Raw genomic sequence first — 56272 nt, 5'->3', positions numbered from 1 at the left:
ACTATTTCGGCTCCAAAGAAAAGATCCTGTTTGCGGCCATGCGCCGTATCCTTGACGAGTTCGGCAGTTCGGTCAAGGCCCGCTACAAGGATGCGACGACGCCCAGAGAGCGGCTTGAGGCGATCATCGAGGCCTCGTTCGGGCCGGATCAGTTCGACCCCGCTGTTGTGGCCGCATGGCTCGCCTTTTACGTCCAGGCCCAGCAGAAGGGCGATGCCAGCCGGCTGCTCTCGATCTATGAGGCGCGGCTGCGCTCCAACCTGGTCTATGCGCTGCGCCAGCTTGTGCCCCTCGAAGCCGCCCGGCGGATTGCCACCGGGCTCGGCTCCCTGATCGACGGCTTTTACCTGCGCGCCGCGCTGAAGGATTTCGGCATGAGCCGGAGCGATGCCGTCGCCATGACGCTGGAATATCTCGAACTCACGCTCGCCAAGGAGATGTCTTCATGAGTGCGCGACCGAACATTCTCGTTTTGATGGTCGACCAACTTGCCGGCACGCTGTTTCCAGACGGCCCGGCCGATTTTCTGCATACCCCCAACCTGAAGAAGCTCGCCGCCCGCTCGGCGCGGTTCCAGAACGCCTATACCGGCTCGCCGCTCTGCGCGCCGGCGCGGGCCTCCTTCATGGCCGGCCAGCTTCCGCGTCGCACAAGGGTCTATGACAATGCGGCCGAATTTGCCCCCGATATCCCAACCTATGCCCATCACCTGCGCCGCGCCGGCTACCAGACGTCGCTTTCCGGCAAGATGCATTTCGTCGGTCCCGACCAGATGCACGGCTTCGAGGAGCGGCTGACCACCGATGTCTATCCCGCCGATTACGGCTGGACGCCGGATTACCGCAAGCCCGGCGAGCGGATCGACTGGTGGTATCACAATATGGGCTCGGTCACCGGCGCCGGCATTGGCGAGATCACCAACCAGCTCGAATATGATGACGAGGTCGCCTATGAGGCGGTGCGCAAGATCTACGATCTCGGCCGTCGCAAGGAAGACCGGCCGTTCATGCTGACGGTCTCGTTCACCCATCCGCACGACCCCTATGTGGCGCGCAAGAAATACTGGGACCTCTACGAGGATTGCGACCATCTCGATCCCGAAATCGGCACCCTCGATTACGATCAGCAGGACAATCACGCCAGGCGCATTCTCGATGCCAATGACTGGCACAAGGCGACGATCGACAAGCAGGATATCCGCAATGCGCGGCGGGCCTATTTCGCCAATGTCTCCTATATCGATGACAAGATCGGCGAGATCCTGGAGGCGCTCGACAGCGTCGGCTACGGCGAGGATACTGCGATCGTGTTCGTCTCCGACCATGGCGACATGCTGGGCGAGCGCGGGCTGTGGTACAAGATGAGCTTCTACGAGGGCTCGGCCCGCGTGCCGCTGATGGTGGCGGCCCCCGGCGTTGAACCCGGTCTCGTCAAGACGCCCGCCTCCTCGATCGACATCACGCCCACGCTTGCCGATATCGCCGGCATCGATCTTGGCGAGATAGAACCGTGGGTCGATGGCGAAAGCCTGTTGCCGATCGCGCGCGGTGCCGAACGCAAGCTTCCGGTGCGCATGGAATATGCGGCCGAAGCCTCTCAGGCTCCGCTGGTCTCGATCCGCGAGGGCCGGTTCAAGTATAATCACTGCGAGCTCGACCCGCCCCAGCTCTTTGACCTTGAGGCCGATCCGCACGAGTTGAACAACCTCGCCGACGATCCGACCCATGCCGAAACGGCGGCGGATTTCGCGGCCAAGGTGCGGCAGTTCTGGGACATGAAGGCCTATGACGACGAGGTGCGCGAAAGCCAGGCGCGCCGCCATGTCGTCTATGAGGCGCTTCGGGCCGGGCACTACCGTCCCTGGGATTTCCAGCCGTTCAAGGATGCCTCCGAGCGCTTCATGCGCAATCACATGGATCTCAACATACTCGAGGCCAGCCAGCGTTGGCCGCGTGGGGAGTAAACTATGCGGGCTCAGCCGAAAGCAAGCCATTTCATCGACGGCGAATACGTGGAAGACGCGGCCGGCAAGGCATTTGAAAGCGTCTATGCCGCGACCGGCGAGGTGATCGCCACGCTGCATAGCGCCACCCCGGCAATCATCGACAAGGCGATGGCATCCGCCGCGCGCGCGCAGCAGGAATGGGCGTCGTGGCTGCCGGTCGAGCGCGCCCGGGTGCTTCGGCGCGCAGCCGATATCATCCGTGAACGCAACGAGGCGCTCTCCGAACTCGAAACGCTCGACACCGGAAAGGCCATTCAGGAAACGCTGGTGGCCGATGCGACGTCGGGGGCGGACAGTCTCGAATGGTTTTCCGCGCAGGCCGCCTCGCTTTCCGGCGAAAGCGTGCCGCTGGGCGATGCCTTTGCCTATACGGTGCGCGAGCCGCTTGGCGTCTGCGTCGGCATCGGGGCGTGGAACTATCCGACCCAGATCGCCTGCTGGAAGGCCGCGCCCGCGCTTGCCTGCGGCAATGCCATGGTTTTCAAACCCTCCGAAATGACGCCGCTTTGCGCGCTGAAGCTTGCCGAGATCTTCATCGAGGCCGGCGCGCCGAAGGGGCTGTTCAACGTGGTGCAGGGCTTCGGCGATGTTGGCGCGGCGCTTGCGACCCACAAGGACACCGCCAAGGTCTCGCTCACCGGCTCGGTGCCGACCGGCGGCAAGGTCTATGCCGCGGCCGCTTCGGGCATGCGCCATGTGACCATGGAGCTCGGCGGCAAGTCGCCGCTGGTGGTGTTCGAGGATGCCGATCTGGAAGATGCGATCGGCGGCGCGATGCTCGGCAATTTCTACTCCACCGGCCAGATCTGCTCCAACGGCACGCGGGTGTTCGTGCAGAAATCGATCCTGGAGAAATTCCTGGCGCGGCTTGCCGAGCGTACCAAGGCGATCCGCCTCGGCGATCCGCTCGATCCCGAAACCCATCTCGGCCCGCTGATCTCCGAAGGCCAGCGCGAAAAGGTGATGGGCCACATCGAAAAGGGCAAGGCGGAAGGCGCGCGGCTTGTGATCGGCGGCGGCGTTCCGGCAGGCGATGGCTTTGCGAAGGGCAGCTATGTCGAGCCGACCGTGTTTGCCGATGTCACCGACGACATGACGATCGCGCGCGAGGAAATCTTCGGGCCGGTGATGAGCGTGCTCGCCTTCAACACCGAGGATGAGGTGGTCGAACGCGCCAACGGCACGGAATTCGGCCTGGCCGCTGGCCTGTTCACCAAGGATATCTCCCGCGCCCACCGCGTGGCAGGCAAGCTCGCCGCCGGCATCTGCTGGATCAACACCTACAATCTGACGCCCGTCGAAATCCCCTTCGGCGGCGTGAAGCATTCGGGCTTTGGCCGGGAGAACGGCAGGGCGGCGATGGAATTCTATTCCCAGGTGAAGACGGTGCATGTGGCGCTGGGCAGGGTGGATAGTCCGTATTGAGAGACTCTCCTCTCCAATCTCCCCCTTGAGGGCGAGATGCCCCGACAGGGGCAGAGTGTGAAGGGTGGTTTTTCGCGATAGTCCCTCCTTCTCCTCCGGCGTCATCCTCGGGCTTGACCCGAGGATCCAACCACGTCGGTCGCGAGCGGAGCAGGCGGGTCTTGCCGTGAAATACCCTAGGGGACAGCCGGTGCGCGTCTCGTGTGGAAAGGTGATTAGATCCTCGGGTCAAGCCCGAGGATGACGCAGAGAGGGGAGAGGGTGCCGGCTAACGAGGGGCCGGTTAAGGGCCGCAAGCGGCGTCTCGTAGAACACTTGCCCACTGCGGCAATGAAAGGGTCTAAATTGGCTGAAGCAGATTTTGTCATCGTGGGTTCCGGTTCGGCAGGCGCGGCCATGGCCTATCGCCTCTCGGAAGACGGGAAATATTCGGTGCTGGTGCTGGAATATGGCGGCACGGATATCGGGCCGTTCATCCAGATGCCGGCGGCGCTCTCCTATCCGATGAACATGAAGCGCTATGACTGGGGCTTTACCTCTGAGCCGGAGCCCAACCTCGGCAACCGGCGGCTCGCCACTCCGCGCGGCAAGGTGATCGGCGGATCGTCTTCGATCAACGGCATGGTCTATGTGCGCGGCCACGCGATGGACTTCGACCACTGGGCCGAGAGCGGCGCCGCCGGCTGGGGCTATGCCGACGTGCTGCCCTATTTCAAGCGCATGGAAAACTGGCATGACAGCGGCCATGGCGGCGATCCGTCCTGGCGCGGCAATGCCGGTCCGCTGCACGTCACCCGCGGCCCGCGCAAGAACCCGCTGTTCCATGCCTTCGTCGAGGCAGGCAAACAGGCAGGTTTCGAACTGACCGACGACTATAACGGCGAGAAGCAGGAAGGCTTCGGGCCGATGGAACAGACGGTGTGGAAAGGCCGGCGCTGGTCGGCGGCGAACGCCTATCTGAAGCCGGCGCTGAAGCGCGAGAACCTCGACCTTATCCGCTGTTTTGCCCGCAAGGTGGTGATCGAGAACGGCCGCGCCGTCGGCGTCGAGATCGAGCGCGGCGGCAGGGTCGAAACGGTCCGGGCGCGCCGCGAGGTGATCATCGCCGCCTCCTCGATCAACACGCCGAAACTGCTGCTGGTGTCAGGCATCGGACCGGCTGCGGAGCTGGCCGCGCATGATATTCCGGTGGTCGCCGATCGTCCCGGTGTCGGCAAGAACCTGCAGGACCATCTGGAGGTCTATATCCAGCAGGCGAGCACTCAGCCGATCACGCTCTACAAGCACTGGAACCTGTTCGGAAAGGCGCTGGCGGGCGCAGAGTGGCTGTTCTTCAAGAGCGGCATCGGCGCCTCGAACCAGTTCGAAAGCGCCGCCTTCCTGCGCTCGGCGGCGGGCGTCGACTACCCCGATATCCAGTATCATTTCCTGCCGATGGCGGTGCGCTATGATGGCAAGGCGGCGGCGGAAGGCCACGGTTTCCAGGCCCATGTCGGGCCGATGCGCTCGCCCTCGCGCGGCGAAATCACGCTGAAAAGCGCCGATCCGGCCGAGGACCCGAAGATCGTGTTCAACTATATGAGCCATGAAAAGGACTGGGCCGATTTCCGCCGCTGCGTGCGCCTCACCCGCGAAATCTTCGCGCAACCCGCCTTCGATCCCTATCGCGGCAAGGAAATCCAGCCGGGCTCCGATATCCAGAGCGATGACGAGATCGACGGCTTCATCCGCGAGCATGCCGAAAGCGCCTACCATCCCTGCGGCACGGCCAAGATGGGGGCGGCCAGCGACCCGATGGCGGTGGTCGATCCCGAATGCCGGGTCATCGGCGTCGATGGACTGCGGGTTGCCGACAGCTCGATCTTCCCGCGCATCACCAACGGCAATCTCAACGCGCCGTCGATCATGGTCGGCGAAAAGGCCAGCGACCACATCCTCGGCCGCCATCCGCTTGCGCCGGAAAATGCCGAGCCGTGGATGAACCCGCGACGGCACACGTCGGACCGATAGGCGAACCGCCACTTACCTTTATGATTTTCAATAGTTATTTCTGAGACCGAATGCCCCAGGCCGGCGTTCGGTCCAGGCCTCCCTGCGCGCCGGTTCCGCCGTGACGCGGCTATTCGTCCATCGCAAAAACCTGTTTTGCGGGCGCTTGACGAACCCAATTTCCATATTCTATAGAATATAGAACACGCAACGCGGAGGAGGAGCAAGTCGTGAAAAGCATGATTGGAGGAAAGGGTGCCGCAAGAAGGCGCGTGCTCAAGGGGATGGCCACGTCTTTGGTGCTGGCGGCAATGCCGCTCGCTGCGGCCCATGCGCAGGAGGGCCTCGGTTCGCCGGGCGAGCCGGTCGAAATCAAGATCATGGCCAATGAGGCATTCGCCAATACCTGGCAGACCATTCTGGTTCCGGAATTCAACAAGAAGTTCCCGAATGTCGAGGTGCGCATCGACGGCGTTCCCTATACGGAACTGCTCGCCAAGATGATGCTCGATGCCACGAGCCCCGATCCGGAATATGATATCCTGCTGGCGGATGATCCGTGGGTGCCGCAGCTCGCCTCAATCGGCGCGCTGATGGATCTCAAGGGCGACGAGATCGCCGCGATCACCGACGCGGATTACGACTGGGACGATTTCAACGCCGCGCCGCTCGCCGCCGGCGAATGGGATGGCGTCCAGTATGCGGTCCCGGTCCGCTCCAACATGCTGTTGATGTTCTACAACCGCTCGCTCTATGACAAGGCCGGCGTGCCTGAGCCGACGCCGGAACTCACCTGGACGCAATTCTTCGAAAATGCGCCAAAGCTGGTTCAGGATACCGATGGCGACGGCAAGGTCGATGCCTGGGCGATCGATACCTATTTCGTGCGCGACCCGCTGACGCCGACCATCTGGCAGGCGATTCTCAACGCCAATGGCGGCAGCCTGCTCGATGATGACGGCAACCCCGCCTTTGCAAACGATGTCGGTGTCGCCTCGCTGGAAACCCACAAGCGCCTGCTCGACTATGCGCCGCCCGGCGGCCTCAGCCATGGCTTCTCGGAATCGCTCCAGGCCTTCCGCCAGGGCGCGGTCGCCAACATGATCACCTGGGGCAGCGTCTACAAGTCGACCGCCGTCGATCCGCAGTCGACGACGCTGACCACCGATGAGGTCGGCATTCAGGTGCTTCCGGTCGGCGATGTCCGCGCCGGCACGCATCGCGGCATCTGGATTGCCGGCATCAGCAGCAAGACGGAACATCCCGAGGCGGCATGGGCCTTCCTCCAGTGGCTGACCTCCAAGGAGGGCGAGAGCGTAAACGCCGCGCTGGTCGGCTCGTTCCCGGCCCGCAAGTCGACGCTTTCCGGAGAGCCGAGCGAACCATGGTTGGCGCCGGTCTATGCCACGCTGCAGAATGCCTATGAAGTAGCCGAAGAGGGCCAGATGTGGCGCATCCGCAGTCCGAAATCGGATGCCGCCCAGCAGGTTCTTGCGGATGAAGTGGCCCGCGCGCTTGCTGGTCAGGCGACTGCGCAGGAGGCGCTCGATACCGCCTCCAAGAAAATCTCCAGGGTGCTGAACTAGGCCGTTCAGCCAAACGAGACGGATGCGGGCCTTCCCGCATCCGCCGCCGAACTTCCAGAATTTTATAACAGCTTTTGCCGGCGGAGACGCGGCGCGAGCGAGATCGTGTCGATGCTTTCGGCATCGAATGCCTGGGTCGGAGATATCCGCGCCCATACCGACTGAGGACCATGATGCCAACGAAGGCCATAATCAGTGACGTCAAGACGCTGTCCTGCAGCAATTCCTGGCGCAACTACAATTTCCTGAAGATCACCACCGAGGACGGGATCGTCGGCTGGAGCGAGTTCGACGAGTATTTCGGCTCTCCCGGCGTCGGCGCGGCGATCAACCAGATTTCGCCGCGCATGATCGGCAAGAGCGCGATGCATCACGAGCATATCCGCGAGGACCTGCGCAATGTCACGCGGCCCGGCTCCGGCGGCGTGGTCGGCCAGGCGCTGGGGGCGATCGAGAATGCGCTGCTCGACATCAAGGCCAAGGCGCTGGACGTGCCCTGCCATGTTCTGCTCGGCGGCAAGGTGCGCGACAGGATCCGGGTCTACTGGTCGCATTGTGTTTCCTATCGCACCCGCACCCAGCATTTCTCGCCCGGCATCACCGATATCGATGGCGTGAGGCAGATTGCCCGCGAAGTCGGGGAAAAGGGGTTTTCGGCGCTCAAGACCAATATCTTCCGCTATGACGCCGAGGGTCGGATCGAGCCCTGGTCGCCCGGCTTCGGCCGTCCCTACGAGACCGGTCGCAATGTCGAGCGCAAGACGCTTGCGGGCCTGCGCCAGCATCTCGAGATCATGCGGGAAGCCGCCGGCCCCGACATCGACATGCTGCTCGACCTCAATTTCAACGCCAAGACCGACGGTTATCTGAAGATCCTGCGCGAAATCGACGACCTCGACCTGTTCTGGGTCGAACTCGATACGCTCGATCCCGAGGCGCTGGCCTATATCCGTTCGCAGAGCCGGCACCCGATCGCCTCGTGCGAGACCCTGATTGGTCTGCAGCAGTTCCTGCCCTTCTTCCGCGCCCAGGCCGTCGATGTCGCGATCATCGATACGCCCTGGAACGGCGTCTGGCAGTCGATGAAGATCGCCGCTGCGGCCGAGGCCTACGAAACCAATGTCGCCTGCCACAATTTCTATGGTCATCTGTGCACGATGATGAACGCGCATTTCTGCGCGGCGGTGCCGAACCTGACGATCATGGAAACCGATATCGACCGGATCGGCTGGGACGCGGAAATTTTCACCCACCTGCCGGAATTCAAGGACGGCTATCTCATCCTTCCCGACAGGCCCGGCTGGGGCACGGAACCGATCGAGGCGGCGCTTGCCAAATATCCGCCGGTTCCAGGCGCCGGCATGTGGCAGCGCACCGAAGCCTCGAGGCTTTCGGTATAACGGCAGGTGAGGGGAGGCGCGGGCTTCGATCATGAATGAGAAAGTGGATGTCCTCATCATCGGCGCGGGCGCGTCCGGCGCGGCCGTGGCCTGGAGCCTTGCCGAAACCAGGATGCGCATCCTGTGCCTGGATCAGGGAGACTGGCAGAACACGTCCGACTTCCCCAGCAACGGGCGGGACTGGGAGGCGCGCCTGACGGAGGATTTTGCCCTCAGCCCCAACCGGCGGCGGCTTGCCGCCGACTATCCGGTCAATGATGATGATTCGCCGATCAAGATATCCAATTTCAACGGCGTCGGCGGCGGCACCATCCTTTACGCAGGACATTACCCCCGGCTCCACCCTTCCGATTTCAGGGTCCGCAGCCTGGATGGCGTGGCCGATGACTGGCCGATCGACTACGAGACGCTGGAGCCTTTCTTCGCGCTCAACGACCGGATGATGGGCGTTGCCAGCCTGGCGGGCGATCCGGCCTATCCCGAGAAAGATCAGGTCATGGGTCCGATCCCGCTTGGCCGCACGGGTCAGCTGCTGGGCAAGGCCATGAACGATCTCGGCTGGCACTGGTGGCCGTCGGATGCGGCGATTGCGACGCGCGAATATGAGGGCCGCGCACCCTGCATCAATCTCGGCCAATGTGGCTCCGGTTGCGCCCAGGGCGCCAAGGGCACGACCGATCTGACCTACTGGCCGGAAGCGCAGCGCGCGCGCGTCGAGATACGGCCGCGCTGTCGCGTCAGCCGGATCGAGACCGGCCCGGACGGCATGGCGACGGGCGCCCACTATTTCGACGCGGACGGCAAGGAACAGTTCCAGCCGGCCGAGATCGTGATCCTTGCCTGCAACGGCATCGGCACGCCGCGCCTGCTGCTGAACTCGGCGTCCGGCCGTTTTCCCGATGGCCTCGCCAATTCCAGCGGCCTCGTCGGGCGCAACCTGATGCTCCACCCCTATGCCCAGATACGCGGCCATTTCGACCAGCCGATGGATGGCCATCGCGGCTCGCCGATCTGCATCTGGAGCCACGAATTCTACGAGACCGACGCGGCACGCGGCTTCGTGCGCGGCTATTGCTATCAGTTTTCGCGCGGCATGGGCCCGGTCCGCACGGCAACGACCGGCATGGCGGACGGCCTGCTGCCCTGGGGCGAGGATCATCACGATGCCTTCCGCCGGCTGTTCGGCCACAGCGCCGGCATGCTGGCGATCTGCGAGGATCTGCCGGAGGCGCACAATCGCGTCACGCTCGATCCCGATCTCAAGGATGTCGACGGCATTCCCGCGCCGAAGATCAGCTACCGGCTGAGCGAGAATTCGCGCCTCATGCTCGACCATTCTGTCGCGCGCGGCATCGAGATACTGGAAGCCGCCGGTGCCCGCGACATCACCACCCGGTCGCCGCTGCCCTATGCCGGCTGGCATCTGATGGGCACGGCGCGAATGGGCACGGACCCGGAGCGTTCCGTCGTCAACGAATGGGGCCGCAGCCATGATGTGAAGAACCTGTTCATCGTCGACGGCAGCGTTTTCGTCACCTCCGGCGGCGTCAACCCGACCTCGACGATCCAGGCGGTGGCGCTCTACGTCGCCGACCAGATCAAGACCCGCCTCTACGAGCTTTTCGATTGAACCGGCCATGACAAAGACGATCACAGACCGTACGGAACCGCCGCCCTTCGAGGACGATAACAAGACGCTGCTTGCGATCATCGGACACATGATCCCGGCAAGCGCGCGCCACGGCGTGCCTGGCGCCGATGATCCGGCGATCTATGCCGATATCCTGCGTTCCGTCGGCCGTGACCGGCAGGCGCTGGCAGAGGCGCTGGCGGCGGTCGAGGCGCGAGCCGGGACCGGCTTTGCCGCGCTTTCGCGCGAGGAGCAGGCCACGATCCTGCGGGACTTCCGCACCGATGAGCCGGCGCTTGCCGGCGTGATGGAGGCCGTCACCGCGCGCTGCTATTATCGCGATGACAGGGTCATGGCGTCGATCGGCATCGAGGTCCGTCCGCCTTTTCCGGAAGGATATGTGATCGAGGAAGGGGACTTGTCGCTGCTTGATCCGGTGCGGGCGCGCGGGCCGATCTGGCGTTCGCCCTGAACCCGGCGCACCGGCGACAGCGAGAAAGACCCCGTCGGATGACGGGACGAGAAAGCATGAGGGAGGAGACCGGGATGACGACTGAGACTGCATTGCGCCGCGATGCCGCAGATGGCGGGGCCGCCCGCCGCGCCCGGCGGCATGCGCTCGCCGACCTTCTGACCCGCTGGTCGTTCCTGATGCCGAGCATGCTGGTGCTGATCGTCATGCTGGCCTATCCGATCTTCTATACGATCGAGATCAGCTTCTCCTCCTTCGATCTCGCGAGCTTCAGCGCCGATCAATGGGTCGGCTGGGAGAATTACCGCGAGGTGATCGGCGACTACCGGTTCTGGGAATCGCTGAAGGTCACGCTGATCTATCTGGTGATCGCCCTGCCGCTGCAGGTCGTGCTCGGCTTCGGCATCGCCTATCTGATCAATGCCGAGTGGTGGGGCCGTGGCATATTGCGCGCGCTGTTCATCATTCCGATGGTCGTTGCCCCCGTGGTCGCCGGCGGCATGTGGCGGATGATCCTCGATCCGCTCTGGGGCATCGCCAATTACTGGCTCGGCCTTGTCGGCCTCGGCCCGCTCGACTGGTTCGGCGATGCCAGGCTCGCCATGGCCTCGATCATCATCATCGACACATGGCGCTGGACGCCGTTCATCGTGCTGATCGCCACCGCCGCGCTGCTTGCCCTGCCCAAGGATGTGTTCGAGGCCGCCAGGATCGACGGCGCCGGCTGGTGGTCCACGCTCTGGTCGGTCGCCGTGCCGCTGCTGGTGCCCGTGATCGCGGCCACCTTCGTCATCCGCTGGCTCGGCGCGGTCAAGATGTTCGACATCGTGCTTGCCGCCACCTATGGCGGGCCGGGCAAGGCCACCAATGTCATCAACCTGTTCATCTACGAGGAGGCATTCCGCTCGCTGCGCTTTGCCGAATCCGCAGCGATGGCCGTGATCGTGCTGATCCTGACCATGGTGCTGACCGGGATATTCCTCCGCGGCAGTCGCAAGCTGGAGGAATTGTTTTGAGCGCCCCCGTCCCATCGTCAGCACCCGCTAGCGCGTTCGGGCACAGGCTGCGGATCGCCGCCGCCATCCTCGTCAGCCTGTTCTTCCTGTTTCCGATCTACTGGATGGTGCTGACCTCGTTCAAGCAGCAGGTGGACATCTTCACCAATCCGCCGACCTTCTTCTTCACCCCGACGCTTGCGACCTACAAGGAATATATCGCGCGCGCCGATATCGTGCGGCGGCTGATCAACACCGTCATCGTCGCCACCGGCTCCGGTCTGCTGTCGATCGTGGTCGGCACCATGGCGGGTTATGCGCTTGCCCGCATCCGGCTGCGCGGGGCCGGCACGATCGGTCTGCTGATCCTGTTGTCGCGCGGCGTGCCGCCGATCGCGCTGGCGGTGCCGATGTTCTTGGTCGCCCGCAAGTTCGGCCTGACCGACAAGCACATCACCCTGATCCTTGCCTACAGCACATTCCTGATTCCCTATGTGATGTGGCTGATGCGCAGCTTCTTCCTGTCGTTGCCGAAGGAGCTTGAGGAATCCGCCATGATCGACGGATGCTCGCGCTATGGCGCCTTCTTCAAGATCATCCTGCCGATCTCGCTGCCCGGCCTGCTCTCGACGCTGATCTTCAGCATGATTCTGGCCTGGGAGGAACTGCTGTTCGCGCTCGTGCTCACAAACCGCAACGCCTCGACCATACCGGTCGCGATTGCCGGTATTGCCGGCGACACGGTCAACGGCGCGAACTGGGGCGCGCTCACCGCCGTTGGCACGATCACCGTCGTTCCGGTGGTGATCTTCGCGCTTCTGGTGCAGAAGTGGCTTATCAAGGGCTTGGCGGACGGCGCGACCAAGGGATAATTGCGCCGGAGCCTCAAAACCGGAACTGGACGGAAACCATGGACCACCCGAAGACCTACATGACCAAGGCCGAACATGCCCGGCAGCATATCCAGGAGATGGTGCTTTCCGGAACGGTCGGGCCGGGCGACAGGATCACCACGCGGGAGGTGTCGCTTGCGCTCGGCATCAGCGAGACGCCGATCCGCGAGGCGATCCGCAGTCTTGCTTCCGATGGCTGGCTGGAGGTGCAGAACCATATCGGCGCCGTGGTGCAGGGCCTGCGCGCCGAGCAGATCCGCGAGATCAGCGCCCTGCGCGGTCTGATATGCGGGCTTGCGGTGGAGCTCGGCGCCCGGAATTTCGATGCCGAACGGCTGGCGAAGATCGACGAGAACATCGCGGTCTCGGCCACGGCGCTGGAAGCCGAGGATTTCGACCTGTTCGGGGCCAAGAACTACGAGTTTCACCTGCTGCTCTGCGACAACCCGGAATCGCCTTGGTGCCGCAGGCTGCTTGAAAACATGCATGGCCTGATGTCGGCCCAGCGCCACGGCATCCCGCCGCAGCCGGGACGGCTCGCCGATGCCCTGGAAGAGCATAAGGCCATCCGCGACCGTCTGCGCGAGGGCGATTTCACGGCAGCGGCAGCCCTGGTGAACCAGCACGAAAAGAAAACCGGCGATTTCCTGATCGATCTGATCGAGGCCGCGCCGGCCAAGGACGCGAACCGGCGGGCCGAGGGCCGCCGCGCTTCCGCGCCATAAATCAGCCGCGCCGTAAGGGGCGGCAAAGGGAGGAGTTTTGGAATGGGTACGGTTCAAATCCGCAATGTGCGCAAATCCTACGGTGCGGTCGAGGTGTTGCACGGCGTCTCGATCGATATCGAGGATGGCGAATTCGTCGCGCTGGTCGGTCCCTCCGGGTGCGGAAAATCGACCCTTCTCAGAATGATCGCCGGCCTTGAAGGCATTACCGGCGGCGACATCGTCATCGGCGACCGCGTGGTCAACCATATCGCGCCGAAGGATCGCGACATCGCCATGGTGTTCCAGAACTACGCGCTCTATCCGCACAAGAACGTCCGCGACAATATGGGCTTCGCGCTGAAACAGCGACGCGTGCCGAAAGCGGAGATCGAGCGGCGCGTCGGCGATGCCGCGCGCATTCTCGGGCTCGAGCCGCTGCTTGAGCGCAAGCCGCGGCAATTGTCCGGCGGCCAGCGCCAGCGCGTCGCCATGGGCCGCGCCATCGTGCGCGATCCCAACGTGTTCCTGTTCGACGAGCCGCTCTCCAATCTTGACGCCAAGCTCCGCGTGCAGATGCGCTCCGAGATCAAGGAGCTGCACCAGCGGCTGAAGACCACGACCATCTATGTGACCCACGACCAGATCGAGGCGATGACGCTGGCCGATCGCGTCGTGGTCCTGAACGGCGGCGTGATCGAGCAGGAAGGCCCGCCGCTCGAGCTTTACGACAAGCCGGCCAGCCTGTTCGTCGCGGCCTTCATCGGCTCGCCGCCGATGAACTTCCTGCAGGGCGATATCGTCGCCGGGAACGGGCTGAAGCTCGCCGACGGGCGGATATTGCCGCTGCCCGCCGCCGATCCGAAGGGGCGGCAGCGCGTCACCGTCGGCGTCCGGCCCGAGCATTTCGTGCTTGCCGAAAGCGGCTGGCCGGCGATGGTCACGATTGTCGAGCCGACGGGTTCGGAAACCCAGATCACGGCCCGCCTTGCCGACGAGGTTATCCGCATCCTGGTGCGCGGGCGCACGGATGCGGAGCCGGGCGATACGATCCATCTTCAGGTCGCGCCGGATGCGGTCCATTTCTTCGATGCCGCCCCGGTGCCGGAACTGGCGCTGGAAGATCCGGTGTGACCGCTCGAAAGGAAAAGACCCATGCTTGAACTCAGCAATTTCTATATTGACGGTCGTTGGACGCCAGCGACTTCGACAGCAAGCCACACGCTGGTCGACGCCACCACCGAACAGCCCTTCGGCACGGTCGCGCTCGCCGGTAAAGACGAGGTCGATGCCGCGGTTATGGCCGCCAAGCGCGCCTTTCCGGCATGGGCGGAGAGCGATCCAGAAGTGCGGATCGCGCTCGTCAGGCGCATCCACGACATCTATGCCGGTCGCGTCGAAGAAATGGCGCGCGTCATCTCTCAGGAAATGGGCGCGCCGATCGAGCTTGCCCGCACGCGCCAGGCGGCGGCAGGCTTGCGCCATATGATCAATTTTCTTTCCGCCATGGAGCATTTCGATTTCGAAAGGCTGCTCGGGCCGCATGCCCCGGATGATCGCATCCTGATGCAGCCGATCGGCGTCGTCGGCCTGATCACGCCGTGGAACTGGCCGATGAGCCAGGTTGCGCTGAAAGTCATACCGGCGCTGCTTGCCGGCTGCACCATGGTGCTGAAGCCGTCGGAGCTCGCGCCGCTGTCCTCCAACCTGCTCGCCGAGATCATTCACGAGGCCGGCGCGCCCGCTGGCGTCTTCAATCTCGTTCAGGGCGATGGCGCGACGGCTGGCGCGCGGCTTGTCGAGCATCCCGATGTCGCGATGATCAGCTTTACCGGGTCGACGCGCGCAGGCGCCAGCATCATGCGCGGCGCGGCCGACAGCTTCAAACGCGTCGCGCTGGAACTGGGCGGCAAGGGCGCCAACCTCATCTTCGCCGATGCGGACGAGGATGCCGTCGCGCGCGGCGTGCGGCAATGCTTCATCAACAGCGGCCAGAACTGCAACGCCCCGACCCGGATGCTGGTCGAGCGTTCGGTCTACGAGACCGCCGTGGAAAAGGCGCGCGATGCGGCCAATGCGATCGCGGTTGGCCCCTCATCAGCCGAGGGCGCGCATATGGGGCCGGTGATCTCGAAGGGACAGTTCGACAAGATCCAGAACCTGATCGAAACCGGCATTCGCGAGGGCGCGCGGCTGGTCGCGGGCGGGACCGGCCTGCCGGCCGGCTTCAACCGCGGCTATTTCGTTCAGCCGACGGTGTTCGCCGATGTCGACAACGCCATGACCATCGCGCGCGAGGAGATTTTCGGCCCCGTTCTCAGCATCATTCCGTTTGCCGATGAGGAAGAGGCGGTGGCGATCGCCAACGACACCCGCTACGGCCTCACCAATTATGTCCAGAGCGGCGACGGCGCGCGGCGCAACCGGCTGGCGCGGCTGCTGCGCTCCGGCATGGTCGAGATGAACGGAGAGCCGCGCGGCGCCGGATCGCCCTTTGGCGGCGTCGGCCATTCGGGCGGCGCGCGCGAGGGCGGCATCTGGGGGCTGGAGGAATACATGACCGTGAAATCGGTCTCCGGCTGGTCGTCGTAACCACGCCGATGTGACCCTGGCGGCGATGGCAGCCAAGAAACGCTGCCCAACAAAAAACCCGGCCTCACGACCGGGTTTTTTTAATTCAGAACTTGCTCCGCCGCTCAGTTGGCCGGCTGCTGCACCTTGGCGCGGGCCTGTTCCTCGGCCATGCGCTTCTGGAACATCTGCGCGAAGTCGATCGGGTCGACCAAGAGCGGCGGGAAGCCGCCATTGCGGGTGGCGTCGGCGACGATCTGGCGGGCGAAGGGGAACAGCAGGCGCGGGCATTCGATGAACAGCATCGGCAGCACGTGCTCCTTCGGGAAGTCAGCCACGCGGAATACGCCGCCATAGACCAGTTCGCACAGGAACATCGGCTTGTCGTTCGACTTGGCTTCCGCCTTCAGCGACAGCAGCACGTCGTAGGTGTCGTCGCCGAGCGGATTGGCGTTGACATTGACGGAGATGTTGATCGCCGGCTGGGCGTCGCGCTTCTGCAGCGAGGCGGGAGCTCCCGGATTTTCGAAGGAAAGATCCTTGATGTACTGGGTGAGAATGCTCAGTGCAGGGCTCGGCTTCTTTTCCGCCGCTCCGTTTTCCTCGGCCATTGCGCGTCCTTTCGAGTAATGTCGTTGTGTGCGAATTAGCATCTCGCCGGCGGGCGTACAACCCTTCGTGCCGGCGGTTCGGGCCGTGAAGGCCTGCATTTCAGCCTATTTGGGCTTGTCGTTGTCGTCGGGCTTGCCCTTGCCCGCCCAGGGCGAATTCGGATCGGGGTCGTGGGAGAAATCATCGGCATCGAGATCGACCACTTTCGGGCTCTCGCGCGGGCCTTCGCGGCGCGGCGGCTCGCGCCTCGTGTAGCTGAACCCGGCGGAGCGCTCGGAAACCACCACCATATTGCGGCTCATCCGCTTCCACACGAAATCGCGAAACGGCGGGACAAACAGCAGGAAGCCGCAGATATCGCTGACGAAACCGGGGATCAGCAGCAGGATGCCGGCGAGCACGATCATGCCGCCATGGACGAGGTCGCGGCCCGGATTGCCGCCGTCGCGGACATCCTGGTTGAGCCTTTGCAGCACGCTGAAGCCCTGGATACGCAGCAGGATCGCGCCGATCACGGCGGTCAGCATGATCAGACCGAGCGTCGGAAACAGGCCGATCGCGCGGCCTACGATGATGAAGCCCGCAATTTCAATGAACGGGTAGAGAATGATGGCGATGAGAAGCGGCAAGTCGGTTTCCTGTCTGGCTTGTCTTTTCCAGATTGTATTTTCTGGCTTTCTTTCCCTTTTCGCGGCCCATGGGAAATGCGCTTGATAATCCGATGTGTTACATTTGAATCATGGCCCTGTGAAGTCTATATGGGGATAGGAAAACAACAAGGAAAGCCGCGGGTACGACGAAATGGGCACAAGCGATCTGATAACCCTCTTCTTCCTGATTGCGGCTGTGGTGATTTTCTTCCAGCTTCGCAACGTTCTCGGGCGGCGCACCGGCAATGAAAAGCCGCGCTACGAGCAGACGCCGGTGCGTTCGCGCACCGATGCGCAGGAGCCGGGACGCGGCGAGGGCAAGGTGATCACGCTGCCGGGCGTCGAGAAGGAACAGGAAGCCGCCCGCAAGGCCGCGATCGACAAGATCGCGCCGGCGGGAAGCGACGTCAATGCCGGCCTCCAGGCGATTGCCGCCGCCGATCCGCAGTTCGATCCCGACGCCTTCCTGAAGGGTGCGCGCTCGGCCTATGAGATGATCGTCATGGCGTTTGCCGAGGGCGACCGTCGCAGCCTCAAGAACCTGTTGTCGAAGGAGGTCTATGACGGCTTCAACGCCGCCATCAGCGAACGCGAGGCGAAGGGCGAGACCGTCCGGGCGAATTTCGTCGGCATCGAGAAGGCGGAGATTACCGATGCCGAGGTTGAAAAGACCGAAGCCCGGATCACGCTCCGCATCGTCAGCCAGATGATCTCGGCCACCTATGGCAGAGATGGCGAGGTGGTCGACGGCGATCCGGAGGAAATCGCGGAAATCCGGGATCTCTGGACCTTCGCCCGCGACACCAAGGCGCGCGATCCGAACTGGAAGCTGATCGCCACGGCCTCCGAATAGGCGATTGATCCGGCGGCGATTGCCGCCTGACGGGAGTTCGACTGATGAGCCGGCGCAAGCTCTCGTCCGAGGAACGCGAATTGTGGAACAAGGTAGCCCGCACGGCGCGGCCGCTTCCCGGCCGCAAGGCGGAAAAGCTTGAGCCTCCGGACGAAAATTTCGCCGAGATGATGAGCCCGAAGGCGCCCGCGCCCATAAAAGCCGAACCGCCGCGCGCCGGCGTTTCGCCGCTTGCGCTCCGGCAGCCGAAGGAACCGCGCCACCATCCGCTGGAACGGCCGGTGAAAAGAAAGCTCGCCAGCGGGCGGATCGGCATCGATGCCCGCATCGATCTTCACGGCCTGTTTCAGGACGAGGCCCATGCGCTGCTTTTATCCTTTCTGCGCCGCGCCCATGAACGCGGCCACCGCCATATCCTGGTGATCACCGGCAAGGGGGCATCGCTTGGCAGCGATGGCGTGCTGAAGCGCACCGTGCCGCTGTGGTTCTCGCTGCCGGATTTCCGACCGCTGATTTCCTCATATGAGACCGCCGCCCGCCAGCATGGCGGCGAAGGCGCGCTTTATGTGCGTCTCGCGCGCCGGAAGGGAGGGGCGGCATGACCCCCTTCGGCGATGCCGTGCGCGCATTGCGGGCACAGCGCGGCGTCACGCAAAAGCAGATGGCCGAGGCGATCGGCGTCTCGCCCGCCTATCTGTCCGCGCTCGAACACGGACGGCGCGGCAAGCCGAGCTTCGATTTCCTGCAGCGGGTCGCCGGCTATTTCCATATCATCTGGGATGATGCCGAGGCGTTTTTCGAAATCGCCGACCAGTCCGATCCGCGCGTCGTGATCGACACGATCGGCCTGCCCTCCGCCCACACCGCTTTCGCCAACCATCTGTCGCGCAGTATCGGCCGGCTGGATGAGGATGCGGTGGCGGAACTGGAGGCGGTGCTGGAAAAGCATTTGAAACGCTGAGGCTTTGTCAGCCGCAGTCAGCCGAACAGTCCCCTGATCATGTCCTTGTCGTAGGGTTTCGACAGAATGCGGATATCTTCGAGGTCTTCGGGAAGCGTCAGGCTGTCGCCATAGCCGGAGGCGAACACGAAGGGTATGCCGTCGCGTTGCAGCCGCCGGGCCACCTCGAAGCTGGTCTCATTGCCGAGATTGATGTCGAGAAGGGCGAAGCCGAAAGGGCTGTCGCGTTGGTCGAGCATGCCCATCGCCGCTTCCACAGTCGGCGCGATGACGGTCTCCAGACTGCCGAGCTTCTCGAAGATCATCTCGGCATCCATGGCGATCATCAGATTGTCCTCGACCACCAGAACCGTTTCCGGGGGCGTGAAGACGGCCGCTGCGGCGACCTCATGGGCGGCGGCGGGCACCGACGCGGGCTCCTCGGCAACCACATGTTCGCCCGGCAGCCAGAACGCGGCCGTCACGCCTTCCAGACGATAGGAAATCTCGGCCCGTCCGGACAGTTCAAACGGTATGGTGCGCTCTATGATGGTCGAGCCGAAGCCCCGGCGTTCCGGCGCTCTCACTGGCGGGCCGCCGATCTCGCGCCAGTCGATCTGGAGGCTTTCGTCCGGGTCGAGGCTCCAGTCGATCCTGACCGTGCCGCGCGCCGACGACAGCGCGCCGTATTTGGCGGAGTTGGTCATCATCTCGTGGATCACCAGCGCCATCGCGGTATAGGCCTTCGACGTCAGAAGCACGTTGGGGCCGCTGGTTTCAAGCCGCGTCTTTCTGTCGAGCAGGTAGCTTTCCGCCTCCGCCTCGATCAGCTCCGTCAGCGCGGCCGGAGCCCAGTGGTGGCGCGTGATCTGGTCGTGGGCGCGCGCCAGCGTCTGCACCCGGCCATCGAGCTTGGCGACCAGTTCGGTGGTGGAGATCGCACCAACGCTGGTCTGCGATATAAGGCCGCGCACCAGGCCCAGAATATTGCGGACCCGGTGGTTGAGCTCGGCGATCAGCAGTTCCTGCTGCTCATTGGCGCGGTTGCGTTCGCGCCCGGCCTCTTCCGTCAGCCGCAGCACGACTTCGAGCAGCATGATCCGCAATTGCGAGGCGGCGCGAATATCGGCGGCGGACCAGGGCGCGCTCTGGCCGCGCACCGTCGTCTGCCAGGTCTCGAAACTCTTGCGCGGCGTCAGCCTGGCGCCGTTCGGGCCGTAGCTCACCGGCTTTTCCGGATTGCCGGCCCAGTTGACCTGCTGCACCAGTTCGGCGCGGAAGAACAGCAGATAGTCGCGCGGCGAGCGCGAGATCGGGATCGACAGCACGCCGGCCGCCTTTTCGACAAGGCGCTCTGCGTCGGGCATGAATTTTTGGATCTCGTGATTGGCGTAGACGGCATTGCCGGGCAGCGCGTTCAGATGGTCGCAGAGCGCGAGGATATCGGCCGCCTCCGGCGCATCGCCGCCGGTCACGACCTTGTTCTCCTGAACCACGGCGTAGCCATCGGCCTTGAGAATGTCGGCGAAGGATTCGGCGGAGGACCGCAAAAGGTCCGGCGTGGTGGTGTCTTTCGAAAGCGTGCGGGAAATATGCGTCGTCAGCCGGTGCACCACCTCGTCATTGGCGCGCTCGTCGGCTGAAAGGCGGGTCTGCAGCACCAGCGACAGCATGTGGCCGAACAGCAGCGCCGCGTTGCGAAGCCGCATCGAGGGCACATGGGGCGCGCCGTGGTGACAGGCGATCAGCCCCCACAGCGCGCCGTTGACGATCACCGAGATCGACATCGAGGCGCCGACATTCATATTGCGCAGATATTCCAGATGAATGGTCGACACGCTTCTGAGCCGGCTTCCCGAAAGGTCCAGCACCTCGCCGTCAAGGGCGAGGATCGGCGCGCCCTCGTCGGCGACCGAGGCGATCAGCCGGATCGGGTTTTCGACATAGAGCGCGCGCGCCTGTTTGGGAATGTCGGTGGCCGGATAACGCAGGTTCAGGAATGGTTCGAGATCGTGCCTTTTGGCTTCCGCCACCACTTCGCCGGTATCATCCGCGCCGAACTTGTAGAGCATCACCCGGTCGAAACCGGTGATCAGCTTCACGAAACGGACGGTGTGGCTGTAAACTGCGGCGAAGGACGGAAGCTCGGCCATGCGGTCGATGGCGTTGCGCACATTGGCCATGTCGGTGGCAGCACCCTCCACCGGGGTGGCGGGCTCGAACTCGATGATGATGGTGTCCTCGAACCGGTGCACCGAGGCGTCGAACCGGCTCTCGGAACCGGCGATGCCGAGGTCGTAGATCACCTCGACGCCGCGATGCGGGTTGAGGAATTGCAGGCGGTTGCGGATGGTATGGATCGTCTCGGCCGGCAAGAGTGCCTCTGCCTGCCGGCCAAGCAGCGGCGCTGCAGTAAGGTCTAGAAAACTGCCGATGTTTTCGGAGACATGCGAGATCGTCCAGTCGGGCGCGACGGCGACCAGAAAGCCGAATGCCTGCACGCGGCCGAGAAGATGGATCGGCTCGCGATCGCAATTGGTCAGATCGACCCGGTCGTTCATTGCGCCTGTTCTCCTTCAAGATGGCAAACGGCCTCCAGATAGGCATCGAAAAGCGCCCTGGCTGACGTTACGGCCGTTGCGACGGCGCTTTGGTTGGCGGGTTGGGCGGCAAGCCAGGCCCGAAAAGACGTCCAGTGATTCTCGCCCTCGCCATGGCGCAAGAAGGCGACGGGGTAGGGCGTGCCGGCCTTCGCCAACTGGCCAAGCAGATAACGTGCGCCCAGCCGGGAGCCTTCCAGCACATAAGCCAGACCCGCGACCGAGCTGCCGTTGTCGGCGACGCAATCGCCGGCCGGCATTGAAAGCGCGAGCGCATCAAGATCGCGCGCAAGGGCTGCCGTGCGCAGCCTGTCGCCGGGCAGCGTGGCATAAAGCGGCTGGGCGGCAAGCCAGCGCTCGGCTTCGGGCAGCACGCGGGCATGCATCAGCAGGAAACGCTGATAGCCTTGGGGCGAGGCGAACGGGGTGCGGCTGACCGCGCGATCGAGGCGCTCATGCAGGTCGCTGGTATTGTTTCGCAGTTCGGCAAGCAGTTCCATTCGCCACTTTAGGGAAAATTAATATACGGGAAACGTGACCTTTAGACGAATAATGCGGGCCGCGCCAGACGTTTGCGATTATGGGGAGACAGGCGATGGCGGGCTTTAAACCAGATTAAAGCGGGTCGTGATTGGCGGGCTTCCAGGGCCGGCTCTATTCGCCCGTCAGCGCCCTGGCGGCCTGACGCAGGGCCTCGCGGAAGGCCCGTACGGAGGCCATGATTTCGTGTTCGGCAAGCGTGACGAACCCGACCTGAATCTGCGGCAGCGTGAAACCGGGGATGTCGAGCGCGACCACCTCGCCGCCGGCGAGCCGGCTTTCAAGCATGAAACGGGGCGTGAGCGTCAGCACCTGCATTTCATGGGTCAGCGTCAGCAGCGAACCAGGGCCGGCGTTGAGCTCCAGCATCGGCTGGGGAAGGATCACGCCATGGTTGCGCAGTTCGGTTTCGAGCTCGACGCGGTTATTGCTCTCTTCCGGCGGCAACAGCCATGGCCAATCGGCCAGTTCGGCGATGTCGATATCGGTTCGTCCCGCCAGCGGATGGTTCTTCGAACAGGCAATCACAAGATCGGAACGCGTCAGCGGGTCGTGGCGCAACACCGGCATCACCTTTTTCGGGATATGGTTCCAGTCGATCCGCCCGACATAGCAGTCGAGCCGACCCTCCCAGAGCTCGCGCAACACATCGCCGACAACGCCGACCGAGATGCGGTAGCGGACTGCGCTCCTTTCGGCGTCGAGAATTTTGAGCGCCGCGGGCAGCAGATTGAAGTTCAGCGCCGGATTGGCGCCGATCCTGACGATCGGCGAGGGGCTGGTCTTCAGCTCGGCCACAAGATGGTCAAGCGAGGACAGGCCCGACCGGGCCCGTTCCAGGGCAACGCGGCCGGCAGGCGTCAGCTCGACGCCGCGCACCGAGCGCGCCACCAGCTCGACGCCAAAGACATATTCCAGGTCCTTCACCATTTGCGAAACCGCGGGCTGGGTCCGGTTGAGGACCTGCCCGACGGCGCGCAGGGAGCGATGCTCGTCGATCAGTTCGAGGATGCGCAGATGCCTGAAACGCAGGCCATCGAGTCGGTGTGATGCACTAGCCATAAGCATAACTTATCATATTGAAGAAAGTTTCTACTATTTCTTTTGGCTAAATCGGCAAATAGTGCAACCGAGGAGCGTGACGGCAGGCGTTTAACGCCGATGCGTCACCGATCGGGAGGAAAAATTGAGACGCGCCAATATCGTTTCCGGCGTTGTTCTGGCTCTTCTGGGCCTGTTTGCGCTTGTCTTCATCATTCCGAAAGGGATTAGCGAGGGGCCTCAGGGCATGATGTCGCCCCGCCTCGTGCCGAACATGATGATGATCGTCGTGGTCGCGCTGTCGGCCTTTCTGGCGTTTTCCAATCTGCGCGCCAAACCCGCGCCGGAGGATGCCGAGCCGACGATCACGCGCGGCGAAATGCTGGCGCTGGTCAAGATCGGCGCGGTGTTCCTGATCTCGATCGCGCTCTACCTGCTTCTCGCCCCGCTTGCCGGCGGCATCTTCCTGGTGGCGGCGAGCCTGCTGCTTCTGGGCGAGCGCCGGCCGCTGGTGATCATCGGCATGACCGCCGGACTGCTGATCGCGGTCTGGCTGCTGTTTTACAAGCTGCTGGGGACGGGCATTCTATGAGCCATATCCTTCTCGGTTTTCAGGATGTCTTGCACCCGGCCACGCTGATATGGGTCGCGCTCGGCGTGTTCATCGGGTATGTCGTCGGCGCGCTGCCGGGGCTCGGCAAGGGCACCGGCGTGGCGGTCGCCATCCCGCTCACCTTCTACCTCACGCCGCCGGCGGCCATCGGCATGCTGATCGGCATCGCCAAGGGCAGCGGCGCGGGCAGCGCGGTCTCCGCCATCCTGCTCAACACGCCCGGCGAACCGTCCTCGGCGCCGACCGCACTCGACGGCTACCCGCTGGCGCGCCAGGGCAAGGCGCAGAAGGCGCTGAAAATGGGCCTGTTCGCCTCGGTGATCGGCGATTTTCTCTCCACCATCATCCTGATCATGCTGGCCGCGCCGCTGGCGCGTTATGCGCTTTTGATCGGACCGGTGGAGCTCTGCGCCATCCTGCTGTTCTCGCTCACCTTCATCGGCGGGCTTTCCGGCACCTCGATGACCAAGGGGCTGATTGCCGGCGCGCTCGGCATCTTCTTCGCCACGATCGGGTTCGAGACCGAGACCTTCGTGCCGCGCATGAGCTTCGGTCTGCTGGAACTCGATGACGGCATCAAGCTGGTGCCGATGGCGATCGGCATGCTGGCGGTCGCCGAAATGGTGGTGCAGGCGGGCAATCTCAAGGCGCTCGATTCCGCGACCGACCAGATCCGCGACAGCGACAGGCGCGAGGATCGCGTGATCCTGTGGTCGGAGTGGCGTCGCTGCTTTCCCGCGATTGCGCGCGGCACGTTGATCGGCTCGGTCGTCGGCATCCTGCCGGGGCTTGGCGCGAGCGTCGGCTCGTTCATGTCCTATGGCGCCACCCGCAAGGCCTCCAAGACGCCGGAGAAATTCGGCAAGGGCATGATCGAGGGCGTGGCGGCGGCCGAAAGCGCGGACAACGCAGTCGTGCCCGCCAGCCTGATCCCGCTGTTCGCGCTCGGCATTCCCGGCAGCGTCATCGCCGCGATCCTGATCGCCGCCTTCATCCTGCACGGGCTGACGCCCGGTCCGCTGATGTTCAAGCAGCAGCCGCGCCTCGTCGCCGATGTCTATGCCGCGATGCTGTGCGCGAGCGTGATCATGCTGGCGATCGGCTATCTCGGCCAGCGCGTCTTCGCCCAGATCATCAAGGCGCCGATGCGGCTGATCATTCCCGGCGTGCTGCTTTTGTGCAGCATCGGGGCCTATATGGAAACCGGCAGCATCTTCTCGATCTACGTGATGCTCGCCTTCGCGGTGGTCGGGTTCTTCGCGCGCAAGCTCGATTTTTCCTTCGTCACCTTCCTGATTGGCTTCGTCATCGGCCCCAATCTGGAGCTGAGCTTCCGCCAGTCCCTGCAGCTGCTCGATCACAATGCGCTCAATCTGCTGCAGCACCCGATCGCGCTCGTCTTTCTGGTCCTGACCGTGGTGATTGCCTGGTGGATCGGCCACGGCAGCAAGATGGCGGCGTCGCTCGGCCGGCATGACGCGCATGATTTTGCCGGTCCGGAAGACCGGGACGTTTCTCGCAATCAAAAGGGAGGATGAGCGATGAAAACGATGACCAAACGGGGCCTGCTCGGCCTTTTCAGCGGTGCGGCGTTGAGCCTTGCCAGTCTCTCCGGCGTGGCTTTCGCCGAGGATGCCTATCCCGACCGGCCGATCACCATGCTGGTGGGTTACGGCGCCGGCGGCCAGACCGATCTGGTCGCCCGCGCGGCCGCTCAGGTCATGTCCGACCATCTCGGCCAGCCGATCAATATCGTCAACAAGCCGGGCGCAGGCGGAGCGGTCGCCGCGCGCGAGCTGACCAAGGCCAAGCCCGATGGCTATACCATGCTGTTCCAGTCGAACTCGGTGGTCAACACCGCGCCATTCATCATGGAGGGCATCAGCTTCACCTCGGATGATTTCGAATATGCCGGCATGATCACCGCCTATCAGGTCGGTATGGCCGCCCGCAAGGACAGCCCCTACGACAACCTCACCGAATATCTGGCATGGGCCAAGGAGAACCCGGGCTCCAGCTTTGGCGCGCTGAGCCCCGAAGCGCGGCTCTACATCGAGGCGCTGAGCAAGCAGAATGATATCGACGTCAATATCGTGCCGCTGCAGAGCGGCAGCGAGATGATCAATGCGCTGCTCGGCAACCAGGTGGCGGCGGCGTTTTCAGGCGGCATCCACTATCGCTATCCGGAAGAGCTGAAGACGATCTCGGCGCTGACAACCTTCCGTCATCCCTCAGCGCCGGATGTTCCGACCATCGATGAGGAGGGCTATCCGATGGCGATGGATTCGCGCACCACGCTGTTCCTGCCCAAGGGAACGCCCCGCGCAATCCTCGACCGTCTCGCCGAGGCGCTTTCCTTCGCCGAAACCGATGAGAGCTTCCAGAAGATCACCGCTGCTGCCGATATCCCGATCAAGTTCCTGGATGTCGACGAGGCGTATCAGGAAATACACTCTTCCTACGACAAGAACAGGCAGATCATCGAGACCGCCAAGAAGGCGGCGCAATAGCAGGCCGCCTGCCAGACGAAATCGCGTCGCGCGATCGCGCGGCGCTCCTCTCCCAAGACCGGAAATCCGTTATGTTTCAGCCACTCAAGAGCGTCAGGGTCATCGATTTGAGCCAAGTTCTGGCCGGCCCCTATGCCACCTATCAACTGGCCCTGATGGGCGCCGAAGTGATCAAGATCGAAAAGCCCGGCGAGGGCGACTGGACCCGCATCGGCGGCCTGCTGCCGGAGCTGACAGCGCGGCGCATGGCCTCGAGCTACCTGACCCAGAACGCCGACAAGAAATCCGTGACGCTCGATCTGAAAAATCCGAAGGGTCTCGAGATCGCGAAGAAGCTGATCGCGGGCGCCGATGTCTTCGTGGAGAATTTCAAGCCCGGTGTCGCCGAGCGGCTGGGCCTCGGCTTCGAGGTCGTGAAGGCGATCAAGCCGGATATCGTCTATTGCTCGATCTCCGCCTATGGCCAGAACGGACCGTGGAGCGCCAGGCCCGCCTATGATCACGTCATCCAGGGCATGTGCGGCATCATGCTGACCACCGGCAAGCCCGGCGACGGTCCGACCAAGGTCGGCGCGCCCTATATCGATTTCGCAACCGGCATGAATGCCGCGCAGGCGATCATGGCCGGGCTGCTGGAGGTCGCCCGCACCGGCAAGGCCGTCGAGGTCGACGTCGCCATGCTCGATACCGCGCTGATGCTGATGGCCTCGCTGATGACCCAACACATGACCGCCGGATGGATGCCGACCCAGAGCGGCAACGAGGCCTGGAGCGCCAGCCCCTCCTCGGGCGCGTTCGCGACGAAGGACGGCGTGCTGATGCTGGCCGCCAACAACGCGCCGCAGTTCATCAGGCTCTGCAAGGCGATCGACCGCGACGATATTCTCGCCGACGAGCGCTGGAACACGCCCGCCGCCGTCAAGGAAAACGCGGCCTCATTGCGCGAAACGCTGAACGCCACATTCCTGACCCGCACGGCGGATGAATGGGAGGCCCTGCTGGCAAAGGTCGATGTTCCCGCCGCCAGGGTGCGCAGTCTCGACGAAACCCTTTCGGAAGCGCATATTGCCGCGCGCGGCCTGCTTTCCGAATTCCGGATCGAAGGCCATGACGGGCCGATCCATGTGCCCTCGATGAGTTTCCGCGCCAATGGCGAGGCGGTGACCGCGCATGCGCCGCCACCCGAACTCGGCGCCGATACCGCGGGCGTGCTGAAGGGGATCGGCCTTTCGGACAGTGAGATCGACGCATTGCGCAGCGCCTGCGTGATCTGAACGAGGCGCACTGTGATCTGAGGTGAGAGTGAGGACATGACAATGGACGCAAAGGATTGGCCGGGACAGGCCGGCGCCGTCAACACCGTCCGGTTTGACATAAAGGACCGGGACGCGAGCCTGCCGCTCGTCTGCCGTTTTCCGGCCGAAGGACAGGCGAAGGGCATCGTCATTTTCTGCCATGGGCTTGGCGGCCATGGCGGCGATCATGTCGAACTCTCAACGTTTCTGGCGAGCCATGGCTATCTCGTCATCCATCCGACCTTTGCCGATGGCGTGGCCGCGCTCGCCGACATGGCGCGCGAGCTCGGCTTCGCGCCCGATGGTCCGGAAGTCTCAAAGTGGATCATCTTTCCGCCACTGAGAGACCGGATGTTCCAGATTCTGCTCACGCCGTACTACTGGATGGAGCGAATCCGGATTGTCACCGCCATTATGGACAATCTGGCGGAAATCCGGGCGAAGACCATCGGCGCGTCGTCCACACCCTTGCCCACCGCCATCGCCGGTCATTCCTTCGGCGCCTATACCTCGCAGCTGCTCGCCGGCGCGGAAATCGACATGCCGGGCGAAGGCCCGCGCAGCTTCCGGGACCCGCGGTTTGCGGCCGCCGTGCTGTTGAGCGGCCAGGGGCGCGGCCAGCAGGGCCTGCGCGAAGGCTCCTGGGCCGCGATGGACGGGCCCGTGCTGACGGTGACCGGCACCCTGGACGGCGGCGCCAAGGGGCAGGACTGGAACTGGAAGACCGAGCCGTTTCATCATGCCCCGGAAGGCGACAAATATCTCGCCGTGTTGCATGAGGCCGATCATTTTCTCGGCGGCATGACCGATAACGACCCGACGCCCGGTCACCCCGACCAGCGCGAAGCGGTCTCCATGCTGACCCTCGCCTTCCTCGATGCCCATCTTGCGGATGACGAAAATGCGCGGGCATGGCTCACCACGCTCGAGGACCGTATCGCCGACTGGCCCGCGCAGATATCGCGCAAGTAGCGCTTTTCCGCGGCCCGGGAGGCGCACCTGCCGGCGAGGGCGCTTGCGTCAAGCGCCATTTTGCGCATTCTTGCAGGCCAGATCCAAGGGAGGCAGGGATGAGCATTATCGACGACCCAACCGGCGTCTATGTTGGCCGCGTCTGGCTTGCGGAGGTAAACGGACCCGCAATCGTAACGTTGCGCGACGGCGCGCTCTTCGAGATAACCGACAGAGCGGCGCCCACGGTGCGTGACATTTGCGAGATGGCGGACCCTGTCGCCTATGTCCGCGGCGCGGAAGGCCGGTTGCTCGGTCCGCTCGATGACATCGCAGCGGCGCGTCCCGGCGATCCGGTCCACCTGCTGAGCCCCTGTGACCTGCAGGCGATCAAAGCGTGCGGCGTCACCTTTGCGCGCTCCATGGTCGAGCGCGTGATCGAGGAGAAGGCCGCCGGCGACCCCGCGAAAGCGGAAACCATCCGCGCCCGCATCGGCGAGAAGATCGGCGACAGCCTGAAAAACCTGGAGGCCGGCTCCAAGGCTGCCGCCCGGGTCAAAGAGGCTCTGATCGAGGAAGGATTGTGGAGCCAGTATCTGGAGGTCGGCATCGGCCCGGATGCGGAGGTGTTCTCGAAGGCGCAGGTTTTGTCCTCGGTCGGCCCCGGCGCGGATGTGGGCCTTCATCCGGTTTCGAAATGGAACAATCCTGAGCCCGAAATTGTTCTCGCTGTATCTTCGACGGGCCGCATCGTCGGCGCCACGCTCGGCAATGACGTCAATCTGCGCGATGTTGAAGGCCGCTCCGCCCTGCTGTTGGGCAAGGCGAAGGATAACAATGCTTCGGCGGCGATCGGGCCGATGATCCGGCTGTTCGATGATCGCTTCAAGCTCGACGATGTGCGCCGGGCGGAGCTGAGGCTGACGGTAGAGGGCGAGGACGGCTACACCATGACAGGGCATTCATCGATGTCGGAGATAAGCCGCGACCCGGAAATGCTTGTCGCCCAGACCATCGGCACGCATCATCAATATCCCGACGGCTTCATGCTTTACCTCGGCACGCTGTTTGCGCCCACCGAGGACCGCGACGTGAAGGGCGAGGGCTTCACCCACAAGATCGGCGACAGGGTTACGATCGAAGCCGCGGGACTTGGCCGGCTCACCAATACCGTTCGCCTCTCGACGTCATGCCCGCCGTGGACTTTCGGCATTCGTGCGCTGATGACCAATCTCGGCGAACGCGACCTCATCTGAATGGAGACATCTATGACTTTCGAACCACATGGCCGGCACCTGGTCGGCGGGGAATGGAAAGAAACCGCCAAACGCTTCAGCTCACAGCCGGTGACCGGCAAGCCGCTCGACTATTTCGAAGCCGACGAGGCGCTGGTGGATGAGGCGGTCAAGGCTGCCGAGGCCGCGTTCTGGGACTACGGCTACACGTCACGCCGAGCCCGCGCCGAGTTTCTGAACAAGATCGCCGACGAGATCGAAAAGCGCGGCAGCGACATCACCGCGATCGCCATGGCGGAAACCGGCTTGCCGGAGGCCCGCCTCGAAGGCGAGCGCGGCCGCACGACGGGCCAGCTTCGCATGTTCGCGCGCCATATCATGGACGGCGATTATCTCGACCGCAGGCACGACGCCGCCAACCCCGAGGCGACGCCGCCTTCGCCGGATCTGAAGATGATCCAGCGCCCGATCGGTCCCGTCGCAGTGTTCGGCGCATCGAATTTTCCGCTGGCGTTTTCAACGGCGGGCGGCGACACCGCATCCGCCCTTGCCGCCGGTTGCCCGGTGGTGGTCAAGGGCCACCCGGCCCACCCCGGAACCGGCGAGATCGTGGCCGAGGCGATTGCCGCGGCGGCTGAGAAATGCGGCATCCATCCGGGCGTCTTCTCCCTGCTTCAGGGCGCCTCGCACGAGGCCGGCACGATGCTTGTCACCCATCCGCTGATCAAGGCTGTCGGATTCACCGGCTCGCTTGCCGGCGGCAAGGCCCTGTTCGATCTTTGCGCCCGTCGCGATGAGCCGATCCCGTTCTTCGGCGAGCTCGGCTCGGTCAATCCGAACTTCCTGTTGCCGGACGCGCTCGCCAATCGCGGCAGCGAGATCGCCAAGGGCTGGGCCGGCTCGCTGACCATGGGCGTCGGCCAGTTCTGCACCAATCCGGGCCTGATGGTGACGCTGGCGGGCCCCGAGGCCGACCGGTTCGCTGATGAGGCGGCCGAGGAGCTTGGCAGGGTCGGCGCGGCGACGATGTTGACCGGCGGCATTGCCGAGGCCTTCCGCAAGGGCAGCGATGCGGTTGCCCATGCATCCGGGGTCGAGACGCTGATCAAGATGGAGGCGGATAAGCGCAAGGCGGCGCCGGCGCTCTACAAGGTTTCCGCCGCTGCATTCATCGAAAACCCGGCGCTGGCCCATGAGGTGTTCGGCCCGCTCGGCATTATTGTTGTGGCGTCCAACGCCCAGGAGATGCGCGCGGTTGCCGAGCGGCTGGAGGGACAGCTTACCTGCACGCTGCACATGGATCATGATGATGCCGAGTTCGCCGGCTCGCTGCTGCCGGTGCTGGAGCGCAAGGCAGGCCGGCTGCTCGCCAACGGTTTCTCGACCGGGGTGGCCGTCGCCGACGCCATGGTCCATGGCGGGCCCTACCCGGCGACCACCAATTTCGGCGGCACCTCGGTCGGCACCATGGCGATACGCCGCTTCCTGCGGCCGGTCTGCTATCAGAACATGCCGACAGCGTTGCTGCCGGAGGATTTGCGGCATACCGGGTAACACCGGCGGCGGCTGAAGCTACCGCGAAGCCGGGGCGGCGGCAGCGGCATCCATAGGCACCGGACCACCCTGCGGCGGCTGGATCGCTCCGGTCAGCTTCTGCCGCCACAACTCCGCGAGGTGGGAAATGCGGTAATGCGGCGCGGCCGTAACCTTCGGCAGCGCCGCGCGCCAGGCGTCGAGCCGGTCGACAATCGCATCGATGTCGCCGGTGTCGACGCATTGGCCCCCGCCGCCCAGAACTTCCATATTGACCGCAAGCCCCTCATCCGCGAGCACCGGCGTGCCGACCGCATTCGCCTCGGCAAGCTGCAGGGCGAAGGGCTCGAAGAACCGCGTCTGCGGATAGAAGACACACAGCGACCGGCGCATCCGGTCGATCGTCTCGCCATGGTCGAGCCGCCCCAGGAAGGAAACGCCGGGGGGCGGCGCGCCATCCGGCCAGATCTTGTTGCCATCTTCGGCGATATCGAGCTTCAGCTCGGGGCGTTGCTGACGGAGCAATTCGAACTTGGCGAGAACCTCCGAAATGCCCCTGAGCGGCGCGCCGGGAAAGAACAGCCGGTTCACGTCGCGCGGCGTGTCATCGGGTGCGAGGTGGTCATCGACCGGGTTGTAGATCGTGGTGATCTTCGGCAGCCTGCCGTTCTCCGCGCTCAGGAATTCGCGCACGTGGCGCGCATGCGCATGCGAGACGCAGACGATCTCGATGCCGGCGTCGGCAAGCGCGTCGCCCATGCGGCGGTTGTGCCGTCCCGGGTTTGAATGGAGCCTGAGAAAAATCGGGGCGTGCGCGTTGAGCTTGCGCGCCTTCAGCGCTGACTTCCACGAACTGATCACCGCGATCGCCTGAACGCCGGCGAGATCGTCCGCTTTCAGCGAGCCGAGCGGCCGGTAGAAGCCGCAGTCATCGCGATCAATATCGGTGCGGCCGTTCTGGTAGAAGTGAAACCTGAAATTCCTGCCATGGGCTTTCGCAACGCGCATGGAAATGGATTCCGCGCCGCTGAGCGCCCCGGCCTCCAGCGAGCCAAGCGTATAGGGCGTAAGGCAATATGGATCTATAACGGCAATGGCGGAGGACATCAGAGTGCCTCCTTTCTTTGTTCGTTTTGAAGGGTTGTCGCGGACAACGGGATCCGCCCGGCCGCGAAATGCTTCTTTTGACCCGATGGCAATGCTGACATCGGGCCCTCCTCGGTTGTCATCTACCTGGACTGTTTAGAAAAGGCGCGCATTAAACTGGTTACAAATCGTCTAAAATTACGTTGAAAACGAGGACGCCGCGCATAAAGTATCGCCCGACCCGAGCATGATGATTGCAGTTTCCGCCATCATTCGGCCATAATTGCAGTGGCAGCGAGCATTTCACCACAGTCGCTCTGCCGGAAGGTTTTGGAAAGATGAACGCGCACACGAAAAGCTGTCTGGCCCAGAAGCTCTCGCATTATGCCGAACTCGATGAGGCTTCGCTTGAGAGCATCGCCCGCTTTGAACGCGAGGAAAAGGATTTCGCCAAGAATGACGAGGTCTATCAGGAGGGTGACCAGAATATTCACCTCTATGTGGTTAAGAAGGGCTGGCTCTACAGCTATGCCGACCTGAAGGATGGCCGCCGGCAGATCGTGGAGATACACCACCCGGGCGATATCGTCGGTTTCCCCGATATCGCCTTTACCGAACGCACGACGGTCTTGAGAGCCGCCGAAGACGTGCGGCTCTGCCCGTTTCCGAAAAAGGATCTTGATGAGGTCTTCAAGCGCGCACCGCAGCTTGCCGCGCTGCTGTTTGCGCTTGCGGTGCGCAACCAGGTGATCATGATCGATTTCCTGCGCGCCATCGGCCGCATGAGCGCACGCGAGCGGATCGCCTATCTGCTGCTCGACCTCCAGGCCCGGCTGCGTATTACCAACAAGCAGATGACGACGACCTTCCGGCTGCCGCTCAACCAGACCGAGATTTCAGACGTCCTGGGGCTCACCAATGTCTATGTCAGCCGCAGCTTCACCGCGCTCGAAAAGGACGGTCTGATCCGCCGCTCCAATGGCTCGGTGGAAATCCTCGAGGAGGACCGGATGAAGCGCATCTGCGACTTCTCCGACCGCCACACCAATCTCGACACATCCTGGTTTCCCGACGGAACGCCCGTCGAGGCCTGAATATGTCGAATCCCTTTGTTTTCAGCCTGTTAGATAAAATTAACTGAAGTTAAGCTAATTTGATCTGCGAGGAAGGGTTTCACGACGGTCCCGCAACCGCCTCGAGCGTCAGCGAACGGCTTCCCATTTCTTGGGAGCGGCCGGCGAGATCGAGAACCTGCTGCAGTTCCGCGCCGCGCAGGAAGGTCGGCTCGGCCGGCGCCTCGCCGCGGATCGCGGCGATGAAGCGCTGGTAGATCGTCGGGACCGGCGGGCAGTCGATATCGCTCCACTCCTCCTTGGCAAGCGCATCCGGGCCGATGGCCGCGCGCAAATGGCTCTCATTGCGCTCGAACAGCACCTGCAGCCCGCCCTTGTCGCCGTAAATCCTGAGGCGGAGATCATTGTGGTGGCCGGAGGCGAAGCGCGAGGCGGTGATCGTGCCGATCGCGCCGTTTGCGAGGTCCATATGCATGACGAAGCTGTCATTGGCGTCGAGCGTATACTCGCCGATCCTGTCGCCCTCAGCCTTGTGGAACACGGCGGTGCGGCAGGAGACCGAATGCGGCGCGGAGCCGGCGGCAAAGGTGGCGAAATCGACGATATGGATGCCGACATCGCCAAGCGCGCCCTTGGAGCCATGCGCGGTGGAAAGCCGCCACAGCCAGCCGGGCTCGGTGCGCCAGTCGCCCCAGACGTCCTGCGTCAGCCAGCTCTGCAGGTATGAAGCCTCGAAATGGCGCACCGCGCCGATCTCGCCGGCGGCGATCATGTCCGCCGCCTTCTGCAGTGCGGCGACATTGCGGTAGCTGAGATTGATCATGTTGACGATGCCGGCAGCCTCCGCGGCCGAGGCCATCTCGGAGGCGAAGGCGTAGTCGGTGCTCAGCGGCTTTTCGCACAGCACGTGCTTGCCGGCGGCAATCAGCGGCATCGTCGTGGCATAATGCAGGCCGTCGGGCGTCACCACCGAGGCGGCGTCGAAATCGCACTGCTCGATTGCCTCGGCAAGCGTGGCGTAGCGGCCTTCGATCCCGTGTTTGTCGCAGAAGGCGGCGAGCACATCGGCGCGCGGATCGACGCCCGCCACCACGTTCACGCCGTCCATTTCGGCGAAGGCTCCCGCATGGACGCGCGCCATGCCGCCGGTGCCGACGATCAGCACCCGTACCGGTTTCTTCGTCTTGCTCATGGGGCTGTCTCCGTGGTCAGCGAAAACCGTCTTCGCCGGGATTGTGCAGGCGGGCGCCGCGCTCGGTGATCTTTTCGGGCGTCTCGTCGACCGGCACGTTGGGGGCGGCGGTCGGATCGGCGATCCGGCGGGCCGGGTTATGGGCCCAGCGCACTGCATTGGCGATCACGCGCTGGACATTGGCGTCGTGATAGGTCGGATAGGTCTCGTGGCCGGGGCGGAAGTAGAACACATTGCCCGCGCCGCGCTTGTAGGTAAGGCCGGAGCGGAACACCTCGCCGCCCTGGAACCAGCTCACGAACACGGTCTCCAGCGGTTCCGGCACGCCAAAGGGTTCGCCATACATCTCCTCGTTCTCAAGCTCGAACATCGGGCCGACGCCTTCGGCGATCGGGTGGTTTGCCGAGGTCACCCACAGCCGCTCGCGCTCGCCGGCTTCGCGCCAGGTGAGATTGCAGGCCGTGCCCATCAGCCGCTTGAACGGTTTGGAAAAATGCGCTGAATGCAGGAAGATCATGCCCATCCCGCTCCAGACCGCCTCGCAGACACGCTCGGCAACCGCGTCGGACACCTCGCCATGGGCGGCATGGCCCCACCACAGCAGAACATCGGTTTCGGCGAGCCGCTCGGCCGTCAGGCCGTGCTCGGGGTCCTGGAGAACGGCGGTGTCCGCCTTTATGCCGTCATTGCGGTTGAGGCTTTCGGCGATGGCGGCATGCATGCCGCGGGGATAGAGTTCGGCCACGGTCTCGTTGGTCTGTTCGTGGACGTTTTCGCCCCAAACAAGGGTTCTGATGGTCATGTCTGATATCCATTTTTTCCGGATTGGCGCGGTGCGGGACGCGTTGCGGTCGGGCTTAGCCTTCTTCGCCGAAACGGTCGGCGACGAGCGCCTCTATGGCATCGAGCGCCGCTTCCGCCTCGGCGCCCGCGGCTGAAACAACAATAGTGCTGTTGATGCCGGCGGCAAGCATCATCAGTCCCATGATCGACGTGCCGCCCACGCGCATGCCGTCCTTGGCGACGGCGACGGAGGCATCGAATTTCTCGACGGTCTGGACGAATTTCGCCGAAGCGCGCGCATGCAGCCCCCTTTTGTTGAGAATGGTGAGGCGGCGTGTAACGGTTTCCATATGGCCTGCTAGTTCCCGCTCAGCACACGGCTTGCAACATTGATATAGCGCCGGCCGGCATCCTCCGCCTCGGCAAGCGCCTTTGCCATGTCGTTTTCCTGCCGCACGGCCACAAGCTTGATCAGCATCGGCAGGTTGACGCCGGCGATCACCTCGGTGGTGCCGCTGTTCATGACGGAAATCGCGAGGTTGGAGGGGGTTCCGCCGAACATGTCGGTCAGGATGATGACGCCGTTGCCGGCATCGACCTTGCCGACGGCGGCAACGATATCGTCGCGGCGGCGGTCCATGTCGTCTTCCGGGCCGATCGAAATCGTCTCGATGGCATCCTGGGGCCCAACAACATGTTCGACCGCCAGACGGAATTCCTCCGCAAGGCCGCCATGGGTCACAAGAACCAATCCGATCATTCACCAAGCTCCTTCTCGGGGCGATAACGTTCGCATCTTGTCGAAGCGGGCGCGAAGTGCAAGCCAAAACGGCGAAATCACACATGAAAACAGTCGCGCTCGAAGAGGTGCGATCAGTATTCCGCCAGCCGCGGGCGCGCGGCAAGGCCCTGCTCGAGGCCGGGACAAAGTGCCGCAAGCGCCGAAAACGGATCGGGCGAGGGCCACAAGAGGCGGGCGAGCGGCAGCGTCAGACCGGCAACAAGGTCGAGCCGCTCCCCGGTCGCCGGCAGCCGCTCGGCCGTGGCCGGATCGACGGGCAGAAGCGCGAAATCGAGCACCGCCGCCGGCAGATGCTCGATCGGCACAAGGCCGGTCCCGCGGATTTCGATCAGGCCGGCGGTCGCCGGCGGCGCGGTCGCCACCGCCCTGCCGTTCAACGCCGAGACCAGGACCTGGTCATCGGCGACGAGGCTCGCGTAGAGGCCGTGCAGCCGTCCCGCCCGGATCAGCGAAAGCGCCAGCGCGCTTTTGCCCGCGCCGGACGGGCCGGTGATCAGGATGCCGGTCGCGCCGAGCACGATTGCGGTTGCATGCAGATTGACCGCGCCGGTCATGACGCCTTGCCGGTGGCCGCCGGGAGGGTGAGGGTGAAGCGCGCGCCCTTGACCTCGCCGGTTTCCGCATCGGCGACGTTTTCCGCCGTCAGCGTGCCGCCATGGGCCTCGGCGATCTGGCGCGAGATCGACAGGCCGAGACCGGAATTCTGGCCGAAGGCCTCGCCGTCGGGCCGGTCGGTGTAGAACCGCTCGAAGACGCGCTCCAGCGCGTCGGGCCGGATGCCGGGGCCGTTATCGGTGACGGTGACGATGATCTGTGCCCTTGTGCGGGTCAGCGCCACGTCGACGCGGCCGGTCTTTTCCGGGACGAAGGAGCGGGCGTTTTCGATCAGGTTGGTGACGATCTGGCCGATGCGCAGATCATGGCCATAGGTCTCGAACGCGCCCTTGCCGTGATTGCCGGGATGGGCGGTGAAGCCGATCGTCACCTGCTTGTGGCGCTTGCTGGTTTCGCGCGAGATCTTCACCAGGTCGGTGAGCAGGGTTTCGACATCGAAGCGCTTGGCGTCCTCGCGCGCAAGCTCGGCGTCGAGCCTGGAGGCGTCCGAGATATCGCTGATCAGCCGGTCGAGACGGCGCACATCGTGCTGGATGATCTCGGTCAGCCGGGCCTTGGATTCCTCGGTCTTCGCCAGCGGCAGGGTTTCGACCGCGCTGCGCAGCGATGTCAGCGGGTTCTTCAGCTCATGGGCGACATCGGCCGCGAAACTGTCGATCGCGTCGATCCGGTCGTAAAGCGCCGTGGTCATCTCGCGCAGCGTCGTCGAGAGGTGGCCGATCTCGTCCTGGCGGGCGGAGAAATCCGGGATTTCCTCGCGCTCGCGCGGGCCGCCGCGGCGCACCCTCACGGCGGCTTCCGACAGCCGGCGCAGCGGGCTTGCGATCGTCGAGGACAGCATGAAGGAGAGGATCATCGTCACCAGCGCGGTGACCCCGAAGACGCGGATGATGGCGATCCGCTCGGCATGGACGATCTCGTCGATATCGCCGGCCTGGGTGGAGAGCAGCAGCACGCCGAGCACCGCGCGGAAACGCTGGATCGGCACGGCCACCGAGACGATCAGCTTGCCCTTGTCGGTGACCCGCACCACGGCGGAACGCTGGGCATCGAGCGCCTTGATGACCTCCGGATAGATCGAGCCGTCGCCGCCCGGCGCCTCCTCGTAGCGCGGCAGGTTGCCGGGCTGCAGGAACCGGTTCATGAGATTGCCAAGCTTATCGCCGATGCTTTCGGTGTCATCCTGGCTGGCGGCGGGCAGGTCGTAGCGCAGCACCTGGCCGCGCGAATAGAGATAGCGCGAGTCGAGGATCAGATTGGCGTCGGGATCGAAGATCCGCGCCCGCGTCCTTGTCGGCGAAATCAGCCGTCTGAGGATCGGCGCCACTTTTTCGGGGTTGAGCGGAAAGCGCAGATCCTCGTCGCTGGCGGTCGGCCGGGCGCTTTCGCCGGCCTGCAGTTCCAGCAGCTTCTGCGGGTCGATTGTCATCGTGTCGGTCTCGACCGAGGCCGAGGAGGCGATCGCGCCGGCGATGATTTCGCCCTGGGTCAGCAGGCTTTCGACGCGCGCGTCGATCAGGCCCTCGCGGAACTGGTTGAGGTAGAGAATGCCGCCGACCAGGAAAAACAGCGCCAGAAGGTTGAAGAACAGGATGCGCCAGTTGAGGCTCGAAAACACGGTCGAGGCCAGCACCCAGCGCATGACGGCGAAGGGCTTTCGCCAGCGCCGGGCCGGCTTGGCTGTTTTCTTGGCTGTGTCCGTCACGCTACGTCCTGGCTACCCGGCGCGGCCGCTCTCGGTGGCGCGCCGGTCGTCGTCTTGAAAATCAGGCCGCCTCGCGGAAGCGATAGCCGACGCCGTAGAGCGTCTCTATCATATCGAAGTCGTTATCGACCATCTTGAACTTCTTGCGCAGGCGCTTGATGTGGCTGTCGATGGTGCGGTCGTCGACATAGACCTGATCGTCATAGGCGGCATCCATCAGCGCATCGCGGCTCTTGACCACGCCCGGGCGCTGGGCGAGCGATTGCAGGATCAGGAACTCGGTGACGGTCAGCGTTACCGGGCCGCCCTTCCAGGTGCAGGTGTGGCGCTCGCGGTCCATCACCAGCGGCCCGCGCTCCAGCGGACGGTTGGCCTCGCCGTCCGTCGGCTTGACGCCGTTGGCGGCGGCCTCGCGGGCGGCGACCCGGCGCAGAACTGCGCGTACGCGCTCCACCAGCAGGCGCTGCGAGAACGGCTTGGTGATGAAATCGTCGGCGCCCATCTTCAGGCCGAACAGCTCGTCGATCTCTTCATCCTTGGAGGTTAGAAAGATCACCGGCATGTCGGATTTCTGGCGCAGGCGGCGCAGCAGTTCCATCCCGTCCATGCGCGGCATCTTGATGTCGAAGATCGCAAGCTGCGGGGGGTTGGCCTGAAGCCCGGTCAGCGCGGTCGCGCCATCGGTATAGGTGTCGACGCGGTACCCCTCCGATTCGAGCGCGATCGACACCGAGGTCAAAATGTTGCGGTCGTCATCGACCAGAGCGATCGTCTGCATGGGAACTCCCTGTCAGCATCTGTTTTTTGGAAGGGCCGCCGCAAAGCGGACCAACTCCCTGTTTCTAGCATTTCTTGGAAAAAAACTGGAACAAATTGTGGCAAGGCCGCCCGCTCGGCGCTGACGCCGCGTTTTAAATCGAGCCGCGGCCCAACTCGGATGAGCAGTTAAGATCATGAGAAAGCAGGATAAATTTCATAACACTGTCATGCATGGATTTTCTTTAATCGATTAAATGACTGATTTCATTAGATTTTGCGACATCCCCGGTTGTCGGATGCGAATTAATTTAATATGTTTTTAAAAAATTGAATTTCTCTTGAAAGGCGAGAACATGGCGGAGCATGGAATCTACAATCGCGGCTTTCCGGTCGAGAGCGCGGGTCTGAAAGACCTGAAATCGGTCTACTACAACCTCCTTCCGGCCGAACTCTGCGAGGAATCGATCCGTCGTGGAGAAGCGGTTTTGACGGCCGGCGGCGCCCTGCGCGCGCTCACCGGCCAGCACACCGGCCGCTCGGCCAAGGACAAGTTCGTCGTCTGCGATGACGCCACGCGCGACCAGATCTGGTGGGACAACAACAAGCCGATGTCGCCGGAGCATTTCGCGCTGCTGAAGGCCGACATGCTGGCCCATGCGGCGGGCAAGGACCTGTTCGTCCAGGACCTGATCGGCGGCGCGGACGAGGCCAACCGCCTGCCGACGCGGGTGATCACCGAATATGCCTGGCACGCCCAGTTCATCCGCAACCTGCTGATCCGCCCGGATCGCGATCAGGTCGAGGATTTCGAGGCGAAGCTGACGATCATCAACCTGCCGTCGTTTTCGGCCGATCCGAAACGCTATGGCTGCCGCACCGAAACCGTGATCGCCTGCGATCTCGTCAATGGTCTGGTGCTGATCGGCGGCACATCCTATGCCGGCGAGATGAAGAAGTCGGTGTTCACCGTGCTCAACTATCTGCTGCCGGAACGCGGCGTGATGCCGATGCACTGCTCGGCCAATGTCGGCCCGGACGGCGATGCCGCCGTGTTCTTCGGCCTGTCGGGCACCGGCAAGACCACGCTTTCGGCCGATCCGGCGCGCACGCTGGTCGGCGATGACGAGCATGGCTGGGGCAAGGATGGCCTGTTCAATTTTGAGGGCGGCTGCTACGCAAAGACCATCCGGCTTTCGGCCGAGGCCGAGCCGGAGATTTACGCCACCACCCAGCGTTTCGGCACGGTGCTGGAAAATGTCGTGCTCGATGCCGACCGCCAGCCCGACTTCGATGATGGCTCGCTGACGGAGAACACCCGCTGCGCCTATCCGCTGGATTTCATTCCCAACGCCTCGCGCACCGGTCTCGCGCCGCATCCCAAGACCGTCATCATGCTGACGGCGGATGCCTTCGGCGTGCTGCCGCCGATCGCGAAGCTCACGCCCGAACAGGCCATGTACCACTTCCTGTCGGGCTACACGGCCAAGGTCGCGGGCACCGAAAAGGGCGTGACCGAGCCGGAAGCGACGTTTTCGACCTGTTTCGGCGCTCCGTTCATGCCGCGTCACCCGACCGAATACGGCAATCTCCTGAAGGCGTTGATTGCCAAGCACGGCGTGCAGTGCTGGCTGGTCAACACCGGCTGGACCGGCGGCGCCTATGGCACCGGCAGCCGCATGCCGATCCGCCAGACCCGCGCCATGCTGGCCGAAGCGCTGTCGGGCCGTCTGACTGAAGCCGAATTCCGCACCGATGACAATTTCGGCTTCGAAGTGCCGGTCGCGGTGCCGGGCGTCGATGCCGCGATCCTCAACCCGCGCGGCACCTGGTCGAACCCGACCGCCTACGACGCGCAGGCCAAGAAGCTGGTCGACATGTTCGTCGCCAACTTCGCCAAGTTCGAGGACCATGTGGATGCCGGCGTCAAGGCGGCTTCCCCGGGCGTGCTGGCCGCGGCCTGAGAAACAGGCGAGACCTTAAAGAGGGAGGATACCCGGGCGACTGAGGTCGTCCGGGTATTCGGGCTGCCGACGAAGCCATGGATGCGCAGGTTGACCGCTTCACTGGCGTTTCCTCTCAGGGGTCATGCTCGGACTTGATCCGAGCACCCAGGCGACTTAAGCCATTGAACTTCATTGGACTTATTGCGAACCCTTGCCGGGGTGCCTGGACCCTCGGGTCAAGCCCGAGGGTGACGCCGAGTTTAAGGACAGGTTTGTCAACACACTGGATACATGGACATTGAGGTCGCTCGGGTATTTTTGTTTTTCGTGATCACCAGCTACCAGGACAATTCGACATGCGGCCGTCCATCCGATGTCTTTGCCGGCGAGCGGCCGGTTTCGTCGATGGTGCAGTTGATCCGGCGGCGAAAGGCCGAAAAGCTGTCGAAGGTGACCACATCGATGGCCTCGTCGAACTTCATCGTCAGCCGGTAGTAACCGGGCCGGTTCTGCAGCGCCTGTACGGAGATCACCTCGGCGGTGAAGGGATGGCCGAGATAGGTGCCGCTAACGCGCGCGCCGAGCATCGATGGATTGAGCGGCGGCCGGTTGCCGACCCTGGCGTGGAGCGTGTTCCAGTCGCGAAAGCCGTATTGCGCGGCAACCAGTTCCAGCGCGCGGGAATGGCTGATGGTCTGGCCTTCCTGGGCCAGCCGGGAACGCAGGCGTTTGGCCTGATCCTTGAGCGTCTCAAGGGCGGGGAGCGGTGTGTGAGGCATTGCGAAGTCTTTCCTTCGCATTCGCTTTTATGGTGTTCCAGTGCCCGCATTGCCTGAAACGCGAATGCGCAAGGTTTGAAAAACTCGCTCATCGGTTCAACGGGCACTTCACCATGGGCTTCAACAAACCCGCGGGCGGCCGGCGACCCTTGCCGTTCCTGCTCGGTACGCCGGTTTTTTCTCTGCGTCAAGCAAGGCGCGCGGCCTTGAAGGGCAGGGTGGGGCGTGAGATAACGCCAGCCATGGCCTCAAGCGATCTCATCATCAACGACCGGATCACCATTTTCGGCTGGGAGCTGACCGAGCAGTTCGTGCTTGCCGGCGGGCCCGGCGGGCAGAATGTCAACAAGGTCGCGACTGGCGTTCAGCTGTTCTTTCCGCTCATGGCCTCGCCCTCGCTCTCCGACACGGTCAAGCGCAATGCCGCGCGCATTGCAGGCCGCAAGGTTTCCAAGGAGGGCGTGCTGATGATCGAGGCCAACCGGTTTCGCTCTCAGGAGCGCAACCGCGAGGATGCCCGCGAGCGACTGAAGGAGCTGATCCTCGCCGCCGCCGCCCCGCCGCCCCCCAGACGCCGCAAGACCCGGCCCACCAAGGGCTCGATCGAACGCCGGCTGAAGGCAAAGACCGGGCGCGGCGCCATCAAGAAGATGCGCGGCAAGCCCACGTCGGATGAGTAACCGCCATGAACGACCTGCCCGAAGGCTTCCGCTATCTGCCGGATTATCTCGACCGCGCCGCCCAGGAGGCGCTGGTCAGCGAAATCCGCGCCGTGGTCGCGGACGCCCCGCTCTATGTGCCGACCATGCCGCGCACCGGCAAGCCGATGTCGGTGAGGATGACCAATTGCGGCGCGCTCGGCTGGGTCACCGACAAGCAGCGCGGCTACCGCTATCAGGCAACCCATCCGGTGACCGGCAGGCCGTGGCCGCCCATGCCGGCAAGCCTACTGAACCTCTGGGACACGCTTGCCGATTACGAGCGCCCGCCCGAGGCCTGCCTCGTCAATTTCTATGACGAGAGCGCCAAGATGGGCCTGCATCAGGACAGCGACGAGGCCGATTTCAACGCGCCCGTGCTCTCGGTCTCGCTCGGCGATACCTGCCTGTTCCGCGTCGGCGGAACCGAGCGGGGCGGCAAGACGGTGTCGCTGAAGCTCAAGAGCGGCGATATCGTCCTGCTTGCCGGCAAAAGCCGCCTCGCCTTCCACGGCGTCACCCGCACCTATCCCGGCACCTCGACGCTTCTGAAGAATGGCGGCCGGATCAACCTGACGCTGCGCCGGGTCACGGCGTAGCCGCCGCATTCACAAAAAAAGCCGGCGGGCATGACCCGCCGGCGCGCCTTGGGAGGCTGTGTTCAGACCGCGCTTGTGGGACTTAACCCTCGCCGGTTCTGGATCAGCGCGGCGATCACCACCGGCGACATTACCGCAAGGCCGATCGCCAGCAGTTCGAGGTCGCCGATGCCTGCGATCGCCTCGCCCGGCAGCGCGATCAGGATCGCGCCGATCAGCAGCGGCAGCCTGAGGACCCAGGCATAGGGGCTGTCGCGGAACACCGGACCGATGCCCATGATATAGCCCTGGATGCCGCCCGCGAACATCCACACCCCGAACAGGGCAAGCATCAGCGAGACCACGATATTGCCCCAGCTTCCATGGCCGATCAGCGCCGGATCGAACACGAAGAAGAACGGGATGAAATAGACGATGCTGCCGATCTTCATCGCCTCGAAGCCGGTGCGCATCGGCGGCGTGTTGGCGACCGATGCGGCGGCGAACGCGCCGAGCGCCACCGGCGGCGTGATGAAGGACAGCATGCCCCAGTAGAAGATGAACAGGTGCGAGGCCAGCGGATCGAGCCCGACCTGGATCAGCGCCGGAGCCAGCATCACCGCGAGGAAGATGTAGCACGCCGTCGCCGTCATGCCGGTGCCGAGAACGAGGCTCGTCAGCGCGCCCATGATCAGGAGCAGCAGGGGGCTGTCGCCGGCAATCGACAACAGGTCGTTGACGAGCGTGCCGGCAAGGCCGGTCATCGAAAGCCCGCCGACGATCATGCCGACGGCGGCAAGGGTTGCGGCGAGCGTGGCGAACAGCCGGCCAAGCGAATCGATGAAATGCAGCAGTTCCTTTTTGCCCCAGCGATCGGTCTTCGAGACGATCTGGTTGATCACCAGCAGCGCGGCGGTGGCATAGAAGGGCGCATATTGCTCGTTCTGCATCACCAGCAGCATGAAGGTCAAAAGCCCGAAGGCGAAGACATGGTGCCAGCCTTCCTTGAGAGTCTGTTTCAGCTTCGGCAGTTCGGCGACCGGAATGCCCTTCAGCCCGTCACGCGCGGCGCGCGCATCGATCTGGATGAACAGGCCCATGAAATAGAGGAAGGCGGGGATCGCGGCAGACACCGCGATCGTGGCGTAGGGCACCTGCAGGAAATCCGCCATGACGAAGGCGGCGGCCCCCATGACGGGCGGCATAAGCACGCCGCCCGTCGAGGCGCAGGTCTCGATCCCGGCCGCCATCGTGCCCTTCATGCCGACCCTGCGCATGGCCGGAATGGTCATGACGCCGGTGGTCAGCACATTGGTGACGACGCTGCCCGAAAGCGAGCCCATAAGCCCGCTCGAAAGGATCGCGACCTTGGCCGGTCCGCCGCGGACATGCCCGAGAAGCGCAAAGGCAAGGTTGATGAAGAACCGGCCCGCGCCGGTATGTTCCAGAGCCGCACCAAAGACGACGAAGCCGAACACCAGATTGGCGAACGCCTTCAGCGGAATACCGAGCATGCTTTCAAGGCTCATCGCGTGATAGGCGGCGACATAGGAAAACGGCGAGGAGAACGCAGAGATCGGCCCCGGCATCCTGTCGGCAAACAGCGGATAGGCCGAAAAGAACAGCACGATCAGACCGAGGATCAGCCCGCCCGCGCGCCGGCCGGCGTCGAGCATGAGCACCCACAGGATCGCGCTGAAGATCACCGCCGTTTGAGGCGGCGACATTTCCCAGCCGAGCAACACGATGTCATAGGAATGAATGACGAAATAGGCGAGCGTGCCGACGGTGATCGCGGCAAGCGCCCAGTCGATGATGCCCGGACCCTTGGCGGTGTTGCCGCCGAAGCCGGGGATCAGCAGAAACACCATCGGGATGGCGAGCGCCAGCACCAGATAGAAATACTGGTTTTCGAGGATCGTGAAACCGAAATGCGATCCGAGATTGAACGTCTGGTTGGTGCCGAGCACGAGGAGGATCAGGGTGAAGACCCTGACCGCCCATCGCGCCGGACCGGGGAGATGGCGAGTCGGTGTCGACTCGCCGTCATGATAGATCTTTTCCGGTTCGGACATTCTTATTCTCTTACCTGAAATAAGCCGGGAAGCCCGCTGCTTCCAGCGCATCGGCGCGCACCTGCATCCACTTCTCGGCAAAACCGTCGCCGCTTTCGCCTTCCATGGTCGCCCAGGCATCCTGCAGCACCTTGCCGCGGGCGACGAGGTCGTCATTGTGCTTCTGGATCTCGTCCGTCCAGACGCCGGCTTCCTTGTAGTATTCGATGGCGCCGGCATTATAGGGCACGACCCAGTCGAACACCTGCCGGTCCGCGGCCCAGCCGGACGTGCCCGACTGCATCTTGGAATAGACCGGAGCCTGAAGGTCGATCGCCTTGGTGACGTTGTAGACCAGGTCTTCAGGTGCTGTGTAGGTGATCAGCGCCGGATAGGGCACGCCCGCGCATTCCAGCGGATGGTCCTCGTCGATATGGACGCCGACGGTGGCCTTGCGCTGGGTGAAGTGCGGGTTGACGGCCTGCAGCCGCTCCCAGCCTTCCTTGTCGGAGAAGGGCAGCGGCAGCCATTTCAGGCCCTGCGGCGAGGCGGCGGCCTGTTCCAGCACGCCGCTGCCGGAGGTCACCGCCGTCATCGCGTCAATCTGGCCGCTGGTAAACGCCTGCCAGGCGCCGCCATAGCTCGGCTGATCGACAAGTTGGACATCATCGACGGTGAGGCCGCCAAAGGCCAGAAATGCCCGGACATTGGACTGAAGCGAGGGCGAGCTGACCACCCAGCCGATCTTCTTGCCCTTCAGGTCCTGGATCGAGTTGATGTCGCCATTTTCGGCAACGCCCATAGCAACGCCATTGTCGGCGCCCGCCAGATCGACGGCCGTCAGTTTCTGCGGTCCGAGTTCGGGCGCGGCATAGCTCAGCACGCCCTCGAAAGCGTAGAAGGCATCGCTGCCGGCGAGCGCGAACGGCACCCGGCCCTCGCGCGCCGGCGCGATGCGTGAAAGGTCGGTGGAAGCCGGCAGTACGCGCAGCGAAATGCCATAGGCATCCTCCAGCGCCTTGCCGACCGCGATCGACTGGTTATAGCCAAGACTGCCGGTGTCGAAGCTGGTCCACACCAGCGTTTTTGGCAGGGTAACGGTGTCATCGGCGGCGGCCGCGCCTCCCGCCACCAGGCAGAGTGCACCGAGCGCCATGCGCGCAAATAATCTCATTGGTCTTTCCTCCTCGTCGTTTTGGCTGACTCCTTGGCATGGCCAGCGCAATCGCGGCCTTTCTGCCGTCCCGCGCCGAAATTAGGATGACTTGTGTTTCGGGGATATTTCAATCCAGATGCGTTTCGCTAGACGAAATAGAGGCCGCGTTATGTGCCGGAGACGGTGATAACGTGGCTGCAGCAAAAAAGCGGCCCGGAAGCCGCTGATAGTTGCAGTCTTGAGGTTAAGAACGCAGACGCCTGTTGCGAGAGGCTTCGGCATAAAGCTCCCCATCATATCTGCATCAGCTCCGATCACTTTGATGCAAGCCACGCCTCCTCGCCGTCGTGGAAGGCGGCGAGGGCTTCGGGGCGGTCGTCGCCCAGCAGGTCCTGGTTGACTGTGATGCCGCGGCTGCCCTGGAGATAGGACAGGAAGCAGTAGCTCGGGCGATAGCTCTCGAGCTTGTCCCAGTCGATCGGTAGCGCCTCGCGCGGATTGAGCGCGCTCATCACGTCGCGCTCGAACAGCACTTCGAAACTCATGATCTTCCAGCGTCCGTCCTCGCGCACGCAACGCGAGAAGAAGCGGCAGAAGACGTGGAAATCGACCGCGATGTCTTCCAGCTTCGCGCGGTTGAAGATCATCGCCGGGCTTTCCACGGTCGCCCGGTCGCCGTTGATGCGGGCGAAGGCCGGAAACACCCAATGCTTGCCGCCGCGCACCCTTTTCATGAACGCGCGAGTGGAATCGACATAGGCCGCCCCGCCCTTACCGTCATACCAGCTGGTGCGCACATAGGCGTCGTCGTGAAAGCATTCGCGCATCACGTCGAAGCGCCCCTGGTCGCGGGCAAAACGCTCCCGCCGCACAAGGTCGAAAAGCTCCTCGCGCTCCAGCATCTCCAGCAGGCGCTGTTCGGTTTCGGGTTGCATGGTGTCCTCCCTAGTGATCACGGTCAGGCCGTAAAGCCGACAAGCGCCTTGGTTTCCAGATATTCCTCGAAGCCGGCAAGGCCGAATTCGCGACCATTGCCGGACTGCTTGTAGCCGCCGAAAGGCAGCGACCGGTCGAAGGGCGCGCCATTATAGTAGACGCGGCCGGCGCGAATGCGATTGGCGATCTTGCGCGCGCGCTCGGGGTCGGGCGACTGCACGAAGCCGGCAAGGCCGAAGGGCGTGTCGTTGGCGATCGCGACCGCCTCGTCCTCGCTGTCATAGAACATCATCGACAACACCGGGCCAAAGATCTCCTCGCGTGCAATCCGCATGTCCGGCGTTACATCGGCGAATACGGTCGGCCGCACGAAATAGCCGGCATTGGCGGAGGCCGGGCGACCGGGCCCGCCGGCGACCAGCGTCGCGCCCTCGTCAATGCCTGCGGCGATCAGCGCCTGCACCTTGTCGAACTGGGACTGGCTCACCAGCGGGCCCATCGTGGTCTTCGGGTCCATCGGATCGCCGAGCACGATCGTGTCGATCGCGCCGCGGGCGGCCGCGATCGCCTCCTCGCGGTGGCCGCGCGGCACCAGCATGCGGGTCGGCGACTGGCAGTTCTGGCCGGCATTGGTGTTGCAGGCGTGGACGCCGGCGGCGACGGCCTTCGCCATGTCGGCATCCGGCAGGATGATGTTGGCGGACTTGCCGCCAAGCTCCTGCGTCACGCGCTTGATTGTGTCGGCGGCAAGTTTTGCCACGCGAACGCCCGCGCCGGCCGAACCGGTGATCGAGACCATGTCGACCTCCGGATGGCTCGCGATCGCCTCGCCGACGATCGGGCCGTCGCCCTGGACGAGGTTGAACACGCCGGCGGGGAGGCCCGCGGCATCGATGACTTCGGCAAGCGCCTTCGCGCTCAGCGGCGCGATCTCGCTCGGCTTCAGCACCATGGTGCAGCCGGTGGCGAGCGCCGGAGCGATCTTCGAGGCCATCTGGTTCAGCGGCCAGTTCCACGGCGTGATCATGCCGCAGAGCCCGATTGGCTCGCGCCGGATGATGCCGGTCGGCTCGGGTCGTTCGAATTCATAGGTCTCCAGAACCCGGATCGCCTCCTCGAAGTGAAACAGCGCCACCGTTGCCTGCCGTTCGGTGGAAAAGGTGATCGGCACGCCCATTTCCATCGTCATCAGCCGGGCGAGTTCCGGCAGCCGCGCCCGGAAACCGTCGACGATGCGGCGAAGCGCCGCCAGCCGTTCCGCGCGGGTGGTCGTGGACCAGGCGTCGAAGGCGCGTCGCGCGGCGGTGACGGCGCGATCGACATCGGCGGCGGAGCCGAGCGCGACCCGGCCGATCTGGCGCTCGTCGGCCGGGTTGATGATCGCGATCTCGCGCGCGCCGTCAGGCTTCACCCAGGTCCCGTCGATATAGAATTCCAGCGCGTCCATGATCCCTCCCTCAATCGGCTGCAGCGACTTTAGCCGCAATCGCCCGGGCCGCAATCGGGGCGCTGCCGCATTTCGTCTGCCGAAACGAGGGGCGCGCGCTTTTGCCTGGCGTCGCGCGGCTATCTAGAACATCATCTCACAAAAGGAGGACCGCATGCGGCGCTATTTCGAGGATTTCGAGGTCGGCGAGACCTGGACCAGCAAGACCGTTACCCTGTCGGAGGCCGATATCATCCGCTTTGCCGGCGAATATGATCCGCAGCCGATGCATACCGACCCGGAAGCCGCGGCCAAGGGCCGGTTCGGTTCGCTGATCGCCAGCGGCTGGCAGCTTGCGGCGCTCTCCATGCGTCTGTTCGTGGAGGAGGGCGGCTATGGCGAAACGCCGATGGTCGGCCTCGGCATCGATGAGTTGCGCTGGCGCAGGCCGGTGAAGCCCGGCGATCAGCTGACCGTCGCCCGCGAGGTGGTGGAAACCACAAGGCACGAAAAACGACCTGAATACGGCCGCATCCGCACCAAAGTGACTATGACCAATCAGGATGGCGAGACGGTGATGACCTACACGTCTCTGGGTCAGGTGCCCGCGCGCAATGCCGGGTAGGCCTTCGGCTGGCGAAACGCGATGGCGGCAGGGGATGCGCCGTAGCGCCTGTGAACAAAGCAACAACAAGGGGGATGCATGGTGGGCGAGATCAGCCGCAGGGATTTTTTTGTAACGACGCGCGACGGGGTGAAGATCGCGATCCGGGAGGTCGTGGATGCCACGGCGCCCGATCGGGCCGTGCCGATGATCCTGATGCACGGCACCCGCATACCCGGCCTGTCGGAATATGATCTCGACGTGCCGAACGGCTCGCTTGCCGAAGACCTCGCCAGAAGAGGGCATCGTTGCTACATCGTCGATGGTCGCGGCTTCGGCCGGTCCGAACGCCCGCCCGAAATGGAGGCGCCGCCGGCAAAGACCAGGCCGCTTTACCGCACGCTGGAGCTGACGCGCGATCTCGACGCCGCCGTCGACCATCTGCGCACCGCGAGCGGGCAGGACAGGGTCGGCATGTTCGGCTGGGGCGTCGGCGGCACCTGCGTTATGGCTTACGCGGCGCTTTTTCCGGAAAAGGTCAGCCATCTCGTGCTCTACGTGATGATGTATGGCGCGGCCGGCAACCACCCGAAATTCTGCCATGGTTCGCAATGGGAGGATCCGGCGCGGCCCGGCCATTTCAACCGGCCGCATTTCGGCAATTACACTTTCAATGCGGTCGACATGCTGACCCGCGAATGGGACCGGCAGATCCCGATCGCGGACAAGACCGCCTGGCGCGATCCGGCAATCGTCAAGGCCTTCGAGCAGGCGCTGATCGACGGTGATCCAACCGCGAAGGACCGCGATCCGCCGACCTATCGCAGCCCCAACGGCATGCTGGAAGACCTGTTCCTGATGGGCATCGGCCACAAGCTCGTCGATGCCAGCCAGGTCTATGCGCGCGTCATGATCGTGCGTCCGGAATTCGACACGCTGAGCCGGAAGGATGATATGGATGCGCTGGCGGCGGACCTGATCAACGCAGAGGAAGTGTTGTACTGGCAGCCGGAAAACACAACGCATTACATCCTGTTCGACCGACCGGAACGCGGGCGGGATGCGATGCTGGGCGAAATGGAGGCCTTTCTGAAGCGATAACACGTTTCGCCTGCCGAAACGCGCGGCCCGCGCGGTATGATTGCGGAACGGGGCTTGGTAGGCAGCAGGAGGAGAAGGGTGTGAAATGGCATCGGGGATGGAGGCCAGCACCCTGAACGGAGGAGGACTATCATGAACAAGAGAATTTTCGGCACGATCGTGCTTGGCATTTCCGCAATGACGGCAAGCGGCGCTTACGCGGCAAACTGCCCGGATGGCTTTCCGGAAAAGCCGATCCAGATGCTGGTGGGCTATGGCGCCGGCGGCGGCACGGATGCGATCGCGCGGGCGATCGCGGCAGAAATCGAGGAAAGCCAGGGCTGGACGGTCGTTGTCGACAACAAGCCGGGCGCCGGCGGCGGGGTGATGTCGGCAATGCTGATGAATATGAAGCCCGACGGCTATGCGATCGGCGTCGGCGCGACCGGCACGGTGGCGCTGAACCCCTACGAGAATGACGACACGCCCTACACCTATGAAAGCTTCGACTATCTGGGCACGGCAATGCAGATCAATTACGGCCTCGTCGCCCTGGTGGACCGGCCCTACCAGAACCTCGAGGAATTCATCGCCTATGCCAAGGAAAACAATGGCGCGACCATTGCCGTTGGCGGCAAGAGCCAGGAAATCCTCGTCGACCAGATGGCCAAGCATTACGATGTCAACCTGATCGCGGTGCCGAGCAAGGGCGCTGCCGACGCGCTGCAATCGACCCTCGGCGGCCATGTGGACGCGACCACGCAGGGCACCCAGCATGTGCAGCAGATCAAGGCCGGCGCGATGAACCAGCTCGCCTCGCTTACCGATGCGCGCGTGCCCTATGCGCCGGATTCGCCGTCGCTGGTGGAGGTCGGGCTCGATGCGACGATCGAGGGTCAGACCATCTTCATGATTCCCAAGGGCGTCGATCCGGCGATCCGGACCTGCCTGGAGGAAGCGCTCGACGAGGCGGTCGATTCCGAAAGCTATGGCGAGTTGATGACGAGGCTTGAAAACGAGCCGCTCAACCTCGGGCCGGAGGCAACCACCGAGCGGATCGCCAAGAACGCTCAGTTCTACAAGACCTATCTCGGCAAGTGACGCGGGAAAGGTCCGGCAGCATGCAGTTTGAACGTCTGATCGGGGGAGCCGCCATCATCTTCGGCGGTTTCCTTCTCTTCTACCTGATCCCCGATCAGGTGACCGCCAGCGCCGGGCCGATTGACCCGTCGCTGTTTCCAAGGATCGCGGCCTGGCTGTTCATCCTGCTCGGCGCGGTGCAACTCGTCATGAAGCCGCGCGAGGCGGCCGAGTTCGACGGCTACGAGTTCGCCCGTCTGGCGGGGCTTACTATCGCCGTGCTCGCGGCAGCGCTTGCCATGCCGCGGATCGGGTTTCTGCCATCGGCGGTGGCGCTGATGGCGGTGATCTGCGCCTTCATGTTCGAGCGGCGCTATGCCTGGCTTGCGGCAACCATCGCCGCCGTGCCGGTCGGCACCTGGTTCGTCTTTGTCATCGTCATGGGCCGCCCGCTGCCCGCAATCCCGTTCTGAGAGCGCTCTGATGCCTGATTTTGCAACCATTATCGGCGGGCTGACGGACGCGCTCACGCTCACCAATATTCTCTATATCATCCTCGGCGTCGCCGTCGGCCAGATCGTCGGCGCCATTCCCGGCATGACGCTGCTGATGGCGCTCGCGATCGCCATCCCGCTCACCTATACGCTCGACACGCTGACGGCGCTGGCCTTCCTGATTTCCGTCAACAAGGGCGGCACGGTCGGCGGCGCGATCCCGGCGATCCTGATCAACACGCCCGGCACGCCGGAATCGGCAGCGACCGCGCTGGACGGGCACCCGATGGCCAAGAAGGGCCGGCCGATGAAGGCGATGAAATACTCGCTTTATTACTCGGTCTTCGGCGATATTTCGAGCGACATCGTGCTGATCACCATCTCCGCGCCTCTGGCGCTGGTGGCCCTCAGGATGGGGCCGATCGAGATCACCGCGCTGATGATCCTCGCCTTCACGGTGATCACCGGTCTTGTCGGCAATTCCATGGTGAAGGGGCTGATGGCGGCGGCGCTCGGCTTCCTGTTCGCCTCCGTCGGCATCGATCCGGGGCTGGGTACCCCGCGCTTCACCTTCGGCTCGCTCGATCTTTATGACGGCCTGCCGCTGACAGCGATGTCGATCGGGCTTCTGGCCGTCTCCGAGATTTTCCGCCAGATCGCGGCCACCACGCGGGCGACAAGCACGGCCTCGCCGATCCGGGTGCGTTCCGACGATCCGGAGGACAGGGGCGTTACCCTGACCGAGTTGCTCGCCAACAAATATGTCGCGATCCGCGCTTTCGTGATCGGGACCGTGATCGGCGCGATCCCGGGGCTCGGCTCGGCGACCGCAGGATTTCTATCCTATTCGGTCACCAAGCAGGCTGCGAAGGATCCGGAAAGTTTCGGCAAGGGCGATCCGCGCGGCATCGCGGCGTCGGAAGCCGCCAATTCGGCGGTGGTCGGCGCCAATCTGATCCCGCTTCTGACGCTCGGCATTCCCGGCAATATCGCCGCCGCCCTTCTGGTCAGCGCCTTCATCATTCACGGCGTCCAGCCGGGTCCGCTCCTGTTTGAGGAGCAGGGAAGGCTGATCTACGGTCTGTTCGGGGCGATGCTGATCGCCAATTTCTGCAATCTCGGCGTCGGCCAGGTCGGCATGCGGATCTGGTCGATGGCGATCGCCGCGCCCAATTCGGTGGTCTATCCGGCAGCGCTGCTGCTCTGCATCACCGGGGCCTATGTCACCGCCGGCTCGATGTTCGGCGTCTACATCATGCTCGCCTTTGGGGTGCTCGGCTATTTCATGCAGCGTTTCGGCTTTTCGGTGGTCGCCTTCATCATCGGCTATGTGCTGACGCCGGAACTGGAATCGAAGATGGTGCAGTCGATCCTGATCAGCCGCGGCGATCCGATGGTGGTGTTCCAGCATCCGATTGCGCTGGTCCTGCTGGCGCTCTCGGTGGTTTCGATCGTCTATCTGGGGCCGAGGAAGAGGAAAAAGAAACCGGAACCCGAGCCGATCGAGGACTGACCGGCTGTCGCGCGGACGCGCTCGGAGTTTTCTAAGCGCGTTCGTCAGTTTGTAAACAAACCTGCCCTTAAACTCGGAGTCATCCTCGTGCTTGACACGAGGATCCAGGCAACGCGGCAGGGGTTCGCTATAAGTTCACTGAAATTCAATGACTTAAGTCGCCTGGATGCTCGGATCAAGTCCGAGCATGACCCCTGTGGGGTACGCCAGCGAAGGTGTTGACCTGCGCATCCAAGGGTTTGTCAGCAGTCTGAGGATCGCGCTCAGAGTTTCCTCAGCGCGACCGTTTCCACCAGATGATCGCGGCCCTTGCGCAGGATCAGGTCGGCGCGCGGGCGGGTCGGCAGGATGTTTTCGATCAGGTTCTTCATGTTGATGTTGTTCCAGAGGTCCTCCGCCGTCGACAGCGCGTCCTCCTCGGTCAGCCGCGCATAGCGATGGAAATAGGAGGCCGGGTCGCGGAAGGCGGTCTGGCGCAGCTTCATGAAGCGCTCGACATACCAGTGATGGATCAGGTCGGTGCTGGCGTCGATATAGATCGAGAAGTCGAAGAAATCCGAGACCATCGGCACCATGCGCCCGCCGGCCGGCAGATCGCGGGCCTGCAGCACGTTGATGCCCTCGAAGATCAGGATATCGGGACGATCGACGGTGACGAAGCCGTCGGGCAACACGTCATAGCTCAGATGCGAATAAAGCGGCGCCTTTACATTCGGCATGCCGGCCTTGATCGCCGAAAGGAAGCGCAGGATCGCGGCGGTGTCGAAGCTTTCGGGAAAGCCCTTGCGCCGCATCAGTCCTTCCATCTCCAGAACCGCATTGGGGTAGAGAAAGCCGTCGGTGGTGACGAGATCGACCTTGGGGCTGGACGGCCAGCGGGCGAGAAGCTGCTTCAACAGGCGTGCCGTGGTCGACTTGCCGACCGCGACCGGGCCGGCGATGCCGATGATGAAGGGTGTTTTCGCGTCCGCCTCGCCGAAATTGAGGAACTGGCCGCGCTGGCGGAACAGCATCTGCGAGGATTCCACGTGGCTCGACAGCAGCCGCGACAGCGACAGGTAGATGCGCCGCACCTCTTCCAGATCGATCGGGTCGTTCAGCGAGCGAAGCTTGTGAACTTCCTCGGCCGTCAGCGTCAGCGGCGTATCGGCGCGGAAATGCGACCATTCCTCGGCGGTAAAGAAGCGATAGGGCGAGACCGTGCCGCCGGAACCGTCCCCCTCCGCGACCAGCGTTTCCTCGAAACCGGCGATCATGAGGACGTGCGTCCCGCCTTCTCGGCGATGCCCGACTGGCCGGTGCGGCTTGCAAGTTCGGCCATGACGTCGGAGAGCGGAATGTCGGCGATCTTCAAAACCACGAGAAGATGGAACAGCACATCGGCGCTTTCCCCGACAAGGTTCTCGCGGTCTTCGGCGATCGCCGCGATCACCGCTTCGACGGCCTCCTCGCCGAGCTTCTTGGCGGCCTTGCGCTGGCCGCCGGCAACGAGTTTGGCGGTCCAGCTTTCCTCGGGCGAAGCCGCGGCGCGGGTTCTGACAATTGCCTCCAGATCGGCAAGCGTGAATTCAGACATGTCCTCTCCTTTGCCGTCAGTCGAGCCTGACGGCAATCCCGCTGTCAGCCATATACTGTTTGGCCTCGCCTATGGAATAGGTGCCGAAGTGAAAAATTGACGCAGCCAGAACGGCGGTGGCGTGTCCATCGCGAATGCCTTCCACCAGATGATCGAGCGTGCCGACGCCGCCCGACGCGATCACCGGCACGGAGACTGCATCGGCAAGCGTACGGGTCAGTTCGATGTCGTAGCCTGCCTTGGTGCCGTCGCGATCCATCGAGGTCAGCATGATTTCGCCCGCGCCGAGAGCAACGACCTTGCGGGCGAATTTCACCGCGTCGATGCCGGTCGGCTGGCGGCCGCCATGGGTGAAGATTTCCCAGGCGCTGTCGCCTTCGCCGGCCGGCGTTTCCCGGCGCTTGGCATCGATCGACACCACGATGCATTGATTGCCGAACTTGTCGGCGGCTTCGGCCACGAATTCCGGGTTCTTCACCGCCGCCGAGTTGATCGACACCTTGTCCGCGCCGCAAAGCAGCAGCTTGCGGATATCGGCGACGGTCCGCACCCCGCCGCCGACGGTCAGCGGCATGAAGCAGTGCTCGGCGGTGCGGGTCACCACATCGAAGATGGTCTCGCGATTGTCGGAGGTGGCGGTGATATCAAGAAAGCAGAGCTCGTCCGCGCCCGCCGCATCATACGCTTGCGCCGCCTCCACCGGATCACCGGCATCGATAAGATCGACAAAGTTGACCCCCTTGACGACCCGACCGTCCTTGACGTCGAGACAGGGTATGACGCGGGCTTTGAGGGTCATCGCCGGTACCTTTACAAGTGTAAGCGCCTGAGGCTTGCTGGCAGTTCAGAATTGAGAATGGTTTGTAGGACGTTGAAACGGAAAGGGCAATAAATTGCGGTTCAGCGATTACATTGTTTATGTCGATGAAAGCGGCGATCACAATCTCAGCGTCATTTCACCGCATTATCCGGTTTTCGTGCTGGCTTTCTGCGTTTTTGAGAAGGCCTCCTATATCGAAGCCACCGTGCCGGCGTTTCAGCGGCTCAAGTTCAAATGGTTTGGCCATGATGCCGTGGTATTTCACGAGCGCGAGATGCGGCAGCAGAAACCGCCTTTCGCCTTCCTTCAGAATCGAGATCGTAGAGACGACTTCATGACTGATCTGAATGAACCGCACCGGGTTTGCCGGAGGCTCCTACTCTTGAGTAAGATGGAGCATCATGAGCAAAACAACGAACAAATATTCCCCTGAAGTCCGTGAGCGGGCGGTGCGGATGGTTCTCGACAATGCCGGTC

At 63.6% G+C, this 56272-nt stretch carries 54 protein-coding genes (1 of these 54 cut by a window edge); 33 read left to right on the top strand and 21 right to left on the bottom strand.

Annotation, left to right across the window (positions count from 1 at the left end; translation table 11 throughout):
• The 13 genes from betI to V6767_RS19340 form a co-directional block, all read left to right on the top strand.
• Nucleotides 1–449, top strand: the 3' portion of a protein-coding gene (betI, locus tag V6767_RS19400; RefSeq protein ID WP_448474962.1) for a transcriptional regulator BetI. 142 nt of this gene lie to the left of the window's left edge; only the last 449 of its 591 coding nucleotides appear in the window; its start codon lies beyond the left edge, outside the window; its stop codon occupies nucleotides 447–449.
• Nucleotides 446–1963 (top strand): choline-sulfatase, encoded by a 1518-nt coding sequence (betC, locus tag V6767_RS19395; protein ID WP_448474961.1) that lies wholly within the window; start codon nucleotides 446–448, stop codon nucleotides 1961–1963. The genes betI and betC overlap by 4 nt, the downstream gene beginning before the upstream one ends.
• Nucleotides 1964–1966: 3 nt before the next feature.
• A complete protein-coding gene (gene betB / locus V6767_RS19390) occupies nucleotides 1967–3430 on the top strand; it encodes a betaine-aldehyde dehydrogenase (RefSeq protein WP_448474960.1) in 1464 nt (487 codons plus the stop codon).
• A 345-nt stretch (nucleotides 3431–3775) separates the two neighbouring features.
• Nucleotides 3776–5440, top strand: coding sequence for a choline dehydrogenase (gene betA / locus V6767_RS19385; RefSeq protein ID WP_448474959.1), 1665 nt, complete (start codon nucleotides 3776–3778; stop codon nucleotides 5438–5440).
• 218 nt (nucleotides 5441–5658) lie between these two features.
• Nucleotides 5659–7005, top strand: a complete 1347-nt coding sequence (locus tag V6767_RS19380) for an ABC transporter substrate-binding protein (RefSeq protein WP_448474969.1) — start codon at nucleotides 5659–5661, stop codon at nucleotides 7003–7005.
• Between the two features lie 173 nt (nucleotides 7006–7178).
• Nucleotides 7179–8405 (top strand): mandelate racemase/muconate lactonizing enzyme family protein, encoded by a 1227-nt coding sequence (locus tag V6767_RS19375; RefSeq protein WP_448474958.1) that lies wholly within the window; start codon nucleotides 7179–7181, stop codon nucleotides 8403–8405.
• A gap of 31 nt (nucleotides 8406–8436) precedes the next feature.
• Nucleotides 8437–10035, top strand: coding sequence for a GMC family oxidoreductase (locus V6767_RS19370; RefSeq protein ID WP_448474957.1), 1599 nt, complete (start codon nucleotides 8437–8439; stop codon nucleotides 10033–10035).
• Nucleotides 10036–10042: 7 nt separating this feature from the next.
• Nucleotides 10043–10507, top strand: a complete 465-nt coding sequence (locus tag V6767_RS19365; protein ID WP_448474956.1) for a hypothetical protein — start codon at nucleotides 10043–10045, stop codon at nucleotides 10505–10507.
• 74 nt (nucleotides 10508–10581) lie between these two features.
• Nucleotides 10582–11523 carry a carbohydrate ABC transporter permease gene (locus V6767_RS19360; RefSeq protein ID WP_448474955.1) on the top strand — a complete coding sequence of 314 codons (942 nt, stop codon included), beginning with the start codon at nucleotides 10582–10584 and terminating at the stop codon, nucleotides 11521–11523.
• The gene (locus V6767_RS19355) at nucleotides 11520–12374 is read left to right on the top strand and encodes a carbohydrate ABC transporter permease (RefSeq protein ID WP_448474954.1); all 855 of its coding nucleotides are present in this window, start codon (nucleotides 11520–11522) and stop codon (nucleotides 12372–12374) included. The genes V6767_RS19360 and V6767_RS19355 overlap by 4 nt, the downstream gene beginning before the upstream one ends.
• Before the next feature lie 38 nt (nucleotides 12375–12412).
• Nucleotides 12413–13120, top strand: a complete 708-nt coding sequence (locus V6767_RS19350; RefSeq protein ID WP_448474953.1) for a GntR family transcriptional regulator — start codon at nucleotides 12413–12415, stop codon at nucleotides 13118–13120.
• A 42-nt stretch (nucleotides 13121–13162) separates the two neighbouring features.
• Nucleotides 13163–14233, top strand: a complete 1071-nt coding sequence (locus tag V6767_RS19345; RefSeq protein WP_448474952.1) for an ABC transporter ATP-binding protein — start codon at nucleotides 13163–13165, stop codon at nucleotides 14231–14233.
• A gap of 21 nt (nucleotides 14234–14254) precedes the next feature.
• On the top strand, nucleotides 14255–15691 hold the full coding sequence (locus tag V6767_RS19340; protein ID WP_448474951.1) for an aldehyde dehydrogenase family protein: 1437 nt from the start codon (nucleotides 14255–14257) through the stop codon (nucleotides 15689–15691).
• A gap of 104 nt (nucleotides 15692–15795) precedes the next feature.
• Here the strand turns inward: V6767_RS19340 and secB are convergent, their stop codons facing one another.
• Together secB and V6767_RS19330 are read right to left on the bottom strand one after the other, a co-directional pair.
• The gene (secB, locus tag V6767_RS19335) at nucleotides 15796–16281 is read right to left on the bottom strand and encodes a protein-export chaperone SecB (RefSeq protein WP_448430151.1); all 486 of its coding nucleotides are present in this window, start codon (nucleotides 16279–16281) and stop codon (nucleotides 15796–15798) included.
• Nucleotides 16282–16386: 105 nt separating this feature from the next.
• Entirely contained in the window at nucleotides 16387–16911 is a 525-nt protein-coding gene (locus V6767_RS19330; RefSeq protein WP_448474950.1) for an FxsA family protein, read from the bottom strand.
• Between the two features lie 172 nt (nucleotides 16912–17083).
• Between V6767_RS19330 and V6767_RS19325 the strand changes: the two genes are divergently transcribed.
• The 3 genes from V6767_RS19325 to V6767_RS19315 are packed head-to-tail and all read left to right on the top strand — an operon-like array spanning nucleotide 17084 to nucleotide 18746.
• Entirely contained in the window at nucleotides 17084–17785 is a 702-nt protein-coding gene (locus V6767_RS19325; RefSeq protein WP_448474949.1) for a Tim44/TimA family putative adaptor protein, read from the top strand.
• A 41-nt stretch (nucleotides 17786–17826) separates the two neighbouring features.
• Nucleotides 17827–18387: a Smr/MutS family protein gene (locus V6767_RS19320; protein ID WP_448474968.1), complete on the top strand. Its 561-nt coding sequence runs from the start codon at nucleotides 17827–17829 to the stop codon at nucleotides 18385–18387.
• Nucleotides 18384–18746 carry a helix-turn-helix domain-containing protein gene (locus V6767_RS19315; protein ID WP_448474948.1) on the top strand — a complete coding sequence of 121 codons (363 nt, stop codon included), beginning with the start codon at nucleotides 18384–18386 and terminating at the stop codon, nucleotides 18744–18746. The genes V6767_RS19320 and V6767_RS19315 overlap by 4 nt, the downstream gene beginning before the upstream one ends.
• Nucleotides 18747–18763: 17 nt before the next feature.
• Here the strand turns inward: V6767_RS19315 and V6767_RS19310 are convergent, their stop codons facing one another.
• The 3 genes from V6767_RS19310 to V6767_RS19300 all read right to left on the bottom strand — a co-directional run bounded on the left by V6767_RS19310 (nucleotide 18764) and on the right by V6767_RS19300 (nucleotide 22927).
• Complete coding sequence (locus V6767_RS19310; RefSeq protein ID WP_448474947.1) at nucleotides 18764–21286, bottom strand: HWE histidine kinase domain-containing protein; 2523 nt, start codon at nucleotides 21284–21286, stop codon at nucleotides 18764–18766.
• Entirely contained in the window at nucleotides 21283–21825 is a 543-nt protein-coding gene (locus V6767_RS19305; protein ID WP_448474946.1) for a biliverdin-producing heme oxygenase, read from the bottom strand. The genes V6767_RS19310 and V6767_RS19305 overlap by 4 nt, the downstream gene beginning before the upstream one ends.
• A 154-nt stretch (nucleotides 21826–21979) precedes the next feature.
• Nucleotides 21980–22927: a LysR substrate-binding domain-containing protein gene (locus tag V6767_RS19300; protein ID WP_448474945.1), complete on the bottom strand. Its 948-nt coding sequence runs from the start codon at nucleotides 22925–22927 to the stop codon at nucleotides 21980–21982.
• Between the two features lie 124 nt (nucleotides 22928–23051).
• Here V6767_RS19300 and V6767_RS19295 point away from each other — a divergent pair, with 124 nt between their 5' ends.
• From V6767_RS19295 to V6767_RS19265, 7 genes are all read left to right on the top strand, one after another.
• Nucleotides 23052–23498 carry a tripartite tricarboxylate transporter TctB family protein gene (locus V6767_RS19295; protein ID WP_448474944.1) on the top strand — a complete coding sequence of 149 codons (447 nt, stop codon included), beginning with the start codon at nucleotides 23052–23054 and terminating at the stop codon, nucleotides 23496–23498.
• On the top strand, nucleotides 23495–25057 hold the full coding sequence (locus V6767_RS19290) for a tripartite tricarboxylate transporter permease (protein WP_448474943.1): 1563 nt from the start codon (nucleotides 23495–23497) through the stop codon (nucleotides 25055–25057). Before V6767_RS19295 ends, V6767_RS19290 begins: the two co-directional genes overlap by 4 nt.
• Before the next feature lie 3 nt (nucleotides 25058–25060).
• Nucleotides 25061–26029, top strand: coding sequence for a Bug family tripartite tricarboxylate transporter substrate binding protein (locus V6767_RS19285; RefSeq protein ID WP_448474942.1), 969 nt, complete (start codon nucleotides 25061–25063; stop codon nucleotides 26027–26029).
• 71 nt (nucleotides 26030–26100) lie between these two features.
• Nucleotides 26101–27303, top strand: coding sequence for a CaiB/BaiF CoA transferase family protein (locus V6767_RS19280; protein ID WP_448474941.1), 1203 nt, complete (start codon nucleotides 26101–26103; stop codon nucleotides 27301–27303).
• Nucleotides 27304–27345: 42 nt separating this feature from the next.
• On the top strand, nucleotides 27346–28296 hold the full coding sequence (locus V6767_RS19275; protein ID WP_448474940.1) for an alpha/beta hydrolase family protein: 951 nt from the start codon (nucleotides 27346–27348) through the stop codon (nucleotides 28294–28296).
• Between the two features lie 98 nt (nucleotides 28297–28394).
• Entirely contained in the window at nucleotides 28395–29531 is a 1137-nt protein-coding gene (locus V6767_RS19270; RefSeq protein WP_448474939.1) for a fumarylacetoacetate hydrolase family protein, read from the top strand.
• Between the two features lie 12 nt (nucleotides 29532–29543).
• Nucleotides 29544–31064 carry an aldehyde dehydrogenase (NADP(+)) gene (locus V6767_RS19265; RefSeq protein WP_448474938.1) on the top strand — a complete coding sequence of 507 codons (1521 nt, stop codon included), beginning with the start codon at nucleotides 29544–29546 and terminating at the stop codon, nucleotides 31062–31064.
• An 18-nt stretch (nucleotides 31065–31082) separates the two neighbouring features.
• On the opposite strand, the gene V6767_RS19260 is transcribed toward V6767_RS19265, so the two are convergent.
• A complete protein-coding gene (locus V6767_RS19260; protein ID WP_448474937.1) occupies nucleotides 31083–32150 on the bottom strand; it encodes a glycosyltransferase family 4 protein in 1068 nt (355 codons plus the stop codon).
• Between the two features lie 317 nt (nucleotides 32151–32467).
• On the opposite strand from V6767_RS19260, the gene V6767_RS19255 reads away from it, so the two are divergent.
• On the top strand, nucleotides 32468–33223 hold the full coding sequence (locus V6767_RS19255) for a Crp/Fnr family transcriptional regulator (protein ID WP_448474936.1): 756 nt from the start codon (nucleotides 32468–32470) through the stop codon (nucleotides 33221–33223).
• A 79-nt stretch (nucleotides 33224–33302) separates the two neighbouring features.
• On the opposite strand, the gene V6767_RS19250 is transcribed toward V6767_RS19255, so the two are convergent.
• The 7 genes from V6767_RS19250 to V6767_RS19220 form a co-directional block, all read right to left on the bottom strand.
• Nucleotides 33303–34394 carry a Gfo/Idh/MocA family protein gene (locus V6767_RS19250; protein ID WP_448474935.1) on the bottom strand — a complete coding sequence of 364 codons (1092 nt, stop codon included), beginning with the start codon at nucleotides 34392–34394 and terminating at the stop codon, nucleotides 33303–33305.
• A gap of 16 nt (nucleotides 34395–34410) precedes the next feature.
• Nucleotides 34411–35196, bottom strand: a complete 786-nt coding sequence (locus V6767_RS19245) for a ThuA domain-containing protein (RefSeq protein ID WP_448474934.1) — start codon at nucleotides 35194–35196, stop codon at nucleotides 34411–34413.
• A 55-nt stretch (nucleotides 35197–35251) separates the two neighbouring features.
• Nucleotides 35252–35527 (bottom strand): HPr family phosphocarrier protein, encoded by a 276-nt coding sequence (locus V6767_RS19240; protein ID WP_230721536.1) that lies wholly within the window; start codon nucleotides 35525–35527, stop codon nucleotides 35252–35254.
• 8 nt (nucleotides 35528–35535) lie between these two features.
• A complete protein-coding gene (locus tag V6767_RS19235) occupies nucleotides 35536–35937 on the bottom strand; it encodes a PTS sugar transporter subunit IIA (protein WP_230721537.1) in 402 nt (133 codons plus the stop codon).
• A gap of 113 nt (nucleotides 35938–36050) precedes the next feature.
• The gene (locus tag V6767_RS19230) at nucleotides 36051–36533 is read right to left on the bottom strand and encodes an HPr kinase/phosphorylase (protein ID WP_448474933.1); all 483 of its coding nucleotides are present in this window, start codon (nucleotides 36531–36533) and stop codon (nucleotides 36051–36053) included.
• Complete coding sequence (locus V6767_RS19225; RefSeq protein ID WP_448474967.1) at nucleotides 36530–38236, bottom strand: stimulus-sensing domain-containing protein; 1707 nt, start codon at nucleotides 38234–38236, stop codon at nucleotides 36530–36532. The genes V6767_RS19230 and V6767_RS19225 overlap by 4 nt, the downstream gene beginning before the upstream one ends.
• Nucleotides 38237–38360: 124 nt before the next feature.
• On the bottom strand, nucleotides 38361–39077 hold the full coding sequence (locus V6767_RS19220; RefSeq protein ID WP_448430193.1) for a response regulator transcription factor: 717 nt from the start codon (nucleotides 39075–39077) through the stop codon (nucleotides 38361–38363).
• A 334-nt stretch (nucleotides 39078–39411) separates the two neighbouring features.
• On the opposite strand from V6767_RS19220, the gene V6767_RS19215 reads away from it, so the two are divergent.
• Entirely contained in the window at nucleotides 39412–41019 is a 1608-nt protein-coding gene (locus tag V6767_RS19215) for a phosphoenolpyruvate carboxykinase (RefSeq protein WP_448474932.1), read from the top strand.
• 320 nt (nucleotides 41020–41339) lie between these two features.
• On the opposite strand, the gene V6767_RS19210 is transcribed toward V6767_RS19215, so the two are convergent.
• On the bottom strand, nucleotides 41340–41780 hold the full coding sequence (locus V6767_RS19210; protein ID WP_448474931.1) for a glyoxalase superfamily protein: 441 nt from the start codon (nucleotides 41778–41780) through the stop codon (nucleotides 41340–41342).
• Nucleotides 41781–42022: 242 nt separating this feature from the next.
• Between V6767_RS19210 and arfB the strand changes: the two genes are divergently transcribed.
• Nucleotides 42023–42460, top strand: a complete 438-nt coding sequence (arfB, locus tag V6767_RS19205) for an alternative ribosome rescue aminoacyl-tRNA hydrolase ArfB (protein WP_448474930.1) — start codon at nucleotides 42023–42025, stop codon at nucleotides 42458–42460.
• A 5-nt stretch (nucleotides 42461–42465) separates the two neighbouring features.
• On the top strand, nucleotides 42466–43077 hold the full coding sequence (locus V6767_RS19200; protein ID WP_448474929.1) for an alpha-ketoglutarate-dependent dioxygenase AlkB family protein: 612 nt from the start codon (nucleotides 42466–42468) through the stop codon (nucleotides 43075–43077).
• A 62-nt stretch (nucleotides 43078–43139) separates the two neighbouring features.
• Here the strand turns inward: V6767_RS19200 and V6767_RS19195 are convergent, their stop codons facing one another.
• The 4 genes from V6767_RS19195 to V6767_RS19180 form a co-directional block, all read right to left on the bottom strand.
• On the bottom strand, nucleotides 43140–45131 hold the full coding sequence (locus V6767_RS19195; RefSeq protein ID WP_448474928.1) for a TRAP transporter permease: 1992 nt from the start codon (nucleotides 45129–45131) through the stop codon (nucleotides 43140–43142).
• A 10-nt stretch (nucleotides 45132–45141) separates the two neighbouring features.
• A complete protein-coding gene (locus V6767_RS19190; protein ID WP_448474927.1) occupies nucleotides 45142–46284 on the bottom strand; it encodes a TAXI family TRAP transporter solute-binding subunit in 1143 nt (380 codons plus the stop codon).
• Nucleotides 46285–46580: 296 nt separating this feature from the next.
• Complete coding sequence (locus tag V6767_RS19185; RefSeq protein ID WP_448474926.1) at nucleotides 46581–47201, bottom strand: nuclear transport factor 2 family protein; 621 nt, start codon at nucleotides 47199–47201, stop codon at nucleotides 46581–46583.
• A 23-nt stretch (nucleotides 47202–47224) separates the two neighbouring features.
• Entirely contained in the window at nucleotides 47225–48649 is a 1425-nt protein-coding gene (locus V6767_RS19180) for an aldehyde dehydrogenase family protein (RefSeq protein WP_448474925.1), read from the bottom strand.
• Nucleotides 48650–48803: 154 nt separating this feature from the next.
• Here V6767_RS19180 and V6767_RS19175 point away from each other — a divergent pair, with 154 nt between their 5' ends.
• The 5 genes from V6767_RS19175 (at nucleotide 48804) to V6767_RS19155 (ending at nucleotide 53399) form a co-directional block, all read left to right on the top strand.
• On the top strand, nucleotides 48804–49253 hold the full coding sequence (locus V6767_RS19175) for a MaoC family dehydratase (RefSeq protein ID WP_448474924.1): 450 nt from the start codon (nucleotides 48804–48806) through the stop codon (nucleotides 49251–49253).
• A gap of 78 nt (nucleotides 49254–49331) precedes the next feature.
• Nucleotides 49332–50333, top strand: a complete 1002-nt coding sequence (locus V6767_RS19170) for an alpha/beta hydrolase (protein WP_448474923.1) — start codon at nucleotides 49332–49334, stop codon at nucleotides 50331–50333.
• A gap of 132 nt (nucleotides 50334–50465) precedes the next feature.
• On the top strand, nucleotides 50466–51413 hold the full coding sequence (locus V6767_RS19165; RefSeq protein WP_448474922.1) for a tripartite tricarboxylate transporter substrate binding protein: 948 nt from the start codon (nucleotides 50466–50468) through the stop codon (nucleotides 51411–51413).
• A gap of 20 nt (nucleotides 51414–51433) precedes the next feature.
• A complete protein-coding gene (locus V6767_RS19160; RefSeq protein ID WP_448474921.1) occupies nucleotides 51434–51865 on the top strand; it encodes a tripartite tricarboxylate transporter TctB family protein in 432 nt (143 codons plus the stop codon).
• Nucleotides 51866–51875: 10 nt separating this feature from the next.
• Nucleotides 51876–53399, top strand: coding sequence for a tripartite tricarboxylate transporter permease (locus tag V6767_RS19155; RefSeq protein ID WP_448474920.1), 1524 nt, complete (start codon nucleotides 51876–51878; stop codon nucleotides 53397–53399).
• 263 nt (nucleotides 53400–53662) lie between these two features.
• Here the strand turns inward: V6767_RS19155 and coaA are convergent, their stop codons facing one another.
• Genes coaA through hisF form a run of 3 tightly spaced genes read right to left on the bottom strand, consistent with a single transcriptional unit; the run spans nucleotide 53663 to nucleotide 55774 of the window.
• Nucleotides 53663–54655 carry a type I pantothenate kinase gene (gene coaA / locus V6767_RS19150; RefSeq protein ID WP_448474919.1) on the bottom strand — a complete coding sequence of 331 codons (993 nt, stop codon included), beginning with the start codon at nucleotides 54653–54655 and terminating at the stop codon, nucleotides 53663–53665.
• Entirely contained in the window at nucleotides 54652–54975 is a 324-nt protein-coding gene (locus V6767_RS19145; RefSeq protein WP_448474918.1) for a phosphoribosyl-ATP diphosphatase, read from the bottom strand. The genes coaA and V6767_RS19145 overlap by 4 nt, the downstream gene beginning before the upstream one ends.
• A gap of 16 nt (nucleotides 54976–54991) precedes the next feature.
• Complete coding sequence (gene hisF, locus V6767_RS19140) at nucleotides 54992–55774, bottom strand: imidazole glycerol phosphate synthase subunit HisF (protein ID WP_448474917.1); 783 nt, start codon at nucleotides 55772–55774, stop codon at nucleotides 54992–54994.
• Nucleotides 55775–55868: 94 nt separating this feature from the next.
• On the opposite strand from hisF, the gene V6767_RS19135 reads away from it, so the two are divergent.
• Entirely contained in the window at nucleotides 55869–56228 is a 360-nt protein-coding gene (locus tag V6767_RS19135) for a DUF3800 domain-containing protein (protein ID WP_448474916.1), read from the top strand.
• The last annotated feature ends 44 nt before the right edge of the window (nucleotides 56229–56272 follow it).

The sequence above is a fragment of the Martelella sp. FLE1502 genome, assembly GCF_053484255.1.
This window is presented reverse-complemented; position numbering and strand designations above follow the sequence as displayed.

Excerpts from the sequence above, each read along its gene's own strand:
- V6767_RS19260 (WP_448474937.1), bottom strand. The coding sequence starts at position 32,150 with ATGTCCTCCGCCATTGCCGTTATAGATCCATATTGCCTTACGCCCTAT.
- V6767_RS19275 (WP_448474940.1), top strand. The coding sequence starts at position 27,346 with ATGGACGCAAAGGATTGGCCGGGACAGGCCGGCGCCGTCAACACCGTC.
- V6767_RS19325 (WP_448474949.1), top strand. The coding sequence starts at position 17,084 with ATGGGCACAAGCGATCTGATAACCCTCTTCTTCCTGATTGCGGCTGTG.
- V6767_RS19300 (WP_448474945.1), bottom strand. The coding sequence starts at position 22,927 with ATGGCTAGTGCATCACACCGACTCGATGGCCTGCGTTTCAGGCATCTG.
- V6767_RS19200 (WP_448474929.1), top strand. The coding sequence starts at position 42,466 with ATGAACGACCTGCCCGAAGGCTTCCGCTATCTGCCGGATTATCTCGAC.
- V6767_RS19175 (WP_448474924.1), top strand. The coding sequence starts at position 48,804 with ATGCGGCGCTATTTCGAGGATTTCGAGGTCGGCGAGACCTGGACCAGC.
- secB (WP_448430151.1), bottom strand. The coding sequence starts at position 16,281 with ATGGCCGAGGAAAACGGAGCGGCGGAAAAGAAGCCGAGCCCTGCACTG.
- V6767_RS19305 (WP_448474946.1), bottom strand. The coding sequence starts at position 21,825 with ATGGAACTGCTTGCCGAACTGCGAAACAATACCAGCGACCTGCATGAG.
- V6767_RS19280 (WP_448474941.1), top strand. The coding sequence starts at position 26,101 with ATGTTTCAGCCACTCAAGAGCGTCAGGGTCATCGATTTGAGCCAAGTT.
- V6767_RS19245 (WP_448474934.1), bottom strand. The coding sequence starts at position 35,196 with ATGACCATCAGAACCCTTGTTTGGGGCGAAAACGTCCACGAACAGACC.
- V6767_RS19315 (WP_448474948.1), top strand. The coding sequence starts at position 18,384 with ATGACCCCCTTCGGCGATGCCGTGCGCGCATTGCGGGCACAGCGCGGC.
- V6767_RS19240 (WP_230721536.1), bottom strand. The coding sequence starts at position 35,527 with ATGGAAACCGTTACACGCCGCCTCACCATTCTCAACAAAAGGGGGCTG.
- V6767_RS19170 (WP_448474923.1), top strand. The coding sequence starts at position 49,332 with ATGGTGGGCGAGATCAGCCGCAGGGATTTTTTTGTAACGACGCGCGAC.
- V6767_RS19250 (WP_448474935.1), bottom strand. The coding sequence starts at position 34,394 with ATGAGCAAGACGAAGAAACCGGTACGGGTGCTGATCGTCGGCACCGGC.
- V6767_RS19180 (WP_448474925.1), bottom strand. The coding sequence starts at position 48,649 with ATGGACGCGCTGGAATTCTATATCGACGGGACCTGGGTGAAGCCTGAC.
- V6767_RS19155 (WP_448474920.1), top strand. The coding sequence starts at position 51,876 with ATGCCTGATTTTGCAACCATTATCGGCGGGCTGACGGACGCGCTCACG.
- V6767_RS19165 (WP_448474922.1), top strand. The coding sequence starts at position 50,466 with ATGAACAAGAGAATTTTCGGCACGATCGTGCTTGGCATTTCCGCAATG.
- V6767_RS19210 (WP_448474931.1), bottom strand. The coding sequence starts at position 41,780 with ATGCCTCACACACCGCTCCCCGCCCTTGAGACGCTCAAGGATCAGGCC.
- V6767_RS19145 (WP_448474918.1), bottom strand. The coding sequence starts at position 54,975 with ATGTCTGAATTCACGCTTGCCGATCTGGAGGCAATTGTCAGAACCCGC.
- V6767_RS19230 (WP_448474933.1), bottom strand. The coding sequence starts at position 36,533 with ATGACCGGCGCGGTCAATCTGCATGCAACCGCAATCGTGCTCGGCGCG.
- V6767_RS19380 (WP_448474969.1), top strand. The coding sequence starts at position 5,659 with ATGATTGGAGGAAAGGGTGCCGCAAGAAGGCGCGTGCTCAAGGGGATG.
- betB (WP_448474960.1), top strand. The coding sequence starts at position 1,967 with ATGCGGGCTCAGCCGAAAGCAAGCCATTTCATCGACGGCGAATACGTG.
- V6767_RS19195 (WP_448474928.1), bottom strand. The coding sequence starts at position 45,131 with ATGTCCGAACCGGAAAAGATCTATCATGACGGCGAGTCGACACCGACT.
- V6767_RS19365 (WP_448474956.1), top strand. The coding sequence starts at position 10,043 with ATGACAAAGACGATCACAGACCGTACGGAACCGCCGCCCTTCGAGGAC.
- V6767_RS19345 (WP_448474952.1), top strand. The coding sequence starts at position 13,163 with ATGGGTACGGTTCAAATCCGCAATGTGCGCAAATCCTACGGTGCGGTC.
- V6767_RS19265 (WP_448474938.1), top strand. The coding sequence starts at position 29,544 with ATGACTTTCGAACCACATGGCCGGCACCTGGTCGGCGGGGAATGGAAA.
- V6767_RS19360 (WP_448474955.1), top strand. The coding sequence starts at position 10,582 with ATGACGACTGAGACTGCATTGCGCCGCGATGCCGCAGATGGCGGGGCC.
- V6767_RS19285 (WP_448474942.1), top strand. The coding sequence starts at position 25,061 with ATGAAAACGATGACCAAACGGGGCCTGCTCGGCCTTTTCAGCGGTGCG.
- V6767_RS19310 (WP_448474947.1), bottom strand. The coding sequence starts at position 21,286 with ATGAACGACCGGGTCGATCTGACCAATTGCGATCGCGAGCCGATCCAT.
- V6767_RS19270 (WP_448474939.1), top strand. The coding sequence starts at position 28,395 with ATGAGCATTATCGACGACCCAACCGGCGTCTATGTTGGCCGCGTCTGG.
- hisF (WP_448474917.1), bottom strand. The coding sequence starts at position 55,774 with ATGACCCTCAAAGCCCGCGTCATACCCTGTCTCGACGTCAAGGACGGT.
- arfB (WP_448474930.1), top strand. The coding sequence starts at position 42,023 with ATGGCCTCAAGCGATCTCATCATCAACGACCGGATCACCATTTTCGGC.
- V6767_RS19160 (WP_448474921.1), top strand. The coding sequence starts at position 51,434 with ATGCAGTTTGAACGTCTGATCGGGGGAGCCGCCATCATCTTCGGCGGT.
- V6767_RS19185 (WP_448474926.1), bottom strand. The coding sequence starts at position 47,201 with ATGCAACCCGAAACCGAACAGCGCCTGCTGGAGATGCTGGAGCGCGAG.
- V6767_RS19375 (WP_448474958.1), top strand. The coding sequence starts at position 7,179 with ATGCCAACGAAGGCCATAATCAGTGACGTCAAGACGCTGTCCTGCAGC.
- V6767_RS19340 (WP_448474951.1), top strand. The coding sequence starts at position 14,255 with ATGCTTGAACTCAGCAATTTCTATATTGACGGTCGTTGGACGCCAGCG.
- coaA (WP_448474919.1), bottom strand. The coding sequence starts at position 54,655 with ATGATCGCCGGTTTCGAGGAAACGCTGGTCGCGGAGGGGGACGGTTCC.
- V6767_RS19370 (WP_448474957.1), top strand. The coding sequence starts at position 8,437 with ATGAATGAGAAAGTGGATGTCCTCATCATCGGCGCGGGCGCGTCCGGC.
- betC (WP_448474961.1), top strand. The coding sequence starts at position 446 with ATGAGTGCGCGACCGAACATTCTCGTTTTGATGGTCGACCAACTTGCC.
- V6767_RS19290 (WP_448474943.1), top strand. The coding sequence starts at position 23,495 with ATGAGCCATATCCTTCTCGGTTTTCAGGATGTCTTGCACCCGGCCACG.
- V6767_RS19350 (WP_448474953.1), top strand. The coding sequence starts at position 12,413 with ATGGACCACCCGAAGACCTACATGACCAAGGCCGAACATGCCCGGCAG.
- V6767_RS19255 (WP_448474936.1), top strand. The coding sequence starts at position 32,468 with ATGAACGCGCACACGAAAAGCTGTCTGGCCCAGAAGCTCTCGCATTAT.
- V6767_RS19190 (WP_448474927.1), bottom strand. The coding sequence starts at position 46,284 with ATGAGATTATTTGCGCGCATGGCGCTCGGTGCACTCTGCCTGGTGGCG.
- V6767_RS19225 (WP_448474967.1), bottom strand. The coding sequence starts at position 38,236 with ATGCGCTGGGTGCTGGCCTCGACCGTGTTTTCGAGCCTCAACTGGCGC.
- V6767_RS19220 (WP_448430193.1), bottom strand. The coding sequence starts at position 39,077 with ATGCAGACGATCGCTCTGGTCGATGACGACCGCAACATTTTGACCTCG.
- V6767_RS19235 (WP_230721537.1), bottom strand. The coding sequence starts at position 35,937 with ATGATCGGATTGGTTCTTGTGACCCATGGCGGCCTTGCGGAGGAATTC.
- V6767_RS19215 (WP_448474932.1), top strand. The coding sequence starts at position 39,412 with ATGGCGGAGCATGGAATCTACAATCGCGGCTTTCCGGTCGAGAGCGCG.